At 42.6% G+C, this 57,671-nt stretch carries 53 protein-coding genes (3 of these 53 only partly in view); 20 read left to right on the top strand and 33 right to left on the bottom strand.

Annotated elements, in window-relative coordinates:
* Positions 1-17, bottom strand: partial view of a type IX secretion/gliding motility protein PorT/SprT gene (gene porT, locus B5Y40_RS03050; protein WP_079685228.1) — the 5' portion only. 724 nt of this gene lie to the left of the window's left edge; only the first 17 of its 741 coding nucleotides appear in the window; the start codon lies at positions 15-17; the stop codon falls past the left edge of the window.
* A protein-coding gene (ubiE, locus tag B5Y40_RS03045) for a bifunctional demethylmenaquinone methyltransferase/2-methoxy-6-polyprenyl-1,4-benzoquinol methylase UbiE (protein ID WP_079685227.1) crosses the window boundary here: on the bottom strand, positions 1-685 show its 5' portion. 35 nt of this gene lie to the left of the window's left edge; only the first 685 of its 720 coding nucleotides appear in the window; the start codon lies at positions 683-685; the stop codon falls past the left edge of the window. The genes porT and ubiE overlap by 52 nt, the downstream gene beginning before the upstream one ends.
* A gap of 109 nt (positions 686-794) precedes the next feature.
* Positions 795-2,957 carry an OmpA family protein gene (locus B5Y40_RS03040; RefSeq protein WP_079685226.1) on the bottom strand — a complete coding sequence of 721 codons (2,163 nt, stop codon included), beginning with the start codon at positions 2,955-2,957 and terminating at the stop codon, positions 795-797.
* Between the two features lie 158 nt (positions 2,958-3,115).
* Here B5Y40_RS03040 and yihA point away from each other — a divergent pair, with 158 nt between their 5' ends.
* On the top strand, positions 3,116-3,733 hold the full coding sequence (yihA, locus tag B5Y40_RS03035; protein ID WP_079685225.1) for a ribosome biogenesis GTP-binding protein YihA/YsxC: 618 nt from the start codon (positions 3,116-3,118) through the stop codon (positions 3,731-3,733).
* A 77-nt stretch (positions 3,734-3,810) separates the two neighbouring features.
* Positions 3,811-4,230: a DUF5606 family protein gene (locus B5Y40_RS03030; RefSeq protein WP_079685224.1), complete on the top strand. Its 420-nt coding sequence runs from the start codon at positions 3,811-3,813 to the stop codon at positions 4,228-4,230.
* Positions 4,231-4,321: 91 nt separating this feature from the next.
* On the opposite strand, the gene B5Y40_RS03025 is transcribed toward B5Y40_RS03030, so the two are convergent.
* Together B5Y40_RS03025 and fbp are read right to left on the bottom strand one after the other, a co-directional pair.
* Positions 4,322-5,365 carry a DUF6807 domain-containing protein gene (locus B5Y40_RS03025; protein ID WP_079685223.1) on the bottom strand — a complete coding sequence of 348 codons (1,044 nt, stop codon included), beginning with the start codon at positions 5,363-5,365 and terminating at the stop codon, positions 4,322-4,324.
* Between the two features lie 45 nt (positions 5,366-5,410).
* A complete protein-coding gene (gene fbp / locus B5Y40_RS03020; RefSeq protein ID WP_143785581.1) occupies positions 5,411-6,433 on the bottom strand; it encodes a class 1 fructose-bisphosphatase in 1,023 nt (340 codons plus the stop codon).
* A 49-nt stretch (positions 6,434-6,482) separates the two neighbouring features.
* Between fbp and B5Y40_RS03015 the strand changes: the two genes are divergently transcribed.
* Positions 6,483-7,727, top strand: a complete 1,245-nt coding sequence (locus B5Y40_RS03015; RefSeq protein ID WP_079685222.1) for an aspartate kinase — start codon at positions 6,483-6,485, stop codon at positions 7,725-7,727.
* Here B5Y40_RS03015 and B5Y40_RS03010 read toward each other — a convergent pair.
* Positions 7,717-8,211: a low molecular weight protein-tyrosine-phosphatase gene (locus tag B5Y40_RS03010; protein ID WP_079685221.1), complete on the bottom strand. Its 495-nt coding sequence runs from the start codon at positions 8,209-8,211 to the stop codon at positions 7,717-7,719. The two genes, B5Y40_RS03015 and B5Y40_RS03010, sit on opposite strands and share 11 nt — an antisense overlap.
* 287 nt (positions 8,212-8,498) lie before the next feature.
* Between B5Y40_RS03010 and B5Y40_RS03000 the strand changes: the two genes are divergently transcribed.
* Entirely contained in the window at positions 8,499-9,272 is a 774-nt protein-coding gene (locus B5Y40_RS03000) for an enoyl-CoA hydratase-related protein (protein WP_079685219.1), read from the top strand.
* A gap of 42 nt (positions 9,273-9,314) precedes the next feature.
* Here B5Y40_RS03000 and B5Y40_RS02995 read toward each other — a convergent pair whose 3' ends face one another.
* The gene (locus B5Y40_RS02995; RefSeq protein ID WP_143785580.1) at positions 9,315-10,316 is read right to left on the bottom strand and encodes a DUF4421 domain-containing protein; all 1,002 of its coding nucleotides are present in this window, start codon (positions 10,314-10,316) and stop codon (positions 9,315-9,317) included.
* Between the two features lie 144 nt (positions 10,317-10,460).
* On the bottom strand, positions 10,461-11,507 hold the full coding sequence (locus tag B5Y40_RS02990; protein ID WP_079685217.1) for a DUF6588 family protein: 1,047 nt from the start codon (positions 11,505-11,507) through the stop codon (positions 10,461-10,463).
* 117 nt (positions 11,508-11,624) lie between these two features.
* On the opposite strand from B5Y40_RS02990, the gene B5Y40_RS02985 reads away from it, so the two are divergent.
* The 3 genes from B5Y40_RS02985 (at position 11,625) to B5Y40_RS02975 (ending at position 14,669) form a co-directional block, all read left to right on the top strand.
* Complete coding sequence (locus B5Y40_RS02985; protein ID WP_079685216.1) at positions 11,625-12,872, top strand: 3-deoxy-D-manno-octulosonic acid transferase; 1,248 nt, start codon at positions 11,625-11,627, stop codon at positions 12,870-12,872.
* A gap of 72 nt (positions 12,873-12,944) precedes the next feature.
* Entirely contained in the window at positions 12,945-13,859 is a 915-nt protein-coding gene (gene rsgA / locus B5Y40_RS02980; protein WP_079685215.1) for a ribosome small subunit-dependent GTPase A, read from the top strand.
* Between the two features lie 3 nt (positions 13,860-13,862).
* A complete protein-coding gene (locus tag B5Y40_RS02975; protein ID WP_079685214.1) occupies positions 13,863-14,669 on the top strand; it encodes a phytanoyl-CoA dioxygenase family protein in 807 nt (268 codons plus the stop codon).
* On the opposite strand, the gene B5Y40_RS02970 is transcribed toward B5Y40_RS02975, so the two are convergent.
* The 6 genes from B5Y40_RS02970 to B5Y40_RS02945 form a co-directional block, all read right to left on the bottom strand.
* Entirely contained in the window at positions 14,664-15,632 is a 969-nt protein-coding gene (locus B5Y40_RS02970) for a glycosyltransferase family 2 protein (protein ID WP_079685213.1), read from the bottom strand. The two genes, B5Y40_RS02975 and B5Y40_RS02970, sit on opposite strands and share 6 nt — an antisense overlap.
* The gene (locus B5Y40_RS02965; protein WP_079685212.1) at positions 15,632-16,567 is read right to left on the bottom strand and encodes a GNAT family N-acetyltransferase; all 936 of its coding nucleotides are present in this window, start codon (positions 16,565-16,567) and stop codon (positions 15,632-15,634) included. Before B5Y40_RS02965 ends, B5Y40_RS02970 begins: the two co-directional genes overlap by 1 nt.
* A complete protein-coding gene (locus tag B5Y40_RS02960; RefSeq protein WP_079685211.1) occupies positions 16,568-17,047 on the bottom strand; it encodes an Mpo1 family 2-hydroxy fatty acid dioxygenase in 480 nt (159 codons plus the stop codon).
* Between the two features lie 64 nt (positions 17,048-17,111).
* Positions 17,112-17,627, bottom strand: coding sequence for a DUF4442 domain-containing protein (locus tag B5Y40_RS02955; protein ID WP_079685210.1), 516 nt, complete (start codon positions 17,625-17,627; stop codon positions 17,112-17,114).
* Positions 17,628-17,927: 300 nt separating this feature from the next.
* The gene (locus B5Y40_RS02950) at positions 17,928-18,341 is read right to left on the bottom strand and encodes a GlcG/HbpS family heme-binding protein (RefSeq protein ID WP_079685209.1); all 414 of its coding nucleotides are present in this window, start codon (positions 18,339-18,341) and stop codon (positions 17,928-17,930) included.
* Between the two features lie 36 nt (positions 18,342-18,377).
* Positions 18,378-20,087, bottom strand: coding sequence for an amino acid permease (locus B5Y40_RS02945; protein ID WP_079685208.1), 1,710 nt, complete (start codon positions 20,085-20,087; stop codon positions 18,378-18,380).
* A gap of 185 nt (positions 20,088-20,272) precedes the next feature.
* Between B5Y40_RS02945 and B5Y40_RS02940 the strand changes: the two genes are divergently transcribed.
* From B5Y40_RS02940 to B5Y40_RS02930, 3 genes are all read left to right on the top strand, one after another.
* Entirely contained in the window at positions 20,273-20,920 is a 648-nt protein-coding gene (locus B5Y40_RS02940) for a 3'-5' exonuclease (RefSeq protein ID WP_245840462.1), read from the top strand.
* Positions 20,921-21,013: 93 nt separating this feature from the next.
* Positions 21,014-21,589, top strand: coding sequence for a GDP-mannose pyrophosphatase NudK (nudK, locus tag B5Y40_RS02935; RefSeq protein ID WP_079685206.1), 576 nt, complete (start codon positions 21,014-21,016; stop codon positions 21,587-21,589).
* Between the two features lie 67 nt (positions 21,590-21,656).
* A complete protein-coding gene (locus B5Y40_RS02930; RefSeq protein WP_079685205.1) occupies positions 21,657-24,365 on the top strand; it encodes a glycoside hydrolase family 78 protein in 2,709 nt (902 codons plus the stop codon).
* An 86-nt stretch (positions 24,366-24,451) separates the two neighbouring features.
* On the opposite strand, the gene B5Y40_RS02925 is transcribed toward B5Y40_RS02930, so the two are convergent.
* Positions 24,452-25,012 carry a hypothetical protein gene (locus B5Y40_RS02925; RefSeq protein ID WP_143785579.1) on the bottom strand — a complete coding sequence of 187 codons (561 nt, stop codon included), beginning with the start codon at positions 25,010-25,012 and terminating at the stop codon, positions 24,452-24,454.
* Positions 25,013-25,021: 9 nt separating this feature from the next.
* A complete protein-coding gene (locus B5Y40_RS02920) occupies positions 25,022-25,576 on the bottom strand; it encodes a hypothetical protein (RefSeq protein ID WP_079685203.1) in 555 nt (184 codons plus the stop codon).
* Positions 25,577-25,770: 194 nt separating this feature from the next.
* Between B5Y40_RS02920 and B5Y40_RS02915 the strand changes: the two genes are divergently transcribed.
* From B5Y40_RS02915 to B5Y40_RS02895, 5 genes are all read left to right on the top strand, one after another.
* Positions 25,771-26,139, top strand: a complete 369-nt coding sequence (locus tag B5Y40_RS02915) for a LiaF transmembrane domain-containing protein (RefSeq protein WP_079685202.1) — start codon at positions 25,771-25,773, stop codon at positions 26,137-26,139.
* 376 nt (positions 26,140-26,515) lie between these two features.
* The gene (locus tag B5Y40_RS02910) at positions 26,516-27,262 is read left to right on the top strand and encodes a LiaF transmembrane domain-containing protein (protein WP_079685201.1); all 747 of its coding nucleotides are present in this window, start codon (positions 26,516-26,518) and stop codon (positions 27,260-27,262) included.
* A gap of 94 nt (positions 27,263-27,356) precedes the next feature.
* Positions 27,357-27,701, top strand: a complete 345-nt coding sequence (locus B5Y40_RS02905; RefSeq protein WP_159453587.1) for a DUF4288 domain-containing protein — start codon at positions 27,357-27,359, stop codon at positions 27,699-27,701.
* A gap of 18 nt (positions 27,702-27,719) precedes the next feature.
* Positions 27,720-28,781, top strand: coding sequence for a sensor histidine kinase (locus B5Y40_RS02900; RefSeq protein WP_221408861.1), 1,062 nt, complete (start codon positions 27,720-27,722; stop codon positions 28,779-28,781).
* On the top strand, positions 28,774-29,514 hold the full coding sequence (locus tag B5Y40_RS02895) for a LytR/AlgR family response regulator transcription factor (RefSeq protein ID WP_079685199.1): 741 nt from the start codon (positions 28,774-28,776) through the stop codon (positions 29,512-29,514). The genes B5Y40_RS02900 and B5Y40_RS02895 overlap by 8 nt, the downstream gene beginning before the upstream one ends.
* Before the next feature lie 8 nt (positions 29,515-29,522).
* Here B5Y40_RS02895 and B5Y40_RS02890 read toward each other — a convergent pair whose 3' ends face one another.
* The gene (locus tag B5Y40_RS02890; protein ID WP_079685198.1) at positions 29,523-30,737 is read right to left on the bottom strand and encodes a TCR/Tet family MFS transporter; all 1,215 of its coding nucleotides are present in this window, start codon (positions 30,735-30,737) and stop codon (positions 29,523-29,525) included.
* 48 nt (positions 30,738-30,785) lie between these two features.
* Between B5Y40_RS02890 and B5Y40_RS29285 the strand changes: the two genes are divergently transcribed.
* A complete protein-coding gene (locus tag B5Y40_RS29285; protein WP_143785578.1) occupies positions 30,786-31,016 on the top strand; it encodes a hypothetical protein in 231 nt (76 codons plus the stop codon).
* Between the two features lie 219 nt (positions 31,017-31,235).
* Positions 31,236-31,997 carry an MBL fold metallo-hydrolase gene (locus B5Y40_RS02885; RefSeq protein WP_079685197.1) on the top strand — a complete coding sequence of 254 codons (762 nt, stop codon included), beginning with the start codon at positions 31,236-31,238 and terminating at the stop codon, positions 31,995-31,997.
* Here the strand turns inward: B5Y40_RS02885 and B5Y40_RS02880 are convergent.
* Positions 31,994-32,623, bottom strand: coding sequence for an IMPACT family protein (locus B5Y40_RS02880; protein WP_079685196.1), 630 nt, complete (start codon positions 32,621-32,623; stop codon positions 31,994-31,996). The two genes, B5Y40_RS02885 and B5Y40_RS02880, sit on opposite strands and share 4 nt — an antisense overlap.
* 110 nt (positions 32,624-32,733) lie before the next feature.
* On the opposite strand from B5Y40_RS02880, the gene B5Y40_RS02875 reads away from it, so the two are divergent.
* Positions 32,734-33,549, top strand: coding sequence for a head GIN domain-containing protein (locus B5Y40_RS02875; RefSeq protein ID WP_079685195.1), 816 nt, complete (start codon positions 32,734-32,736; stop codon positions 33,547-33,549).
* Positions 33,550-33,672: 123 nt separating this feature from the next.
* Complete coding sequence (locus B5Y40_RS02870; RefSeq protein ID WP_143785577.1) at positions 33,673-34,317, top strand: MgtC/SapB family protein; 645 nt, start codon at positions 33,673-33,675, stop codon at positions 34,315-34,317.
* 58 nt (positions 34,318-34,375) lie between these two features.
* Here B5Y40_RS02870 and B5Y40_RS02865 read toward each other — a convergent pair whose 3' ends face one another.
* The 12 genes from B5Y40_RS02865 to glpK form a co-directional block, all read right to left on the bottom strand.
* The gene (locus B5Y40_RS02865) at positions 34,376-35,353 is read right to left on the bottom strand and encodes an arabinan endo-1,5-alpha-L-arabinosidase (RefSeq protein ID WP_079685194.1); all 978 of its coding nucleotides are present in this window, start codon (positions 35,351-35,353) and stop codon (positions 34,376-34,378) included.
* A 13-nt stretch (positions 35,354-35,366) separates the two neighbouring features.
* The gene (locus tag B5Y40_RS02860; RefSeq protein ID WP_245840461.1) at positions 35,367-37,349 is read right to left on the bottom strand and encodes an alpha-L-arabinofuranosidase C-terminal domain-containing protein; all 1,983 of its coding nucleotides are present in this window, start codon (positions 37,347-37,349) and stop codon (positions 35,367-35,369) included.
* Positions 37,350-37,358: 9 nt separating this feature from the next.
* On the bottom strand, positions 37,359-38,894 hold the full coding sequence (locus B5Y40_RS02855; protein ID WP_079685193.1) for an alpha-N-arabinofuranosidase: 1,536 nt from the start codon (positions 38,892-38,894) through the stop codon (positions 37,359-37,361).
* 378 nt (positions 38,895-39,272) lie between these two features.
* Entirely contained in the window at positions 39,273-39,962 is a 690-nt protein-coding gene (locus tag B5Y40_RS02850; protein WP_079685192.1) for an NUDIX hydrolase, read from the bottom strand.
* Positions 39,963-39,998: 36 nt separating this feature from the next.
* Entirely contained in the window at positions 39,999-41,687 is a 1,689-nt protein-coding gene (locus B5Y40_RS02845; RefSeq protein ID WP_079685191.1) for a sodium:solute symporter family transporter, read from the bottom strand.
* An 89-nt stretch (positions 41,688-41,776) separates the two neighbouring features.
* Positions 41,777-43,267, bottom strand: a complete 1,491-nt coding sequence (araA, locus tag B5Y40_RS02840) for an L-arabinose isomerase (protein WP_079685190.1) — start codon at positions 43,265-43,267, stop codon at positions 41,777-41,779.
* Between the two features lie 31 nt (positions 43,268-43,298).
* Positions 43,299-45,308 (bottom strand): glycoside hydrolase family 127 protein, encoded by a 2,010-nt coding sequence (locus B5Y40_RS02835; protein WP_079685189.1) that lies wholly within the window; start codon positions 45,306-45,308, stop codon positions 43,299-43,301.
* A 34-nt stretch (positions 45,309-45,342) separates the two neighbouring features.
* Entirely contained in the window at positions 45,343-46,044 is a 702-nt protein-coding gene (locus B5Y40_RS02830; protein WP_079685188.1) for an L-ribulose-5-phosphate 4-epimerase, read from the bottom strand.
* A 49-nt stretch (positions 46,045-46,093) separates the two neighbouring features.
* Entirely contained in the window at positions 46,094-47,788 is a 1,695-nt protein-coding gene (locus B5Y40_RS02825; protein WP_079685187.1) for a ribulokinase, read from the bottom strand.
* Positions 47,789-48,020: 232 nt separating this feature from the next.
* Positions 48,021-48,680, bottom strand: coding sequence for an HAD family hydrolase (locus B5Y40_RS02820; RefSeq protein WP_079685186.1), 660 nt, complete (start codon positions 48,678-48,680; stop codon positions 48,021-48,023).
* A 95-nt stretch (positions 48,681-48,775) separates the two neighbouring features.
* On the bottom strand, positions 48,776-50,341 hold the full coding sequence (locus B5Y40_RS02815) for a glycerol-3-phosphate dehydrogenase/oxidase (protein WP_079685185.1): 1,566 nt from the start codon (positions 50,339-50,341) through the stop codon (positions 48,776-48,778).
* A 27-nt stretch (positions 50,342-50,368) separates the two neighbouring features.
* Positions 50,369-51,862, bottom strand: coding sequence for a glycerol kinase GlpK (glpK, locus tag B5Y40_RS02810; RefSeq protein ID WP_079687061.1), 1,494 nt, complete (start codon positions 51,860-51,862; stop codon positions 50,369-50,371).
* 421 nt (positions 51,863-52,283) lie between these two features.
* On the opposite strand from glpK, the gene B5Y40_RS02805 reads away from it, so the two are divergent.
* Complete coding sequence (locus tag B5Y40_RS02805) at positions 52,284-52,709, top strand: hypothetical protein (protein WP_079685184.1); 426 nt, start codon at positions 52,284-52,286, stop codon at positions 52,707-52,709.
* A gap of 102 nt (positions 52,710-52,811) precedes the next feature.
* Here B5Y40_RS02805 and B5Y40_RS02800 read toward each other — a convergent pair whose 3' ends face one another.
* The 3 genes from B5Y40_RS02800 to B5Y40_RS02790 all read right to left on the bottom strand — a co-directional run.
* Positions 52,812-56,117: a DUF7948 domain-containing protein gene (locus B5Y40_RS02800; RefSeq protein WP_159453586.1), complete on the bottom strand. Its 3,306-nt coding sequence runs from the start codon at positions 56,115-56,117 to the stop codon at positions 52,812-52,814.
* A gap of 160 nt (positions 56,118-56,277) precedes the next feature.
* Positions 56,278-57,171, bottom strand: a complete 894-nt coding sequence (locus B5Y40_RS02795; RefSeq protein WP_221408860.1) for a bestrophin family protein — start codon at positions 57,169-57,171, stop codon at positions 56,278-56,280.
* An 86-nt stretch (positions 57,172-57,257) separates the two neighbouring features.
* Positions 57,258-57,671: the 3' portion of a CBS domain-containing protein gene (locus B5Y40_RS02790; protein WP_079687060.1), read on the bottom strand. Its footprint extends 18 nt past the window's final position; 414 of the gene's 432 nt are visible here — the last part of the coding sequence; its start codon lies beyond the right edge, outside the window — the gene reads right to left on this strand; it ends in the stop codon at positions 57,258-57,260.

Raw genomic sequence — 57,671 nt, 5'->3', positions numbered from 1 at the left:
ATGTGAGTGTTCTGCATTTCGCATGTTTAAATCCGACAATATTAAGGATGTGAAGAAATTTTTCACCATCCGGAAAAGCCTCTACAGATTCAGGAAGATACGTATAGGCAGCTTTATCGCTTGATATTGCTCTACCGATCTTAGGCAAAACGAATTTAAAATAAAAATTATATACCTGCCGGAAAGGAAATTTTTGAGGTTTGGAGAATTCCAGCACCACCAGTTGTCCATTCGGCTTTAACACGCGGTTAATTTCACGGAGACCACGTTCCAGATTTTCGAAGTTACGAACGCCAAAAGCAACCGTCACGGCATCAAATCTGCCATCCTCGAACGGAAGGTTTTCAGAATCTCCGAGCATCAATTCGATGCGATCCGATACATGCCGGTCCACGATTTTTCGTTTGCCTACTTCCAGCATGCCTGCCGAAATATCAATGCCAATGATCTTTTCAGGATTGAGCGCGAGTGCCTGAATGGCAAAATCGCCTGTGCCCGTAGCAACATCTAGGAGTTGCTTGGGTTGAAAAGGCTTTAAATACTGAATTGCTTTTTTTCGCCAGCCTTTATCGATACCAAGGCTCAGAAAGTGATTTAAGAAATCGTAACGATGGCTAATGTTATCAAACATTTTAGCCACCTGCTCTTTCTTACCTGATTTTTCTTCTTTGTAGGGAACAACCATTGTACTCGCTATAACAAGGGACGAAGGTAATGGTTTGAGGGATATCCGTTAGTAGTGAATCGTTAATTGTTATCCGAAAGGCATTTTTCGGATAACAATTAACGGCTAATTAATTCGAGAGCACTTTAAATTCAACGCGTCTGTTCAGCTCGCGGCCTTCGTCTTCATCATCGTTGCTGGCGAGTGGCTTGGTTTTGCCATAACCAACGGCTTTGATTCTGCGGGTGTCAATACCTTTCTTGGTAAGATAATCCTTTACCGCTTCAGCACGCTTCTGAGAGAGGAACATGTTATAAGCTTTTGTGCCTATGGCATCTGTATGACCCGCTAATTCGATCGTCATATTGCTATTGGTACGCATCATTGCTTCAAGCTTATTAAGCTCAGCATACGATTCGGTCTGGAAGCTTGCCTTGTCAAAATCAAAGTATATATTCCGAAGAATGGAAGTAACGCCAACAGAAAGTTTACGAAGTTCTATTGTGCGGTTAATCGTTTTCTCTTCTGTGGTCGCACCTTGAATTTTCACATTCATATTCTGGAATGCATAGCCATCACGATCAACCGACAACCGGTAATCTTTTGCTTGCCCATTCTTGATGGTAAACTCATAAACACCATTCCCGTTCGAGGTTGATCCTATAATTACATTATCCTTGGCACCTACGAGTTTAACTTTAGCATCCAGCGGAGTTTTACCTTCCGAATCTACCACCGACACTATATATTTAATTGGAACGATTGGTTTCTTAGGTTCCTTTTTAGGCTCTGTCTTAGGTTCTGTCTTAACAACATCAGTCTTCGGTTGATTCTTAGGCTCAACTTTCGTTGGTGTCACCTTTACAGGATCAGTCTTCGGTTCGTTCTTTGTAACGGTCGGAGTTGTAGTGGTACTCGCAGTAGTAGTATCTTTTGGAGGCTCCGGATTTTTTGCAACGGCCGGTTGCGGGTTTTTAAGGCCATCCGGAATGGTGATCATATATATATCGGTATACCCCATGCCATCTTCACGAACGGATGAGTAATAGGCACGCTTGCTGTCCTTCGATGAAACGAAGTATATATCATTGTCCGGTGTATTGATAGGATACCCGAGGTTTTCCGGTTCACTCCACTCGTTACCTTTCAGATCGAATGTACTTTTAAATACATCGAATCCACCCATTCCTTTATGTCCTTTACTACTGAAATATAGTGTTACCAGATCGTAGTCTATAAAAGGAGCGTCATCATCCAAATCAGTATTGATCTTCGGGCCAAGATTCTTCACATTCGACCATTCGCCTTTGCTGTCTTTGGTAGCACGGTAGAGATCTAATCCTCCAAATCCACCGGGGCGATTACTGGAGAAGTAAAGCGTTTTCTCATCACTTGATATGGAAACGGATTTTTCTTCAAAGCTTGAGTTAATGATTCCGGGCATAGGCAAAGGTTCTCCCCAAACACCATTGACACGTTCGCTGTAGTATATATCTCCTCCACCTTCATCCATGTAAATGAACAATGTATTACCATCTGCAGACAAACCGAGGTTTGAGTTGTGGTAAGGAGTATTGACAGGCATACCAATATTTTTGGCGTACGACCAGGTATTGCCACTCTTTGTAGCAAAGAAAATATCTTCCCATGGCTTGTTATCGTCTGCCACATTTTGGTTCAAGTTGTCATCTCTTCTTCGGGTAGTAAAAAAGAGTTCGTTTTCCTGTTCGTTCAATACCGGTACATAGTCTTCATATTCCGAATTGATTTCACGGCCAATATTTACAATCGAAAAATTCTTCGGGTTTGAAAAATACTCTTTTGCGTTCTGACATTCGAAGATGGCACGGTCAACAACAGCAACATCGACTTTATCTTTACCCTGATAGCCTGGTTTTTTGGCAAGCTTATCTTTATAACGATTATAGAAATCTATAGCCTGATCGAATTTCTCACCGTATTGAAAACTTCTTCCGATAGAATATTCAATATCAAATCTATAGTCAGGGTCTTGCCGGTAAACACGCAGCAAATATTTTGCAGCCATCTGTTTATCAATGGTGATCAGGTGCAACCGCCCTGCTTCATAATTGGCTTTCAGAAATGTCGTATCAAGATCAGCGGCTGTAACCACAAGCGCTCGCGCATCATCAAGGGCCTTTGTGGCTTCCAATGTAAGTTCGGCCTGAGTCATGTATTCCTCAGCAAGTTCCTTGGGAGGCTGCTGGGCGAAAACTGGTCTGGATAGTACAAGTAAAGTCAAAAAAATCAGTACACTTCGGATACTGGACATCGCTTAAAAAGTTTGTACACTAAAGTTATGAATAAAAAAGCTTCACAATAATACTACAAGATAGGAAAAACTGTGGATTTCGGAATAGATTTTTGAAATCATAAACTCAAATTCATTACAAACTTAGTATTTTGGCCTTCAATTATTACTTTAAGAGGATGAAGATTACTGCGGCTGAGTTTATTTCGAGTTATGCTGATGTGCGTAAATGCCCTGAACCCAACAAGCCGGAGTTCGCTTTCATCGGACGATCAAATGTAGGCAAGTCTTCGGTGATCAACATGTTAACGCAGACTAAAGGTCTCGCGAAGACTTCTGCCAAGCCTGGCAAAACGCAAACTATAAATCATTTTCTGATTAACGAAGCCTGGTACCTGGTCGATCTTCCAGGGTATGGCTATGCCAGCGTAAGCAAAACTACGCGCGAAGGATTCGGGCAAATGATTGAAGATTATGTTTTGAAACGCGAAAATCTTTCCTGCATTTTTATTTTGATAGACTCACGACTCGAGCCACAAAAAAATGATTTGAGCTTTATCAACTGGGTTGGAAGTCAGGGGGTACCCATGGCGTTGCTTTTTACCAAGAGTGACAAACTGAAACCGAACGAGCTGCAACGAAACGTCAGCCTTTTTAAAAAAACTTTGTTAGAAGATTGGGATGAGGTCCCTCCTGTTCTTATAACTTCTTCTGAAAAGAAAATTGGCCGCGATGAAGTATTAACATTCATCGAAGAAGCGTTAAAGGTTTATCAGCAACAAAAGGAAGAAGAATAGCATCCTACTATTTTAACCTCTGTCTTTTGCCTGCTTCGTGTTTTAATTAGCTTTGCGCGATAGAGATAATTTAAATTATGACATTAGCGGAATTAGCAACGATCTCCGGAAAAGGAGGACTCTTTAAAGTAATGGCGCCAACAAAGTCCGGAGTGATCCTGGAGTCTTTGGATGAAACCAAAACCAAACTGGTTGCTACAGCCAGTCACAGACTTTCATTGTTGAATGAAATCTCCATCTATACCACAACCAAAGAAGGCACGGTATCGCTGGAAGAAGTTTTGAAAAAAATCCATGCGGATTTTGGTAACGACCTTGGAGTTGATTCTAACTCGGATGGTAATGAACTGAAATCTTTCTTGAAGGCTATTCTTCCGGAATATGATGAGAACCGTGTTTACGTTTCTGATATCAAGAAACTTGTAAAATGGTATGAACTCATCCAGAAATTTGCTCCCGATATTCTAACGGCAGCAAAAGAAGAAGAGAAAAAGTAACAGTATCACTTAGAAGGTATATATAGCAAAAGAGAAAGTCTTCATGACTTTCTCTTTTGCTTTTTTGTGCTTTAGCTTTTATATAGCCAAACTATTTGCCAGCAGCAAAATTATCGGCTAAGCGATTCAAGTCCTGTGCTGCAAGACCTTTACCTGCGTGAATTACAACTCTAAATCGAAATTCAGTTGTCTGATCTTTCGTTAATTTCAAATTCAATTCTTCTTTACCTTCACTAAAGATCTTTTGCCCTAGCGGATTAGCAGCAAACAGGCCATATCCTCTTGCATGCCAATATGTAGGATAGCCGGGATTTTTAGGATGATCAATGATAGCGATTGATATAGTCTCTCCATCTTTTACGCCATTCAAACATGTCCAAACAGAACGTTTAGCCCAGGTTTGATCTCCCGTTATACCTTCCTTGTTCACATATAGTCCGGTAACCCCTGCGTTGTCCAGCTTCGACACAGACGTTACATTACCATGTACATCTACAAATTTATCTTCCTGCTTCGATGGCATCTCCAAAGCCCTCGCCACGCGAATAGCAATGAAACCATCTTTCACATCTTTAAACAAAACCTCATTTGCTATAGCCTTGAGAACACAAGACCGATCGATGATAAAATTTCCATTCTTTGCCGTGAATACAAAATGAGTGGTTTCTTCGAGTAGTACATTTCCATTTATATCTACCCAATGGCTTACGGTTTGTAGTTCAGCTTTGTCTTTTCCTCCTTTTGCAAGAAGTGCTTTCTGATGATGAATTGATCCATATTTATCTTTCTTTTCCTTCGGAATAGCATCGCTGTTATTCCAGAAGTCCAGACCGTTTACACTTTCATAATTCAACCACAGCCCTACATGGTGCGGATGGTCAGTACGTTCTCCGGCACGGGGAGCTATCGGGTAGCCGCGTGTGATCACATTTCCCGTAAGGGTTTTGATCGGAAATAAAACAGGCTTTTCAGTAGAGTCGAAATAACAATATGCCGTTAGAAATTTTCCATCGTATAGGATTTCAATTTTCTTGTTGTCTTTCTTTTCGATTACTGAGAAACCTTTTTGCGCATAAACAGAATTGATCATCATATATACCAGCCCTGAAAGAATAAGGAAACGAATGCTCTTCATGATTGAAAGGTTAAATGTATAGTATCTTCTCCCTGGGACGTTCTTTTAGCTAAACGACCCCGACTTATCGACCATGTTTTTTGAGCCTACATAAAACGCGGTGCGCTGATGCAGTGTACCCGGTGTGATATCCAGTATACGCATTTGCCCGTTGGTAGCTTTTCCTCCGGCTTGCTCTGCTATAAAAGCAAGCGCGTTGCATTCGTATATCAACCTTAATTTACCATCGGGATCTTTTGCCGTTGCCGGATAAATATAGACGCCACCCTTCAGCATGTTACGGTGAAAATCAGCCACCAGCGAACCAATATAGCGCGCAGTATATTTCTGGTCTTTGCAATACTGAATATAGTCTTTCACAGGTTTCGAAAAAGAATTTGCAGAACCCTCATTCACAGAATATATCCTGCCGTCTTCAGGCATATGCATATTCGGATGGGAAAGGAAGTATTCGCCAAGTGTCGGATCGTAGGTAAAACCATTCACACCATGACCGGTAGTATATACCAACATGGTGGAAGATCCATATAAAACATAACCGGCAGCAACCTGGTCTGCACCGCGCTGAAGTATATCTTCCTGCTGAATAGGCGTGCCCGCCGGACTCTTCCTGCGGTATACAGAGAAGATGGTGCCGATGGATACATTTACATCTATATTTGAGGAACCGTCAAGCGGATCAATGGCGATCACATATTTACCTTCATTGCTCAAATCCACAAAAGAATCCGATTCTTCTGAAACCAGCGCACATACTTCACCACCTTTTGCCAGTGCACGCGTGAAGCGGATGTTGGCCAGTACATCCAGTTTTTGTTGATCATCGCCCGCCATGTTTTGAGATCCAACCGCACCCATGATATCAATGAGGCCGGCCTTATTCACTTCGCGGTTCACTACTTTCGAGGCAAGTGCTATATCGCGAAGTATTTGTGATAGCTCGCCACTTGCATATGCGAACTGGTCTTGATTGTTTTTAATGAAACGATCCAGCGGGCTGCCTATCGGTTGTGCAATTCTAGAGGTCTCAATACTTGGTGTGTTGGCTTTATTGATTGATCTTTGCATGGTCAAAATTTGCCTAAAGTTAAATTTGCAAACGATTTAGTCAACTGAAATGAAGGTTTTTAAATTCGGAGGAGCTTCGCTGAAAAATGCGGACGGGGTAAAGAATGTTGCTTCCATCATTCGCCAGCATGGTCCAGATAAATTATTGGTCGTTGTTTCTGCCATGGGGAAGAGTACAAACGCACTTGAGAAAATCCACAGCCTGGCTATCTCCGGTCAAAACAGTTCTTCTCAAATTACCATACTCAACGACTATCATCAAGAAATACTCAAACAATTATTCCCGGCAGGGCATGAAGTATATATAGCTGTTGAGACACTCTTTCAGGAACTGCGAACACAGCTTCAGGGTTCCGGAGAATTTGACCAGATATATGACCAGGTTGTTTCAATCGGAGAGATGATCTCTTCAGTGATCGTCCATCATTACCTCATAAGCATCGGCCTTCATTCTCATTGGCTTGATGCGCGCACGTGTATAACAACCGATAAAAACTTTCGTGAAGGAAAGGTAGACTGGATAAAAACATCAGCTAAAATTCAAGCGCTTAAACCGGTACTCGAAAAGAATATCATTATAACGCAAGGCTTTATAGGAAGCACAGAAGACGGATATACCACCACGCTTGGCAGAGAGGGCTCCGATTTTTCGGCTGCTATATTTGCTTCATCGCTTGTTGCTAGCTCAGTAACAATCTGGAAAGATGTACCGGGTGTTATGAATGCCGATCCCAAGCGACTATCTGCCGCTACGGTGTTTGAAGAATTACCTTTTCAGGAAGCTGCAGAGATGACGTACTATGGTGCGAACGTGATCCATCCCAAAACCATTAAACCGCTCGCCAATAAAGGTATACCGCTGCTAGTAAAGAACTTCGAAGATCCATCCTTACCCGGAACCAAGATCCATGAATGCAAGGTATATGACCTTCCGCCTTTAATCGTATTCAAAGACAATCAATGTCTCATATCCTGTAAGGTTACAGACTATACTTTTGTTACCGAGCAACACCTCAGTATCATTTTCAATGCACTTTCATCGCTCGACCTTCGTGTAAATGTTATGCAGAATTCTGCTATATCATTTTCATTTTGCCTTGACTTCCGTGAGCATAAAGTGCTATCGCTGATTCAAAAATTGCAGGAGCATTTTGAAGTATACTATAATACAGGGCTCACGCTTATCACCGTGAAGAACTACGATGAGAAGACTTTTGAAATGTACCGCAGTCATGCCGGAGTATTGCTTGAGCAATCTTCACGATCAACACTACAAGTGCTGGTCAGGCTTTAACCTGTGGAAGGTATTTTACTTCAAGGTGTTTGATGAACTGATCCATCGAGCGGTCGAGTATATCAAACACTTCCTGGAAACCTTTTTCACCGCCATAGTATGGATCTGGTACCTCAAGCCCTTTACCATGCGGATCAAAATCGCGCATCAACATAACTTTCTGCGTGTGCTGATCTGCATTGGTAAGTCTTAATATATTCTTGTGATTGCTGTGATCCATCGCTAATATATAGTCGAATTGATCCAAATCGTTCGTACACAGCTGCCTTCCGAAGTGATCGATGCTTACTCCATTCTTAAGTGCATTGGCAATTGTGCGGCTATCCGGGATGTCGCCAATATGATAATTGGAAGTACCACAGGAGTCAGCTACCACATATTTCTCTAATGCGCTACCCTTTATTTTATGCTTAAAAACAGCCTCGGCCAGTGGTGATCGACAAATATTACCAAGGCATACAAACAATATCTTGACACGCTCCATAATTTTCGAATAGCGTTCGTGCGGTTCTTTGAACGCGGAAGATGTTAAAAATGAGGATTTTAACTAATTTCCGTATCAAAATCACCCAGCGCCTTTAAAATGCTGCTGCAAAAATAATCGAGATAAAGGGTTACAAAAGCATGCAAAATCTTATTTATGTATGCATAGCACACTTTTTTAAGTACTGCCTTTTGGTTTGAAGGCCTCCTTGCAAAAGGGGGCTTTCTCTTTTTATAGCAGTTTCTATCCTTCATTCCCGTTATTTACATTTATAGAAAATAACGCTCATGGAATATATTCTTGTTCGCGAGCAGTACGAACCTGCTGTTGCGCTGATACAACTAAACCGTCCTAAAGAATTAAATGCGCTGAATACACAGCTCATGCAGGAGTTACGCGATACGTTACAACAACTTGATAAAAATGATTCCGTCCGGGTGGTGATCATCACCGGCAATGAACAAGCTTTTGCAGCAGGTGCTGATATTAAACAAATGTCTGATAAGAGTGCTATCGATATGCTGGTGATCGACCAGTTCAGTACGTGGGATCAGATCCGCAGGATAAAAAAACCGATCATTGCTGCAGTCTCTGGTTTTGCGTTGGGCGGAGGTTGTGAACTTGCCATGATGTGTGATATGATCATCGCTTCTGAAACTGCGAAGTTTGGTCAGCCCGAGATCAAGATCGGTGTAATGCCCGGAGCCGGTGGAACACAGCGATTAACAAAAGCCATCGGTAAAGCTAAAGCGATGGAACTCATCTTGACCGGAAGATTTATTACCGCTGAAGAAGCTCAAGCCTACGGACTTGTTAATAAAGTGGTGCCGGTTGAAATGTACCTATATGAAGCTGCGCAATTAGCAAAAGAAATCGCACAGATGTCGCCTATAGCAGCACAGCTTGCGAAAGAAGCCGTGAACCGATCATTCGAAACACACCTGGATGAAGGACTATCTTTCGAGCGAAAGAATTTTTACCTCACCTTCGCTTCGGAAGATCAGAAGGAAGGCATGCGTGCATTTGTAGAGAGACGTAAACCTGATTTCAAAGGAAAGTAAGATATAGCTATATATAATACAGTATATATAGTATCTATTATATTATCGGATCACCTCTTTCAATACGCGCTTTGTTTTTCCGTGTGGCACAAACCGATGCACGATATTAAAGCGTAGATTGCCTGTATTAAAATCGATGCGGTCCTCTTCCGAAGCGATGCTTATATTCTTGTTAACGAAAATAAAACTTAACGCCCACGTCTTCGAATTATACCCTGCAAAGAAACTAAAGGAAGAGTTTGGACTGAAAACAGAGGAGCGTTTATTTTCTCCATTCATACGTAAGGTATGTATGCCATAGTCGAGACTTACTGTTGCCTGACCCGTTATATAAAAGTGCTTCTTGTAAACAAAGGTGTAGATGTATCCGATGTTGGGTCCAATGTCAAAAAAATCTACCTGATTCAGGTCGGTTTCATTGATTTGTCCACGGATCACAGCAGGAACGATGGAGCTGTCAGCTTTACTTCTTCCCAGAAAAAATTCTACTCCTGCCAATAACGATCCTGCTGATTTCTTTTGCCACTCACTTTGCAAAAAAGAAGCTCGATACGAAAATCGTTTATGATTAAAAAGATACTGCCCCGAAGCTCCGAGGTATCGCACTTTAATATCGGGTCGCAAATAATACCCCGAAGCACCTTGCTCGATCTCGTCCTTATTCATATAGAAGCCCGTATAGAATTGACCGAAGGCGTCAATGATTAATTTGCGACCATATATATGTGTTTGAAGATCGAGGTATTTTGTTTTGCCTTTCGCTTCATCGCGATTCAAAAAGCCGAAGCCGTAGGCGAGGTTTAATGTCGCCCATTTATAGGTGGCACCTACCCCCATGTTTAATGTAGTGTTCGGCTTATACCGCAAGCGTATCCCCTCCGCATCATCTCTATATTGATATGAGGTATACTTCTGAGAAAAGTAAAAGCGTGCTGTAATAATCTTATCATATGTAGCATAATAGGTAGTATCCCGAGCATCACTCTGGGCCATTCCCTGAAAAGCCCACACCACAAATAAGACTACTGATATTAGTTTTGCCACGTTACGCCTAACTGTTAAAAAAGGGAACCACAATGATTATTCAATAACAATCACGGAATCCATGAAAAAACAAAGGCAACGATTCAAAACCGTTGCCTTTGTTCTACAAGTTAAGAGTAAACTCTTCGCTAGTATCTCATAACGCTATCTCACGTTGATACCGAAACCTACCGTAAGCGCATTATACTTTTGCAAAGTGTAGTCAGCATGCAACGTAAACACCGCCAGCTTCAACCGGAAGCCTGCGGTTACGCGAGGACCGGATGCTGCATAATTCAACTGAACAGGATCGATCTCATCCGCATCATACGTTCCGCTATTATTCACATCCCATTTCCCCAACACACTTAAGTTGGACTTGGCAATGTTATATCCCAAGCCTCCATATACGGTGAGCACAGAAACCTTTTTGGAGATAACGGCCTGCATTGTGGTTGCATTCATCACCATTTCACCCCTTGCATTTTCAGTTTGGATATCTGTACTGGTATATTTATAGTCAAGCGAAAGTCTAGTATAGCCTACGAATGCTGAAAGATCGAATGGTAATAATTTAAGACCTGGTATATATTGCTTCACATCGTGCATGACGCCTATACCAAATAGTTTAAATTGTGAGTCATCATCCAGATCGATACTGGGAGTAAAGCGGATTTTAAGATCAGTACCTTTTGGTAAGCCTATACCTAAATGTACCATGGGCACCGGCATCCAGTTCTTACCGACATTACCTTTCAGATCAAGACCGCTGGGTCCATCAAAAGGCTGATCTAACAAGTTACCTTTCTCTTTATACTGCGGAGACCGGTCCGGTCCAAATATAGTGGGAGCGTTAGGATAATCAGGAGAGCCCGCAGGATACATTGGATCACCAGGCTGCACCAGTTCAACCTTTGTCAATCCTAGTTTTGTTACATCATAAAATAGATCACTCTTGGGAATAGTCATGGCACTGGCTGTTACCGTAAGGTCGATGCCAACAATTTTATGCGTCTTTGCTGTGTTATACCATCCCGAGTTTAATCCCAACGTTACACTTTTCATAAAAGGAGAAATGTAACCATCTATCAATTTCTTTCCGTCATCAACACTTTCTCTCAACAACTCGTCAATGTCATCCTGCGCAAAAGTCGGTACCGACATCGCAAAAAATAATCCGAATACAACTGCTGTTTTTTTGAATAATTCCATAGATTTTTAATTAGACGCTGATTCATTCCAAAATCTAACGTTTGGTAATCTTTGTTTTAATGAAAGATCGTCAAATAATAATACGTCTTCAACACATGTTTGTATTTTTACCGGATAATGGAGGTTTTATATAGTGTTTTTATAGGACTATTGGGGTTTCTTTTAAGACTCGCAAGTCCTTTTCATCCAAAGGCAAAAGCTTTTGTTGCGGGACGCAAAAAACTATTCAAACAATTATCTGCCAGCATCACGGATACATCTCCGCTGGTATGGATCCATTGCGCCTCGCTGGGTGAATTTGAACAGGGAAGACCTGTGATCGAAGCGTTGAAAAAGGAATTTCCCAACATAAAAATTTTGCTAACCTTCTTCTCACCTTCCGGCTATGAGGTGAGAAAGAATTATGATAAAGCAGACTATATTTATTACTTGCCATTGGACACTCGAAAAAATGCTGCACGATTCATAGCCCTTACCAAACCTGTGCTTGTCATTTTTGTGAAGTATGAGTTCTGGCATTATTACGCAAAAGAACTTCACGCCCGTAAAATTCCGTTGATCTCCATCTCTGCTATATTTCGGAAAGACCAGATATTCTTTCATCGCCTTGGTGGCTTTTATCGCAAGATCCTCGACAACTTTTCATACTTCTTTGTACAGAACGATGAATCGCGACAATTGCTTCAATCGATCAACATTACCAATAGCAAACGCGTTGGCGATACACGTTTCGACAGAGTACACCAGATCGTAAAACAAGGTGGCGAAATTGATATAGCCAAAGCATTCAAGAACGATCAAAAGGCAATGGTGATTGGAAGCTGCTGGCCGGAAGATATAGAGATACTTGCGCCTTTCATCAATGAGAACAAGATGAAATTTATCATTGCACCCCATGAGATTTCCGAGTCTTCTGTGGTGTGGCTTGAAAAACAGCTTCTCGTAAAATCGATCCGCTATACTGCTGCATCACAACAAACACACCTGGAGGATTACCAGGTGTTGATCATCGATAATATAGGAATGCTTTCGCGATTATACCGCTACGGCGAATTTGCATATATAGGAGGCGCATTTGGTAAAGGTCTTCATAATATACTGGAAGCCGCCTGCTATGGTGTTCCTATACTTTTCGGAAACAAAAACTTCGAAAAATTCCAGGAAGCCAAAGACTTGATTAACCGTGGTGGCGCTTTTGAGATCGCTGACTATACAGACCTGAAGGCAAAGTATGAAATGCTCAACCTGCCTGAAAATTTTCTACTGGCATGTGAAGTGACGCGCCAATATACGGAAGAGAATTTGGGAGCAACTGAAAAGATCATGCACTACTGCCGGGAACAATTAGGTGTTAAACCACATTAGTTGCAATTGCCCGGTATAGCGTTGTAGGAAAAAGCTAACTTTACCTGACTGATAACGGTTAACTGAAAAGAAATGAAGGGAACAGTGATGCGCTCCACCGGATCGTTTTATGACGTGCTTGCAGAAGACGGGAAGAAGTATAATTGCCGTGTACGTGGAAAGATCAGGCTGGAGGGTATAAAGGAAACAAACCCGGTAGCAGTAGGTGACTATGTGATTATAGACCTTGAACATGAGATTGGATCGATCACAGAAATTCTTCCACGCCACAATCATATACTGCGGCAATCGGTAAAGAAGACCGGGCACTCACATGTACTCGCTGCAAACATTGACCAGGCACTGCTCGTTGTAACGCTTGCTCTTCCCAGAACTTCATTAGGATTTATAGACCGGTTTCTGGTGAGTGCGGAAGCGTATCGCATTCCACAAATAATTATTTTCAACAAGCGGGATTTGCTAGTGGAAGAGGAAGCGATCTATGTTAATCAATTGATCAACCTGTATGAAAGTATAGGTGTAACGTGCTTCTCTACTTCGGCCCACCAGGATGATTTAGTGGAGGTCCGAAAAATTTTACAAAACAAAGTCACATTGATCGCGGGACACTCCGGTGTTGGTAAATCTACCCTCCTGAACAGGATCGCTCCGACCATTAGCCAGGCCGTTGGTGACATCTCTACGTTCTCTGAAAAAGGTATGCACACCACGACCTTCGCGGAAATGTTTCCTTTAGATAACAAGACGTATGTGATCGATACTCCTGGTGTAAAAGAATGGGGCCTTGTGGAAATGAGCGAGCAGGAACTATCAGACTATTTTCCGGAGATGCGTGACCTGCGACTGGAATGTAAATTTGGTGCGCGTTGTATACATATAAACGAACCGAAGTGCGCCATTATCGATGCTGTGCAAAATGAAAAAATCGCGATCAGCCGCTATCAAAGTTATTATAGTATGGTATTGGGGGAGGATAACAGGAAATAAATTATGAAATACTCCGTTCAGGGACATGACTATACATACGATGCAAAAGGCGAGCGAATGTGGGGTGATGATACCGTTCTATTGAACACAGGTGTTGACCTTACAGCAAACATGCCATGGCACCCGGAAGGCTATACCATTGAAAAGCTTTTTGACGATTCGTTATATAAAGATTTCAAAGAGAACACAGATATACTATTGATCGACCGTTGGAGACAGGCCGGATTTCCCATCGACATTGGGTTTCCGCTAGATACCTATCATACGGTCGCGAAGGATTTTGAAACACATCTTCGCGCAGTCGAGAAAACGAAGTTGTTACCTATAGAAGATTTTCCAATTCCTATACGTTTATTGGAAGAAAAGATCTCAGCGATCTGCAAGACACCGCTCGTTTGTAAAAATCCGTTTGATCAACAATCTGTTTTTCACTTTCGTGTGATCCGCCCAAGCAAAACCGATAACAATCCGCTGCATCGCGATGTGTGGCTGGAAGATTACGACAACTGCATCAACCTATATATACCCATCGCGGGCAGCAATGAACTAACGTCACTCATGCTGATACCTGGAAGTCATACGTGGGCAGAATCAAAAATTGAACGTACAGTTTCTGGAGCAGAGATCAATGGCGTAAAGTATAATGTTCCTGCCGTCACAGATATTAAAGATAACTTCACAATGCTCAGACCTTCGCCTGGAGAGAACGAAGTATTGATCTTCTCTCCTTACTTAATCCATGGAGGCGCTATAAATTCATCGGTAAACCAAACGAGAATCTCCATTGAGATCCGCTTGTGGAAGCTATGATTCTTTGAACTTAACTTTATAGTACAACTTCCTAAATATAGTCAACGGCAGCTTGATCGTAATAATGAGATTGAAGATACGGTCACTGAATGTAATGGCGGTGAGTTCCTTCAGAAGCGTAAAAAATAACTTTCCTTCGATAAAATTTTCTGAGAAAGCGGATTGTCCTAATTCATATCGTACACGTTTTATCAGCGCAGCCTTCTCCTCCTGCGATCGTACCAGATTCTGTCCCTTTCTGCATACGAGGTAAGTAGAGTGCAGTTGTTTATCGCCAACCCGATACCATCCGGTAGACATCGATGATGCTGTCTTTCGCACGATGGTAAGTTTCGCATCCATATAATTATACTTATACTTTCTTGATGATCGAACCCAGAAATCAAAATCCTCGTACGCGAGTGTCTCATCATAACCATTCAACTCATCCAGCACCTTCTTCCTGATCATCATGGTAGGCGATGATATAAAATAAGTGGTGAGTATATCTTTAAAAACATCGCCAACGGGTATAGCCCTGACTATTCCTTTTTGAACCAGATTCTCAAAATGATTGTATAAAAATTTACGGTCGCTGGTAACATATACTGCATCTGAAAATATCACACCAAACGATTGATCCAAAGAAGCGAAAAAATTTACCTGTTGCTGAATTCGCTTCGGCACCATAATATCATCTGTGGCGAAATCAATTATATACTCGCCTTTCGCCAATAAAAATCCTTGATTGAAAGCTTTGCAGTTGCCAACATTTTGTGAGAGCGGCAGGAATTGTATATCGGCTCTGCCGCTTTGTTCGATTACTCTTCTAATCGCAGTTACACTATCATCTATACTGGCATCGTCTACAATAATGATCTGAATATTGGGATAGCTCTGATCGATTACTGACTGAACGGCCTCCTCGACAAAATGACTGTGATTGTAACACAGACAAATGACAGAGACCAGTGGCATCTGCATTACCAGTCCTTTTTAAAGGTAAGCTTGGACGTTGGAACTCCACCCAGTCGCAGTTTAAAATCCAGTAACCCGAAATTCGGCTTACCATTCACAGCAGATGTTCCGAGATCGAGTAATGGAATACGATTGGTCATGCAGTAGTTATGCAAGCCTTCCATCAATAGTACAATTGGACTATATACATCGTATTGTTTATCGTGATCGGAATAAAAATTATACAATACATCCTGATGTACACGAATGGCGATGGAAGCTGCAATCATTTTCTCTTCCTGGTATACTGCCGAGAGTATATGTTGATCTGGGAAACGACTTGCAGTCTCACGGAGATCCGCCAGGTTCATCGACAGACTATATCCTTTCTGTTTCCGGCAGGCCAGAATAAAGAAGTATACATCGTTGAGCATTTCATTGGGCACTGCGCGAAAAAAGAATCCGGCCTCACGAGCCTGGCGAAGCTTGCGCCTCTCCCATAAATCGGCATGCTTGCCAAATTCTTCCTTAATTTCAACGATCGTTCCTAACTCTGCATCTATCACTGAATAGCCCAGGTTAAAGAGCAACGTTTCTGTTAACGCTGCCCGCCTGGGATTATAGAATTGTGGTGGGTTTTTAATGACAAGGTTTGTAACACCTTTTTCTTTTAGTTTCTCCTCTATAAATTCCAGAAACCTGAAAAGAATTACAGGAGGAACCTCGTCTGAACACTCTATACCTCCGAAAGGTGATCGCAACGGACTCCATGCATCTCTTTCTGAAACATGAACGTGCATGCAGCAGGCAATGCTTTTATACTTCTCGTTGGCAGCATAAAAGGTATACCAGCCTTCCTCCGACTGAAGGTATAGATGCTGGTACTTATTAAAAAGAGCGACTTCAAAATCTGCTGAATAGGCAGCCGAAGGAATGCCTTCGTAAAAATTATACTCTTCCAATCAATATGGGATTCCTAGTTTCTTATAAATAAAATGCATAAGCCACGCTGGGCCTATGAGCAGGAACTGTACATCTTTAAAAAAAGATGGTTTCTTCCCTTCTACTTTATGACCGTAGAACTGACCGATCCATGCCAGTACAAATATACCAATACATACGGCCCAAAGTGGAGCAATATTCAATCGTACGATCACATTTACCAATACGAGGCACAATACTCCGAACAACATCATGCCAACACTCAAAGGTATAGAAAGTGTAACATAATAAATGGTAACGAGCACCAATACTACTGTTGCCCAGTTAGCATAGGCGTTGCCTTCTCCTAAAAATGATTGAACTGTTTGGGCAGGAATAGAGGCAACCAACCCTACGATGCTGAAGAATATCAGCGGTACGCAAACCCAATGAATAGATTTGTTGGTAACGTTCTGATGACTTTCGCCATACTCACTTAGTAGATGATCAATTCTTCGCATAACATTTCTCCGGTTTTGAGAGAAGAAATTTAATGTATTCCCGTCAATCTTCAAACGATTTCGATCATGCGGAAAGCTTGGTTTTCACCTTTTGCCAGTCTTTGATCTGCCAGTATACTTTTCCGGTTGTAAGATGGTTTCCCTTCGCGTCATGTATTTTTATTTCACATATAATGACAACGGCCTCCTGCGATTGGAGCGGCTCATAAATATTCTGACGGAGCCATTCTTCAGAGATCGAAAATGTAGCCGTAGCGTCCATCTTGCCTTGGTAATGATAATCCATCTCAAGGCGTTGCATAATTAGCCGATACTTTTTTGAATCCAATTTACTCACCAGCAAAAAGCCAGTCGTAAACTCGGAGATCGTAGCCAACGCACAAGCATGTAATCCACGGATGTGATTGAAGTTTTTTCTTTTATAGGGAATAACTGTCTTAAGATGATAATCTCCGATTTCCAGGATCCGGAAATCATGCGGTTTATTGAACGGGATCATCCGGTTAAGCGACCAGTTCAATATAGTCCGATAGAACGAAGAGGTCTTAGCTTTTTGTAAAATCGTGTTCGGATCAAGCATAAGTATAGCGATTCAATAAGAATAAAGAGGAATTTACTGTTTTTTAGGACAATCGAAAATCCACCCAGCGGTTGGCATGATTTTAGAATATAGTCTTTCAGTATTCTAACACGAGGAAATTCCTCACTACAAAATGAAAGCTAAATTTAATCTGATCGACCTTGTACTTATGCTCCCTACCGTGGCTGTTCTGTTGTACGGTATATTATCTTTCGCACTCTGATCAGAAGTCTAGTCCACAATTCAATCTGTTTTTAAGTATTTCAACTCATTGGTAATTCCTATATAGGTATACCTGTATCAATACTTATATACTGCTTGAATAGCGATGGCAGCAATCCTTTCATCTTCGTCTTCTGACAAACCGCTGATGCCGATTCCGCCTATAACTTTATTGTTTTGAACGATGGGTAAACCACCGCCAAAGCCAGTTATACCTTTATCGCCCCAGAAGGCTGGAGGGCGGTCATTGTCTAACATAAACTCGCCCATTTTGCGCGTAGACTTACGATCGCGCGCAGAAGTATAGGCTTTGTTCTGTGCAATAACCGATGCTGCAGGGCTGGCTTCATCCATACGCAGAAAAGCAATAGGCTCCCCTTCCGGGCCTACTATAGCTACCGCTATAGATTCATTGATCCGCTCCGCTTCCGCGATCACTGCGTTGATCAAAGCCTGTGCTTCTTTAGAGCTTACTTTTTGTATAGTATACATGCATGGGTTAATTATATACTGTGATTTTGAAAAGGATCAACTCTTATTTGTTGCTAGCTTACTCTTCCAATACCCATAGCTAAAGTAGATCACCAACCCTACACCCATCCAGCAAAAGAAATAGAGCCAGGAAAGTGCGGGGATCTCGATCAGTAAATACGCGCAGAATAAAACACCCAGTATAGGTATAATGGAGTAGTTGCGTATAAAGGTTAATACACTAAGTATAGCTCCTAATATGATAAAGATGAGGAACAGGATTTCCTGAAGACCTTCATTGCCTATATTTTGCACTGCGGATAAAACTCTATCACGGGAAAAATAAATAAACACGATATACAATACCGGCACTATAAATTTACCATTGATATAGGGCAACTTAAATTTACCAGCGGGTGCAGTGCCTTTTATATTGGTAACATGAGGTAACGTTAGTACTCCGGCTGACACCAGTACAAATGCAAACAATGTTCCGATACTTGTAAGGTCAGTCATCAGTCCGCTTTCCATGAACAAAGACGGGATCGCTACAATACATCCGGTTATAATGGTAGAGAACCAGGGTGTTTGATACTTTGGGTGAATCTTCGCGAATGCTTTTGGCATCAGGCCATCACGGCTCATGCTCATCCAAATACGTGGTTGTCCCAATTGAAATACAAGCAACACACTTGTGGTGGCAATCACAGCGCTGACGGAAACTATATAACCAATCCATTTTTGTCCTACGGTATCAAAAACAAATGCTAACGGATCTGCGACTTTCAGTTGTGTGAAAGGCACCATTCCGGTTAATACAAAAGCTATAAGTATATATAGGACGGTACAGATCACCAATGAATAAATCATACCCCGTGGTAAATCGCGCTGCGGATTTTTACATTCCTCGGCTGTCGTTGAGATTGCATCAAAGCCTATATACGCATAAAACACCGCTGATACCCCGCGCAGTACACCTTCAAATCCATTTGGTAAAAAAGGGCTCCAGTTTCCTGGATCAACAAAAAAGAAACCGACCAGAATTACCAGTATAATCACCAGTAATTTAAACACCACCAGGAAATTCGTCATCTTCTTACTTTCCCGGATACCTATATACGTAAGTATACTAATGAGAACCACGATGATGAACGCGGGCAGGTTAACAAATATATGTTTACCGAATATTACAGGAGCTGTATTCCACGCATTTTGTGCGTACAGTAGGCTCTCCGTTAGCGGAGTGCCGGCCGCTACTGCTTCCTGCGAAAGCAGAAAGGCATGCTTTGCTGTAGTGGGGTCTGTGGTAAGCCAGGCTGGCAGATGTAAACCAAAACCTTCCAGCAGGTTATTGAAATAGCCACTCCAGGATATAGCCACCACTATATTTCCGATCGCATATTCCAGGATTAAAGCCCAGCCGATAATCCATGCAACCAACTCACCGAATGATACATATGCATATGTATAGGCACTTCCTGCGATCGGTACCCGGCTTGCAAACTCGGCATAACACAAAGCTGAAAACCCGCAGGTAACAGCCGTGATAATAAACAAGAGAGAGATACCCGGGCCACCGTTAAAGGCTGCTGTACCGATGGTAGAGAAAATGCCCGCGCCCACAACTGCGGCAATGCCCATAGAAGTGAGGTCTTTGACGCCTAATATTTTTTTAAGGCCGTGGGTGCCATGCCCGTCATCAACACCTTGCTCAGCATCCAGCAGAATTTTGGACAGGGGTTTCTTTCGAAATAAAGAGTCAAACATTCGGTTCAGGTTTTAAGGAGGGCTCAAAATAAGTAAAAATTAAACAGGATTTGCAGCGCAATTGGGGGATCGGGGCAACTTGTTTTCAGAATATGAATGAAAATTTATAGCGATTAAAAGATGGGACGATTTTTTAAATTATCTTAATGGCTTAAGTGGAAGGAAATTTTTTAAACGCTGTCAATTTGGATTTTTTAATGACTCCTCCGAAAGAACATCTCAACAACGCTGCCGAGCATAGTGTAGAGCCTAAAACGAACATCACGGCTGACGAGCTCAACTTGCTCCCACTGAAGGCTTTCAGTGGAAAAGTGAGCGTGATTACGGATACAGAAAAGCTCTCGAAAGCCATCAAAGAGATGGAAAAGCACGATGCAGTCGGGTTTGATACGGAAACGCGCCCGAGTTTTAAAAAAGGACAATCGTACAACGTGGCGCTCCTGCAGCTCGCGTTACCTCATAAAGTATTCCTGATCAGGTTGCATCATACTGGTGTAACAGATGAGCTGGCTGCTTTTTTTGAAAATGATAATATCATAAAAGCCGGTGTCGCGATTCGTGACGACATCAAGGCATTGCAAAAGAACAAGCGATTCCAACCCCAGGCATTTGTAGAGCTTGCAACACTGTCTAAAGAAAAAGGTCTGCAAGTGGAGAGTGTAAAAAAACTCACCGGACTTTTATTGGGATTCAGGATTTCGAAAAGTGCGCAAACTTCCAACTGGGAAGCACCGACTCTTACTGAAAAGCAACTTGAATATGCAGCCACCGATGCATGGGTATGCCTGGAGATCTACAAGAGACTGATCACTGCACAACCTGTTGTTGTATAGCGTTGTTTGCTGTTTACTAAAAACAGCATGCAACAAAACAGACGAGGATCAAGTTTAAAGACCTTCAGACTATAATCACTGATAGCAAAACAAATGACCTCCTCTGTTAAGATTCTTCAGAAAGAAATTCTTTCTGCCAACTGGTATAAGCTTTACAAGTATACCTATACTTTCACCGACAAGCATGGCCATGAAACCACGCAAAGCCGCGAGGCTTATGATCGTGGCAATGGTGCTACCATCCTACTATATAATAAGCAACAACGCACCGTAATTCTCACACGACAATTCAGGTTGCCCACGTTCGTGAATGGAAATGAAAGTGGAATGTTGGTTGAGACTTGTGCCGGCTTATTGGATCTTGACAACCCTGAAGATTGCATCCGCAGAGAAACCGAAGAAGAAACCGGGTATCGCATCTCGCACGTTAAAAAGATCTTTGAAGTTTACATGTCACCGGGATCTGTTACCGAGATACTCTATTTCTTTATTGGTGAGTATTCGCACGAACAGAAAGTAAATGAGGGTGGTGGTGTAGATGAGGATGAAAACATCGAAGTACTGGAGCTTGACTTCGAAAAGGCTTACGGCATGATTGCTTCTGGAGAGATTCGTGACGCGAAAACAATTATGTTGCTGCAATACGCTAAACTTCACAATCTTTTATAGCACACAGTAAAGAGCAGGGTAGTTAATTACATGTAACTTTTTATTTTACCGGCATAACACCAACCTTATGCCACGTATACTACTTGTATTCTTTTTTTGCATCACGGCAGGTTTATCTGCTGTGGCGCAAAAACTTCAGATCGCTGAGCTCACGACTGAATATCAAAATAATCCTATTGGACTGGATATCACGGCTCCACGTTTTAGCTGGACGCTGGTCTCACCACAACGCGATGTATTGCAAACTGCTTACGAGTTGCGCGTGAGCAGGGATGAAAGTTTTAAAAACATTCTCTGGCAAACCGGGAAAGTTACTTCCGATCAATCAGCATTTATTACCTATAGTGGTTCACCGCTCAAAGCAAAACAACGGTACCACTGGCAGGCACGCGTCTGGGATAACAAAGGAAATGCTTCCGCCTGGAGTAAACCTGTCTTTTTTGAGTTGGGATTGCTGCAAGCAACAGATTGGACAGCACAATGGATTGAGCCTGCTGTACCAGGTGACAGTGTGAACGGGCCAGCCCCGCTCCTGCGCAGAATTTTTGATCTGAAGAAAACTATAAAATCCGGGAGACTATATATTACTTCGCATGGACTATACGAAGCACATGTCAATGGTAAGCGTGTAGGCGATCAGTACCTTACGCCTGGCTGGACAAGCTATAACAAGAGACTTCAATACCAAACATACGATGTTACCGCTTTACTAAAGCAAGGCAACAATGCTACCGGTGTATTCCTGGGCGATGGCTGGTACCGAGGCAACCTTGCATGGGGAGACAAAAAAAATATCTATGGAAAAACATTGGGGCTGCTATACCAGCTTGAAGTAACCTATATGGATGGTACATCTGAAGTAATCACTTCTGATGCGCAATGGAAATCATCAACAGGGCCAATTCGCAAAGCCGGTATATACTACGGTGAAGCATACGATGCGCAACTCGAAAAGAAAGATTGGACGCAATCAACCTTTCGGGATGCCGATTGGTCTTCCGTAACGGTGGTGAACGGAGGAAAAGAAAATATACTTGCCTCGTATGGCCCACCTGTAAAAAAACATGAAACGTTTAAGCCCGTAAAAATCTTTAAAACACCCAAAGGTGAGACTGTTATTGACTTCGGACAGAACCTGGTGGGATGGGTTACACTGAAAGTTAAAGGTAAAGCAGGTGACAAAATAACCATACACCATGCTGAGGTGCTCGACAAAAACAAAAATATATACCTTGATAATTTACGTGCCGCCAAAGCGGAGATTGTATATACACTGAAAGGTGGTGAAGAAGAAGTATACGAACCGCGCTTCAGTTTCTTCGGCTTCCGCTATGCGCATGTCGAAGGATATCCGGGTACATTGACACCTGATAAAATTATAGCCACGGCCGTATATTCGGATATGCAACCTACGGGGAATTTTACTTCCTCTAATGCATTGGTAAATCAACTGCAGCATAATATTCAATGGGGGCAAAAAGGAAATTTTGTAGATATACCTTCCGATTGTCCACAACGTGATGAGCGGTTGGGCTGGACAGGCGATGCACAGGTCTTCTTTCGCACGGCTGCGTATAACATGAATGTAGCTCCGTTCTTTCACAAATGGTTGAAGGATCTCGCAGCCGATCAACGTAAAGACGGTGCCGTGCCATTCGTCATTCCAAATGTATTGAGTGATAATGATGTTGCCTCCACAGGCTGGGCCGATGTTGCTGTTATTATACCCTGGAATCTATACTATGCATATGGCGATCAGAAAATCCTCGAGCAACAATACGAAAGCATGAAAGCCTGGGTAGGCTTTATGGAAAGTAAAAGCAAGAATGATCTTTGGAACACAGGCTTCCACTTTGGTGACTGGCTTTTCTATAGACCCTTCGATGATAATGATGGTCGCTCTGCTGTAACGGATAAATATTTGATCGCGCAATGCTTCTGGGCATATTCAACGCAGTTGATGTTGAACACGGCACAAGTATTGGGAAAGACAGCCGATGTACAACACTATACATCTCAACTAAAGAAGATTAAAGATGCTTTTATAAAAGAATATGTAACGCCTTCCGGCAGATTGGTGTCGAGTACCCAAACTGCTTATGTACTTGCTTTGCATTTTGATATGCTTCCCGAAACGATGCGTTCACAGGCTGCTGAGAAGCTCGCGCAAAATGTAAAAGACTATGGCAACCACCTGACTACCGGTTTTCTCGGCACACCTTACCTCTGCCATGTGCTTACCCGCTTCGGATATACAGATGTCGCTTACGACCTGCTTCTGCAGGAAGAATATCCATCGTGGCTATATCCTGTTAAAATGGGCGCGACTACTATATGGGAGCGTTGGGATGGTATGAAACCGGATAGTACATTTCAAACACCGGGTATGAATTCATTTAATCATTATGCCTATGGCGCTATCGGTGACTGGATGTATAGAACAGTAGCCGGATTAAGGGAAGCATCTCCCGGGTATAAACAAATCATGATTGCCCCTCAACCTGGAGGGAAACTGTCGAGCGCTACAGCGGAGCTAAAGACTATATATGGCCTTGCGAAATCGGCCTGGAAAATTGAGAATGGCAATTTTAAAATTGACATTGTTATACCTGCCAATACAACCGCAGAGGTAGTACTGCCAAAAGCTTCCGGAAAGAAGATAACGGAGCAAATGAAAGATATTAATGCCTCAAAATTCAAATCACAAACCATTGGCAATGATTCCAGGCTGGCGATTGGATCAGGAGTCTATCACTTTGAATATAGTATGCCTTAGTGTAGTGATCGAATCTATATATATACTCATAAAAATAGCCGCTGTTAGCGGCTATTTTTAATTACACAGTAATCAACAGATATTGATTAATATACGATTTGTTTTATCACGACATCAAACTCTCCGGTAACCGTGGCGTTTTTGCCTGTACTGTTTGCGGATCCTTCCAATACATATTTACCCTTTGTTCTTCCGGAAGAAATATCAAACGAAAAGTCTGATATTGAAAAGTCATTCCCGGATGAACTGATAGAAAAATCAAAGGCCTTACCATCCAAATTGTTATTTCTATAGATCACGATATAATATACATCTTCTGGTGTTACATCATTTTCATCATCAAGAGTAAAGTAAAAACCAACATATCCACCTGTATTTACATCATGTCGGATGACACGGGCGTAAATTGATCCATCATCATTAATTTCATAATATGACATACCTTCTTCTCCATATAAACCTGGCAGATACTGTGAGTAGGTAAACGATTCGTTTATGATGGCACTGCTTGAACCTGTAGTTCCGGCAATCGTACCTTTTACAAATCCCTGCTGTCTATACTCCAGTGCTGGTTCATCATCGTCACTGCAACGAGCAAATACTATAATTGCTACGGCCATCAAGAGGACCTTAAAAGCGCTTTTCATATTCGTTCGTTATTGGATTACCTGCTTCACTACCACATCGAAAGAACCTGTTACAGTAGCGTCGTTGTTTGTACTGTTATCGCTTCCTTCAATTGAAAATTCTCCTTTCACGCGACCAGAGGTTGCATCAAAGGAAAAATTTGTCACGTCAGATTCATTGTCCGAATCCGATTCTGTAGAGAAGTATAGAATTTTATCAGACTCCTTGATATATGTGAGTTCAACCTCATATGCAGGTGAAGTGTCTCCAGGGCCATCCAACAGCAAGTTGATATATACTCCGCCACCACCCTGAACATCCTGCCGCACTATATTGATGTCAATCGTGCCATTATCATTCACCACATAGTTGGAAGCATATGGTCCATCAAAATAACCGGGATTATACTTTGAATAGCTAAAACTCTCATTGATGGCAGTGGCATCATCGGAAGCAGTTCCTGTGATCTGGCCTTTTACGAAGCCTTGCTCCTTGTACTCGATGGCTGGTATATCATCATCACTGCAACTTGCAAAAAACGTTAGGGCGCAAAATGCCCCTGACAATAGTAAATTGTTTTTCATAGGGTTCTTTTTTTATATAACAAAAATAATTTAAAAGTTGGTTGTACGCATACCTTTTACAAAAACATGATGACCGGTGTGATTGTTTGCCGACTGCGTTCTTTCATTCACCTACGCGTCTCTACGGTACACCTAATCGCAATGGCCGATCTATACCTCTTGACCGTAAATTGAAATAAAAAACTATACCACTTATGGAAACCATCAATGATACTTTGGAAAGTAAAGAAAATAGAAAAGCTGAGAAACGAAAGGGGCGGGTATTGGGCGGACTCGTTGTTGTAACAGTGGGTACTGTATTGCTTGCCCATAAAGCCGGGGCTGAACTCCCCGAGTGGTTATTTACCTGGCCGATGATTGTCGTTGCCGCAGGTATATATCAAGGTGCGCGACATAGTTTCCGTAATTTCAGATGGTTGATACCCGTAGCGATAGGTCTTTTATTCCTGACTGAGCGCTTCGTTGAAGGTTTCTCTATCGGGAATTTTATGTGGCCGCTGATTATCATCGCCATTGGCTTAAGCATCATGTTGAAACCGAGCCGTAAACATTACTGCAGGTAAATATCATCACTCCTGACATTTTCATGGCTTTGCTGAGATTCGGCAAAGCCATTTTTTATTTACAGAGATCGGTACTATATCCCTTCGTCTAACGGAGAAGCTATGGGGCAATCACTTGTTGTCGTAGCATTAAAATCCCTGGCACAAAGAAGACACAGAGGTACATAAAGCAAACGCCATCCGCTAAGCTTGCTAGCTAACCAACAACTTTACCTTACCAATGGATGCTCTTGAAGTATACTTGCCAGAGGGAATACCGCCCCAAAAAATTTTCACCGCCCGCTTTCCTCTTTTCACCTACCGGTCGCCTTTACAGACCTATATGCCATAGTCGTGAGGGTAATCTGCCCGTACATTTGAATATAAATCAACGAAAATGGATACACAAGAAAATACATCTCCTTCTAATCAATCAGGACGCGCGTGGGGAGGCTTGATCATCGTAGCGGTTGGCGCAGTGTTGCTTGCTAAAAAAGCAGGAGCCGATTTACCATCCTGGCTTTTTACATGGCAAATGGCGCTTATCACCTTTGGTGTGTTTGTTGGCGCTAAACATAGGTTCCGTGACTGGGGGTGGTTGGTTCCGGTTGCTATCGGATCTGTATTTCTCGCTGACAGGTTCATCGAAGATATATCAATCGAACAATTCTTCTGGCCTATCATCATCATCTTTATAGGCTTAGTAATGATCTTCAAACCCAAACGCAATCGTGACGGTGCATGGAAACGCTGGAATGAAAAACAGCATCAACAGTTCTCAGCGATGAGTTCTCAAAACACAGAAGAAGATTTTATCAACGCTATAACGGTATTTGGCGGTGCCAAAAAAGTTATCATCTCGAAAGACTTTAAGGGCGGCGAGGCTACTACATTCTTTGGTGGTGTGGAGATTAACCTGACACAAGCCGACATCAACGGTCGTGCTGAGCTTGAACTTACACAAGTATTTGGCGGTACAAAACTTGTCGTTCCTTCCAACTGGAAAATTCAAACAGAAGAACTCGTAAGCGTATTCGGTGGTCTGGATGATAAGCGTAAAAACATTACGACACCTGATCCAGACAAAACATTGGTACTGAAAGGTACTTGCATCTTTGGTGGCATTGATATTAAAAATTATTAGTGATCTATAGCTGACTTCACATGCTGAAAGGCAGCTGATCACAAATAAAAATCAAACTATGTATTTCATCTTTATAACGCTTCAAGTATTACTTATGAACTGGTACATCGCAAAAATCGTCTTTGGAATCACAGCTGAAAACAAAGACACAAAACAATTTGACGAGCAACTACGGCTCATCGAGGCTGAAACTCAGGAGGAAGCATTCCTGAAATCAAGAATGATCGGATTGAGCGAAGAGGATTCGTTCGTGAACGACAAGAACAAAATGGTAAAATGGGAATTCATCAATGTATCAGAGCTTGTACCTATTAAAAGACTGGAAGATGGTGTAGAGGTATATTCACGTATACATGAAATGGAGGAAGCGAAATCATATGTTAATTTTATCCATCAGAAAGCCATGGCACTGCGGTTAAACACCATGCCCTTGTTCTGATCTTAACCACACCAACCCTTGAACTCAAACCGCTTATCCATAAAAAAGATTACCACTGCATATATAGCCTGGTGGCTATTGCTGATCTCGTTAGAGACGTATGCAATCAGCAGTACATTTAATTTCAGTTTAAAAGTAGCACTGGCTGATGCACTGAACATGAACCTGCTTATCGCTACAGCCGGATACTTCATGTTCAACTCGCTCCGCTTCTATCAGCCTAGTCTGAAGAATGCTTTTTACCTGGTGGTGTGGAGCGTTACGTTAGCCGTGCTGAGTGTTGTATTACACCGGTGGCTCATGGCTACCTATATATTTACGGATGATGTGCAGTACCTTACTTATTTAGCAGGCTCACATTTACTAAGAGGTGTAATCGCCTGGTTAATGATTGCGTTGATCGCAGTATTAAGTTGGGTTTGGTTTGTGATTCAGGATCAACAAGCCTATGAAAAACGCGAAGAGGACGCTGCACGTTTGGCACGTGAAGCCGAGCTGGCAAGTTTGCGTCAACAATTACAGCCTCATTTTTTATTTAACAGTTTAAACTCCATCAGTGCCCTTGCGGGTTCCAGACCTGAGCAAGCACGCATGATGATCCAGCAACTTTCTGATTTTCTGCGCGGCACAATTAAACGCGATGATCAGCAACTGGTAACACTTGAAGAAGAATTAAAACATTTACAACTATATCTCGAAATAGAGAAAGTACGGTTTGGTCACCGATTGAAAACGGAAGTAACGAAAGAGGATGCAACGCTCGCGTTGAAGCTTCCTTCCTTACTACTTCAACCCATAGTAGAGAACGCAATCAAATTTGGATTGTACGATACAACAGGAGAAATCACCATACGGATCAATTCATCTTTAAAGGATCACCACCTGGTATTAACCATTGAGAACCCTTTTGATCCTGCTACTGCGCAACCCCGGCAAGGTACAGGCTTCGGACTGAGTGCCGTACAACGCAGGCTCTACCTGTTGTATGCCCGCAATGATTTGCTCGAGACAAAACAAAATGAAGAGAACGAACACCCTATATTTATAACCATAGTACGAATACCCCAGCCTCATGATTAAAGTTATACTCATAGACGATGAACCCCTGGCACGTAGCATCACACGTGAATATTTACAGTCCCATGCGGAAGTAGAAATTGTGCAGGAATGTAATGATGGCTTTGAAGGTGTTAAAGCAATTACACACTATAAACCTGATCTTATATTCCTGGATATACAGATGCCGAAGATAAATGGTTTCGAAATGCTTGAACTTATTGATCACCCCCCTGCTGTGATCTTTACCACTGCATTTGATGAATACGCGATGAAGGCTTTTGAGGCACACGCTATCGACTACCTCCTGAAACCTTTTAGCAAAGATCGTTTTGATAAAGCTTTATTGAAATGGTTTCAGCAACGCGGGAATGCACCTGATAAAAATCCGCAAACATTATTGCAGGAAGAAATCCGGCAACCGGAAGAGCGTAATCGTATCGTTGTAAAAGAAGGTGGCAACATCCGTATTATACCGGTACATGAAATTCAGTATATAGAAGCCTATGATGATTACGTAAAAATCTTCACGCAAAAGGAAATGTTTCTCAAGAAAAAGACGATGAGCTTTTACGAACAATCCCTGGATGCCAATCAGTTTGTGCGGGTACATCGCTCCTATATCATTCAATTGAGTCAGCTTACACGCATTGAACCGCTGGAGAAAGATACCCATATAGCGTTGCTGAAGAGCAACGTGCGTGTACCTCTCAGCAAAAGTGGCTATGCGAAATTGAAAACGGTACTCGGCCTGTAGAGGTACCGTTACGCTACATTTTTCTTTAGGCTCAGACGCGCCAGGAAAGCACTGATGATTGTAAGAAAAGCTCCGGCTAACATAACTGCACCCGGAAAGTACATACCAGCGTCATGTTGGGAATAACGATGGAAGATCCACGTCATCATTACGGGCCCTATAATGGATGTGAGGCTCATTAAACTGGTAAGTGCTCCTTGCAATTCTCCTTGCTCATTAGCCGGCACCTGGCTTGACATAATACCCTGTAGTGCCGGGCCTGTGATTCCCCCCAGACAATACGGAATCAGGAATGCAAACATCATCCATCCCTGTGTAGCAATGCCAAACAGGAAAAAGCCCAATGCATATAAAGCGAGCCCTATATATATACTTCGCTCCTGCCCTAACTTCGGTATGATGAACCGGATGAGCCCGCCCTGTACAATAGCCACCATAAGCCCAACAAAAGCAAGAGAATATCCAACCCACTCTTCTGTCCAATTAAATTTTTCCATGGTATAATACGACCATGTACTTTGCACGGCATGACCTGCTATATAGATTAGTACAATGGAGGCCACAAGACCAAGAATAACTTTATAGCGAAAGAAAAACTCTATAGACCCTATTGGATTGGCGCGTGCCCAGCTAAATGCTCTTCTGTTTTCTGGTTTCAACGACTCTGGCAAAACAAAGAATCCATACAGCCAGTTGAGCATGGTAAGAACAGCTGCGCCAATAAACGGCACACGCAGTCCGTACTTTGCTAATATACCTCCCAGTGCCGGGCCGATGATAAAACCTAATCCGAAGGCAGCTCCGATCATACCAAAATTCTGTGCACGTTTTTCAGGTTCACTGATGTCGGCTATATATGCTGCCGCAGTGGTAAAGCTCGCGCCCATAATACCGGCAATGATCCTTCCTACAAAAAGCCATCCGATCGTGGGAGCAAAAACCAGAAATATATAATCAATCGTAAAACCGAAAAGTGAAGCCAGCAAAATTGGTCTGCGCCCATAGCGGTCACTCAGGTTACCCATGAGTGGTGAAAATACAAACTGCATGATCGCGAATGCGGCAAGCAGCCAACCTCCGTATTCTGCTGCTTCCGGAATACCTACATGAAGCATCTCGCTGATCAATCGCGGCATAACCGGAATGATGATACCGAAGCCTATAACATCAATCAATAAGGTAACAAAGATAAATCCGAGCGCAGCATTTTTCTTTACAGCCATGTGTGAGCATTTATTTCGCAAATAAAGCTAAAATAGAATTAGCACCAGATGAAGAATTGTATAATCACGACAAATTATCAGGAATATAGATACTTCACAGATGACCATTTCTATTTCAACAAATGCATTACGAAAGATCACACTCCACAAGGATATCAGCCTGTCACCGGTTATGTTACAATCTGTAACATTATTATACAGGCAAGTGTTGACAGTACGCATCAAAATGAGCGCATCCCTCATTATTACAAATACAGGTTGTTTATCAGGCAGGCATGATCTTTAAAGCGTATATCTACAAGTGAAGTGGATATGATAAACAGGAATCTCAATAATGTAAGCATTGCTATTGGCATGGCAGTCTCCGTAATAATTTGGGGATTATTAGCACTTTTGTGAACAGATCAAAGTTTATCTCGTATATAGCTAAAGTTTCTTGTATATAGCTGCGGTTTCGTAGGATGATAAATCATCTTCAACACTTGTAACAAAGGCTCTATGAAAATTCACTTTCTCCGACATGCTACTTTTTTCCTGGAAACAAATGGTATAAAGATTCTGGTAGATCCGATGTTAAGTCCGAAAGATGCTATGGACCCGGTGGGCAATGCTTCCGATGCATCGCGAATTCCCATGGTTGATCTGCCGTTATCAGAAGACGCCTTACGCGATCAGCTTACCAGCATCAATGCTGTTCTCATTACGCATACGCACCGTGATCATTGGGACACGCGAGCACAGGAGATGATCCCTAAAAATACTCCGCTCATCATTCAACCTTCAGATGAAAAAGACATCCGCGAGCAAGGTTTTACAAATCCTTTACCGGTCACTATAACAACTACTTTTAAAAGATTGAAGATAAACCGAACCGATGGTCAGCATGGCAGCGGTGAGGTCGCGGTAAAGATGGGACATGTCTCCGGATTTGTGATCGAACAAGATCACCATCGCATCTATATAGCAGGAGATACTATATGGTGTACTGAAGTAGCAGACGCTCTGAAGATATATAAGCCTACACATGTTGTTGTCAATGCGGGGGCTGCACAGTTTTTAGAAGGAGGCCCTATTACCATGACAGGTGAAGATGTAGTGAAGGTTTGTGAGACTGTGCCGAAAGCAAAAGTTATAGCAGTACACATGAACACTGTGAATCATTGCCTGTTGAAACGAAAAGATCTGAAAAAACTTTTGGAGTCCAAAAATCTATCGCAGAATTGTCTTATACCAGAAGACGGCGATGTTCTGCAATTCTAGAACATTGACGCTGGCGATACGGTAACATCAATCGAGGTCCCGAGTGCTTTCATAAGCTTTACCTTTTCGGTAAATACATCTTTCATTTTCAATTTTATCTCCGCTTCCATGGTACAACCTGTTGTGAAATTTTGCCCCAGAATTTTCAGGTCAAAATCTTTAACAAGCTTCATTACTTCCGGCGTGGACGCATAATCATATTGAATACGGATACCTTCGGTAACCTCTCTCTCAATGATCACAGCATGACTCAAAGCATCTTCGGCTGCTACACGATACGCATTGATCAATCCACCCACGCCTAATTTTGTTCCTCCAAAATAGCGCACCACTACTACGAGTATATTTGTTAATTCTTTTGAACGAATCTGTCCAAGTATAGGATCGCCTGCCGAATGATTCGGCTCCCCATCATCATTCGCACGAAAGTGTTTTCGTTCAGCCCCCAACATCCAAGCATAGCAATGATGTCGCGCATCGAAATATTCTTTGCGTAAACTTTCAAGTTTCTCCCTGATCTCCGACTCAGAAATTACAGGGTATGCAAAGGCCAGAAATTTACTTCCCTTCTCTTTATAAATACCTTCTGTGGATTGTTGAATGGTTCTATAGGCAAATACCGGCATGTAACACGCTGCTCAAATTGTGCGTCAAAGAAAAGAATAAAAATTTACATGCTTTGATGCAACCTTCCTTTGGCTAAACAAGTCTGTAAAAAGTATTAACCTTAGAAATTATGAAAAAATATATTTTCCTTCTCCTGATCATTCTGCTGGCAAGTGCGTCCATTTTCGCACAGACCAAAGAAACGCGTAATGTTTCCGGATTTACAAAAGTATCATTCCGGGTTCCAGGTAAATTTTATCTGCGCCAGGGTAGCACTATAAAAGTAGAAATTGAAGGTAAAAAAGATTTGTTGGATGAAATTGAAACGAAGTTAGAAGGCAACAAACTGGTGATTGGCAAAGAAGGTAAATGGTCGAACTGGCATTGGGAAGATGATGATAATGTGAATGTATATATTACGATGCCGACTATAGAAGGCTTGAGTGTTGGTGGCTCTGGCGACCTGATCGCAGAGACGCGAATCAAATCACAAGATCTTGACCTGAATGTAAGTGGCTCTGGTTCTATGCGCATTGAAGTTGAAGTAGCGGGTGCGTTGGAAGCAGATGTATCCGGCTCAGGTGATGTTGTAGTAAAAGGTAAATGCAAAAGCTTTAACAGCGATGTAAGTGGATCGGGTAAAGTATCATTGGCTCTTGCTATAGAGAACCTGGCTGACTTTGGTATATCCGGATCAGGTAAAATTGAAGCAAGTGGTTCTGCGAATGCAGTTAAAACTTCCATCAGTGGTTCTGGTAAAGTATTGGCTGCTGAACTTGTGACCAATACATGCGATGTGCGGATCTCTGGTTCTGGTGATGTAGAGATCAATGTGACAGAAGCACTTGACGCGAACATCAGCGGCAGTGGCAGTGTATCGTACAAAGGCGAGCCTAAAAGATTGAACAGTCACTCTTCAGGAAGCGGCAAAGTAAGAAAGATATAACGGATGAGGAAGGTATAGAATATACTGCAGTATATTCACCGAGGACAGCCTGTGCAAACAGGCTGTCCTTTTTTTATACCTTTCACATTTTCCGGACGGCATACTTTTTTCATACCTTCTACCATGGAACATACCTTTACAATCAATTACGAAACAGCCCTTCAACTGCTGATCTCATTTATCATAGGAACCGCCATCGGCCTGGAGCGTGAATATAGAAGTAAAGCTGCAGGGCTGCGCACGATGATCATGATCTGTTTGGGTTCCACCATTTTTACAGAGGTATCTATTTCCATTGGCGTATCTTCTCCAGATCGTATCGCATCCAACATTATTACAGGTATAGGCTTTTTAGGAGCAGGTGTAATTTTCAAAGATAGCCTTACGATTACCGGCATCACTACGGCTACAACAATATGGATCTCTGCTGCGCTCGGTATGGCCGTTGGTGCAGGTGAATACTTTATAGCATTTGCCGGATCGATCGCTGTGTTAATCGTACTGACGGTACTGGAGAAAACTAAACTTGTGATCAGTCGCATTCACCAGGCGCGTACTTATAAAATTACAATTGAACAGGATGAGCCATTCATTAAATCGTTGGAGGCAGAATTGAAAATTCTAAAGGTAAAATGCTCGCAGGAACGCTATATGAAAAGCGAGAATAATTATATCCTGGTATATGAGATGTTTGGCAGCGCCAAGCAATTGGATGCACTTACTATATTTCTAAAAAACAACATGCATGTAAAGGCGTACGAGTATTAAGATCTTTCTCCAGTATCGGAGGTTGCAAATTCTACGCCTTACAGTAGTCTCATCATTACTACTCGATTGAAGCAATCGGCCAGCCTTGGTCGTCCCACTGCATCTGTATAATTTTTAATTTAGGCTTGCCATTATCAGATGCATCATACGCGTGGAATACCAGGTAATCCTTTCCATCCATAGTATATACGGCGTTGTGACCGAGACCGGGCCAGGAAGCATTTCCTTTCAGCAATATAGTACCACCTCCTTCATCCATTCGCATTCCAGCCTTATCAACATATGGTCCTTGTATTTTATCAGAGCGCCCTATAGCAATCTTATAGGTACTGTTCACGCCTTTGCAACAAAAATCAAATGACACAAAGAGATAGTAATAGTTGTTCTTCTTAAAGATGAACGGTGCTTCAACAGCAGCGTCTCCACCTTGTGCATCAGGTGTTTTAAAACTTCGATCACGCTTTGATATAGTATACCATTCTTCAGGACGCGCTATTGCTGTAAGATCTTTATTCAACTTCACCAGTTTTATACCACTCCAGAAAGATCCAAAAGCAAGCCACGGATTTTGTTGATCGTCCAAGATTAGATTCGGATCGATGGCATTCCAGAGGTCTCTGCCCGGCACCGACTCAATCACTTTACCATGATCTGTCCAATGGAAATCTTTATCCTGCGGATCTAACGTTTTATTGGTAGCGACCCCTATACACGATGTGTTTTTTCCAAAGGCAGAAACGGAGTAGTATAGATAATATAGTCCGTTGTAAAAAGATATATCCGGTGCCCAGATATGTCCTTTAAAACCTGGCACTGCCTTCACCGCCCAAGACGGTGGTAAATCGAATACAGCTTTTTCTGGTTTCCAGTGCTGAAGATCAGTAGAAGAAAAAACGGAAATACCCATTCCTGTACAAAACAGGTAATACGTATTTCCGTGTTTGATCATCACAGGATCGTGAACCCGAACATCCTGCGCGTATACCCATGAAGCTGCTATGCTTACCAACAGCAATGTATAGCATACCCGCTTCATTGTATACCTATATTTATAGTGCCTTAACTTTGATAATAGAAACGGAACCTGCAGGAAGAACCGTTTTTATACTTTTACCTTTGAGGCTGATCGCTTGCTCAACAGGTTTTACATTAAACGGATTATCAAGGGTATTAACATCTTCCGCATTTGCACTTCTGATTACGGTTAATGTTCCGGCAGCAGAAGCTTTCTTTACTCCAGGCACTTCGATCACAACACTCTGTTCCTTATCACCGGTATTTACCACTTTAATGATAACGTCTTTCGTATTGTTATCTGCGACAGCAGAAGCATATAGTCCATTCTTACCCGCTATAGTTTCATTGCCGGTTGTAATAGACAGAACATTCGTTCCTTTATTCAGTGAGAATAATTTCTGAACATAATAATTTGGTGTACCGAAAGAACGAAGGTTGTCAAACCAAATGAGATCAGGAGTCCATTGCCAGCCTTCTACATGCGCAAACAGCGGAGCATACGAAGCCATCTGCACAACGTCTGCATTACGCTCCAGGCCAGTCATGAAAGCGGCCTCTGCCAAAGCACTCTCCCAGTTATTTTTATTTTCCGGTTGTACTTTCTTCTCGGTGTGCGCAGCATACTCGCCTGCAAAAATATTCGGACCTTTCCGGTCGTATGTATCATAGCGGCTTGCGTTTTTCAAAAACCATTCAGGCGAGCGGTAATAATGCTCGTCAATGAAGTCAACGTTAAGACTACGCAATATCGGATTCAGGTATTCAAACAACGGACCGTCTGGTGAAGGACCTGCACTCGTTATGATCTTTATACCCGGATACTTTGCTTTGATAGCACTCGCAAATATTTTATACCGCTCTACATATTGCTCACCCCACTGCTCATTACCAACACCCATCATCTTCAAATTGAATGGTGCCGGATGTCCCATGTCTGCGCGAAGCTTGCCCCACTTGGTATCGGTAGATCCATTGGCAAATTCAATCAGGTCAAGAGCATCCTGCAGGTAGGGGTCGAGTTGGTTTAACGGCACTACTTCCGATGTATTGAACTGACATGCCATGCCGCAGTTGATAATCGGAAGTGGATCTGCACCTATATCTTCCGCCAGTTGAAAATATTCAAAGAAGCCCAGGCCAAAAGTCTGGTAATAATCCGGAGCGGAACGATGCTTAAATTCCGTATTCCAACGATTCACGATCAACTCACGATTCTCAACTTGTCCAACCGTTTTTTTCCATTGGTAACGTGTGTCCAGTTCATGTCCCTCTACTATACATCCTCCGGGAAAACGAATGAAGCCGGGCTTGAGGTCTGCTAACAACTGAACAAGATCAGCGCGCAATCCCCCGGGACGATTCTTCCAGGTGTCATTTGGAAACAACGAGATCATGTCGGCATCCAGTGAACCTTTACCTTCAAATGAAATACGCAGTTTACCTTTTGGTTCGGTTGCCGATGCTGTGAAAGAAGCAGTATGCTTTTTCCATTCATTACCGGAAATTGAAATTGTAGTACTGCCTATACTTGCGCCACTTGCATTCAGCAACTCTATTTTCAGTTTTACATTGCCTTCCGTTTTTGCCCAGAGCGAAAAATTATATTGGAGATCTTTTTTGATACCCATTCCTCTGAAGCCTTCATTCGTAAGGCTATATACTCCCGTTGCAGCATTCCATGATATACTGGCATGCCGCGGGTTTGATGGACGTGTTGTGCTGAGATTCTGAATCAGTATCCCTCCCGTTGCGCTACCTTCGCGGGCTTCTTTCCAACCCATTAACGGCTCATAGAATTCAAATGAACGGTTCTTCACCAGCTCAGCATATATACCACCATCTGCAGCGAAGTTTATATCTTCGAAGAAGATTCCCCACATGTTGGGCTGAATGGCAACACCGGGTTTATCAGCTTTCACGGTAAGTACTGTAGACTGGGCAGTGGCAAGCTGACTTAACACTATAGTTGCTGCCAACAGCATCATTACACATCTATATACCTTATATAGTTTCATGATTGCTGATTATTTTAGTTCTAGCACCACCACAGAACAAGCCGGTAATTTTACCGTCAGGTTATTGCCTTTTAACTGAGCGCCTTTGAAAGGAACTGGCTTGATCTTCTCCGGACTTTCAAATGTATTGTGGTCTTGCATAGAAGCAGACGCCAGAATTTTTCCGGTCACTGCGGTAGCTTTTCCATCCAATGTAATCGTGATGTCCTGTGCTTTCTTGGGATCGATGTTTACCAGCGACACATGGATTACACCATTCTTATCTTTCGATGCAGATGCGGATATAGCCGGTAACTTATCAGCACCCAATGTATAGTCTGTGCTTTTCAATTCGAGTGGAAGCAACGTAGCGTCCTGGTGTACATTATACATTTCGAGTACATGGTACGTTGGCGTCAGGATCATTTTTTCTTCATTCGTAAGAATTACTGCCTGCAGTACATTTATAGTCTGCGCCAGGTTTGCCATGCGTACACGTTCACAATGTTTATGGAATATATTCAGTGTTGTTCCAGCGATCATCGCATCACGCATGGTGTTTTGCTGATACAGGAAACCAGGGTTTGTTCCAGGCTCAACGTCATACCACCCACCCCATTCGTCCACTACAAGGGCTACTTGTTTTTTCGGATCATACTTATCCATGATGGCTGTGTGCTTGGTGATCAGCTCATCCATAAACAGCGCAGACTTCAGTGTAGCAAAGTATAGATCTTCTGAGAAATTGGTAGCAGATCCTTTCTTATCCCATTGGATTACAGAGTAATGATGAAGTGCAACACCCGACATCATGTGGTGTGGTATATCACGCATTAATACTTCTGTCCAGTTATAGTCTGAAGAGTTTGCACCGGAAGCAATTTTGAAAAGTTTGTCACCAGCCATAAATGTAGAGTACTGTCTGTAGATATTTGCGTAGTGCTCAGGCTTCATGTTTCCACCGCAGCCCCAGGCTTCATTGCCTACACCCCAGTATTTTACTTTCCATGGATTTGCTCTTCCGTTTTCAGCACGCAGTTTCGACATCGGACTTGTGCCTTGGAAGTTTACGTACTGTACCCAGTCCGTTAATTCTTCCACGGTTCCACTTCCTACATTTGCTGCGAGGTATGGTTCGGTACCAATCAGTTCGCACATGTTTAGAAAATCATGTGTACCAAAACTGTTATCTTCTGTGACGCCACCCCACCATTGGTTTATCATAGTAGGACGTTTATCTTTTGGTCCTATACCCTGTTTCCAATGATAGGTGTCAGCGAAGCAACCGCCTGGCCAACGCAGGTTTGGAATTTTTAATTTCTTCAATGCTGCCACAACATCGTTACGGACACCATTTGTATTTGGAATTTTAGTATTGTTCTCTCCGACATAAAAACCACCGTATACACATTTGCCAAGATGCTCGGCAAAATTTCCATAGATATGTTTACTGATGGTGAGCTGCGGAGTACCAGGCTGCAGGCTAAGCTTTGCTTGTGACTGTCCAAAGCTTTGTGTAAGAGTGAAGAGTAGACACAAACTACACAGTAAGAAATACTTTTTCATTATTGGTTTAAGTTAAATTAAGACGGCTTCTGATTTCATTGATCATGCTGTTGCGAAAACCAATGAAGTATATTTTAGTTATTGCAAATTCATTCATCATCGATACTATATATTGTCTTTATTGGACAACTAAATCGATGCGTAAAACCAGCTCATCTTGACTGACAGTGTTCGCCAATTAGGCTTATAGTTTTTACAAGTATGCCATTCCGAGCAGTTAAATCGTTTACAATAACAGTACAATTTACACTTATTAAATTAAAATGTATCGACAACATTTATTTTTTTAAACCATTTTTTTCAAGAATAAAAAACAGGAATAGAAACCCCGTTCAAAGGAAATTCATTTGAAAAATAAAAAAATCAGCAAAGAGTATATCAGATAAACTTTACACCTTCCTGGTGAAGCTTGCTATATTTATTCTTATCAAAGATATAGTAGAAGGCACCCTTACGGGACGACTCTTTTTCCTTCTCATCAAGTTTGTTCAGTATACCGAGTGATAAGATTTTACGTGTGAAGTTCCGTTTGTCGAGCGGTTCTTCATAGATGGCTTCATATAGGTTCTGAAGAGAGGGCAACGTAAATTTTTCAGGGAGCAATTCAAATCCGATCGGATGATTGGTTACTTTCTGTCGAAGTCTTTCTTTCGCCAGCGTCACCATCTCTTTATGGTCGAAGATCAATTCCGGTATCTTGTTGAGATGAAACCAACGAGCTTCATGTTCAAGTTGTAGTTGTTCACTATAATCTGCAATGTTGATCAATGCAAAATATGCTACAGATATAACGCGGCCCGCAGCATCACGCTTAACATCGCTAAAGCAATGTAACTGCTCCATATATATATTGTGCATACCGGTGAGCTGATGCAACACGCGTGCTGCAGCTTCATCTGTACTTTCATCCTGGCTAACAAAACCTCCCATCAACGACCACTTTCCTATTTCCGGTTCGAAGCCTCGTTTGATCAGCAGTGCTTTCAACTGCTGACCATCGAAGCCGAAAATGATACAGTCTACAGCGACCAGTATGCGATCATGACTCTTGTATTTATTAATATCCATAGATGAGGCGCTAAGTAGCCCGTAATATCCTAAATATTACCAGAACTTAACATATAAAGCTGCCAAAATCATAAGTGTCAGAATGATCAATACCAATGTAGCGGGCTTCACCGCGAACATCTTCCGATCAATATCGAAAGCTTTCGGGTTTACTTTCGGTCCTGCAAAACTCATGACGATCATCACGATCATGGTGAACATGAACGATAACCCCATGCAGATCAGGAACGGTATTTCGTATCCACCTTTTCCATTTGGAAATGCTGTGTAGAAAAATGTCTCATTACCAAAAACAGATGTAGCAAACTGGTTGAAGAAAACAGACAAAGCAAAACCGGTTATGACACCTGCAATTGCAGCTGCACCGGTAGTTCGTTTCCAGAACATGCCGAGAATGAACATGGCAAATACACCTGGGCTAATATACCCTGTATATTTTTGGATGAATGTAAAACCACCTTCACCACCTATACCCAACAGATCTTCCCAGGTAAAGATCAATGCAAGGATCATAGAACCAAATACAGTAAGACGTCCGATCCACACCATGTTCTTTTCATCGGCCGAGGTCTTGAAGTACTTCTTATATATATCGAGCGTGAAGATTGTAGATATACTATTGAGCTTTCCGGCAAGCGATGCAACAATAGCCGCAGTCAACGCTGCAATAGAAAGACCTTTCAGACCGCTCGGAAGAAAACCAAGGATAGCAGAGTACGCGCCATCTTTGCTTCCACCTTCAAGTTGTGGCAAGTGTCCATTTTTATAGAGTACATATGCTGCTATACCTGGCAACATTACGATGATTGGCATCATCAGCTTGATCAAGCCTGCAAACAAAATACCGGTGCGGGCTGTTTGAAGATCTGCTCCCAATGCACGTTGAGTTATATACTGATTGCATCCCCAGTAATTCAGGTTTACAATCCACTGACCTGCAAAGTACATGGCAATGCCCGGCAGTACTAAATATTTATCAATATATGCCTGTGGTGCGTCAGCATCAGGCTTGGCAAGAATCATGTGAAAATGATCCGGAGCATCTTTCATCAATATTTTAAAACCTTCTACCGCGCTGGAGCCCATACCGAATTTTTCACTGACGATTGTCAACGCTAAATATATAGTTGCCAGTCCGCCAATGATTAGCACGCCTACCTGGATTACATCGGTATAACCAATCACCTTCATACCACCGAGTGTAATCACCAACGCGAATAGCGCCAGTCCTATCATGAGTATATGTAAAGACTCCCCGCCTACTAGTCCATTGATGGCAACAGCACCTAAATATAAAATTGAAGTAAGATTAACGAAGATGTACAGGAACAACCAGAACACCGCCATGATCAACGCTACTGTTTCATTGTAGCGTGTTTTCAAAAACTGCGGCATGGTATAGATCTTATTCTTCAAATAAATCGGAATGAACCAGATCGCTATAATGATCAGGGCTACAGCAGCAATCCATTCGTAGGCCGCCACAGCAATCCCCACAAAATAACCTTCACCGCTCATACCGATAAACTGTTCGGCCGAAATATTTGAAGCGATCAGCGAAGCACCAATAGCCCACCAGGTGAGTGATCCTTCTGCGAGAAAAAAATCTTTTGTATCGGTAACCTCTTTCTTCTTCCGTTGGTATACCCAATATCCATAGCCCGATACAATAACGAAGTAAATTATAAATACCAGGTAATCAGCAAAAACAAGATTTTGATTCATAAGATATAGATATAGGTTTTGGAGTTTAAGGTTACGGCTTACTATTGCTCGCTATTGATTACAAAAATTCAATAGCGAGCAATCAGCAATTATTTATAGTATACTTCGTTCCAGCGCAGTTCGTTCTTGAACTGGTATAGATTGGTTTCTTTACCGATGAGCACATATTCTATTCCTGCCATCTCAGCGAAATCCTGTAAATGTTCGGAAGTCAGATTCTGACTATAGCACGTATGGTGAGCGCCTCCGGCTAGAATCCACGCGGCACAACCGGTGAGCATATCCGGATATGGTTTCCAGAGTACACGTGCTACCGGAAGCTTTGGCAGATCGTGCAACGGTGCAACAGCCTCTACTTCATTTACCAGTAACCTGAAACGATTTCCCATATCAACAACGGAAGCGTTTAGGGCTGCACCCGGTGCGCTATTAAATACCAATCGTACAGGATCAGCTTTTCCTCCTATACCCAATGGATGAATCTCGCACGATGCTTTACCATCTGCAATCGACTCACAAATTTCCAGCATGTGTGCTCCCAATACCATTTGATTCGATGGATCGAAATGATACGTATAGTCTTCCATAAATGAATTACCACCTTTCAATCCGCTTCCCATCACTTTCATAGCGCGAACCAAAGCCGCTGTCTTCCAATCGCCTTCTGCACCGAAGCCGTAGCCATCGGCCATCAGACGTTGTACTGCTATACCGGGAAGTTGCACGAGTCCATGAAGGTCTTCGAATGTATCGGTAAAGCCCTTAAAATTTCCTTCTTCTAAAAATGTACGCAGACCAAGTTCAATCTTTGCTGCTTCACGCAATGCCTGATGCTTGTCGCCACCTTTACGCAAGGATGCTCCTATAGTATATCTCTGCTCGTATTCACTGGTGAGTTTGTCGATGGCATTGTCAGATATAGCGTTGATCACTTTTACGAGGTCGCCCATACCAAAACCGTTGACGGAGTAACCGAATTTGATTTCGGCTTCAACTTTATCGCCTTCTGTAACGGCCACCTGGCGCATGTTATCTCCGAAGCGACAAAACTTAGCGCCTTGCCAATCGTGCCATCCGCTGGCTGCGCGAAGCCATGCATTTAACTTTGCCTGTACACCTTTATCCTGCCAATGTCCTACAACGACTTTACGCTCCAACCGCATACGCGACATAATGAAACCGAATTCACGGTCACCGTGCGCACTTTGATTGAGGTTCATGAAATCCATGTCTATATCTTTCCAAGGTATATCACGGTTGAACTGTGTGTGCAAATGAAGCAGTGGTTTCTGCAATACTTTAAGTCCGCCAATCCACATTTTAGCAGGCGAGAATGTATGCATCCATGCGATGATACCGATGCAATTTTTTGCTGTATTTACTTCCTGACAGAGTTGGTATATTTCTTCCGGTGATTTCAATACCGGCTTGAAGATTACTTTCACAGCTATATCTGGTGAAGCATCCAGTTCGCGGGCAATCTGCTGCGAGTGTTCTGCTACTTTCTTCAGGGTCTCCTCACCATACAAATGCTGGCTACCGGTAACAAACCACACTTCCAATTTTTTCAGATCAGTCATCGATGTATTGTTTATTCTTTTAAAGTATATACTATTTTGAAATGATATCTATATCGGTGATGGTGACCGGGAACCAAATCGCCATTTCACCTTTACCGCGATGTGCCCAGGCATAGTATGGAATCGCAGTGAAGTTTTGCTTTGTAGTTGATACCGCGTTATGTTGCGTATCAACTTTTATAGCAGTCGCCTCACCCTTCAATACGGTAACGCCATTCAGCAGATCAGCTTTATACTCGGTTGTAAAAGATGTCCCAGCAGGGATAATGAGGTTGCTGGTCTTTCCGTTGTTATCAGGCCACTCTGCGCAGTATACTATAGGGCCGCGTTGTAACGCGATCTTCCCAATATCATTTTTAACATTTTTATTGGCGACAATCTTTCTGACATCCATCGGCAGATTTACTTCTACTACATCACCTTTCTTCCATTTCTTATTCAATACAGCGTAACCGTTTTGCACTGTGTAATTTTCAGGTTTCCCGTTGACGGTGATTACTACTTTTTTATCAGAAGCATCTGCGAAAGTATATAGATCGGAGGGCATGGCCTGGTTCTGCGACCATCCCGGAAGGCGCACAAGTAAATTAAATGCCTGCGCTGTTTTGGGCGCTATGGCGAACGTCAGTTTTCCATCCCATGGGTAATTGTTCTTCTGCTCAATCTGTACAGGTTTGTTATTCACCGTAATAGAGGACGTACCGCTGATGAACAGATTCACATATACATCGCTACCTTTCTGCGCGTATATATAGCCTGGCACGGAGGGAATTAGCCGGGTAACGTTTGTAGGACAGCAGGAACATGGGAACCAGCCTGAACGTTGTGCTTCCATATCTTTATGCAGGAAGCTATTCTTGATTTCCATTGCATTGGTATAGAAAAACGATTTACCATCCATGCCTACGCCCGAGATCAATCCGTTGTATAAAGATTTTTCGAGTATATCTATATACTTGGCATCACCGTGTAACAGGAACATCCGGTGGTTCCAATATACATTGGCAATCGCGGCACAGGTTTCATTGTATGCCGTTGCATTCGGCAATTCGTAGTTTTCACCGAAACGTTCGCCATCACCAATCGCGCCAACGCCTCCTTGTATATAGATCTTCTTGGTAACAACGTTGTTCCAGATAGAATCGATAGCATTCAGAAAAGCTTTATCATCGGTTAAGGCTGCTATATCTGCCATGGCGGCATATAAATATCCAGCGCGGACGGCGTGTCCTGTAGCTTCCATTTGTTCCGTAACAGGTTTATGATCCTGCCAGTAGGCTCCGCTTTTCCAGGGATCTTTACTCTTGGGATCGTAGCCAGTATAATGGCCTCGCTCCTCAATGAAATACTTTGCCGTTTGCAAGTATTCTTTTTTACCCGTGATGCGGTATAGCTTTACCAATCCCATTTCTACAACCTGGTGGCCAGGCGCAACATGCATTTTATCAGGGCCGAATACTGAACATATGAGGTCTGCATTGCGCAATGCTATATCCAGCAGATTGCGTTTACCAGTAGCCTGGTAATGCGCGGCTGCAGCTTCAAAGAGGTGGCCTGAATTATAAAGTTCATGACTGAGTTCACGTTCTTTCACCCATCGCTCTGGACCAGCCCAATGATGAGGCTCTTTTGGATTGATGGTACGTGCCGTATATAAATACCCGTCTGGTTCCTGCGCAGCCAGGATCTTGGTGATGAGTGTGTCAATATATAGCTCCAGGTTCTTATCGGGATATAGCGACAATGAAAAAGAAGCACCTTCAATGGTCTTGTATATATCGGTGTCGTCAAATGGAAAAATGGTGCAGAACTTTCCACTCTTGGCAGCGGCCATTTCAAAATTCTTTACCCGGCCGGTACTTTCACAGCGCTCGAACGATGCTGGTATGGTTACCGTATGGTTTGTTTTGATTCGTGGCAACCAGAAGTTGTCAGTCAATTTCACATTCGTGAAAGGAACAGCCTGAATCGGGTAGTCACGATGCTGTGACCACGCGGTTAGTGCCACTAAAAAGAGTATACCTAAAAGTAGGGACTTCATATATTTTTCTGACAGGGTGTAGTATATATAATTGTTAGCTCTGACCGTAATATGAGTCAGGGCCATGCTTGCGTTCGAAATGTTTTTTTATCAGTGCGTCCTTGAGGCGTGGTGCTTTCGGGTTAATCTGTTCGGTGAGCAACGCCATGTGTGCTACGGATTCCAGTACAGCGCTGTTATATACTGCTTTCTCAGGAGTTTTTCCCCAGGTAAAAGGCGCGTGATTGCCGACCAGTATCATTTCTATTTCTTCATAACTTAAAGAACGCTCCTGGAGACAATTCATGATCTGAAAACCAGTTTCATATTCATAGTCTCCCTGGATCATTTTGTCACTCATAGGAGGTGCACACGGTATATCTACAGTGTTGTGATCTGCGTGTGTTGTTCCAAATATAGGTATATCGCGTTGGGACTGTGCCCAGGATGTTGCATAGGTGGAATGTGTATGTACTATACCGCCTATCTTTTCCCAATGCTTATAGAGCACAGCATGTGTCTTTGTATCGGAAGACGGACGAAGTTTACCTTCCACGGTTTTTCCATCGAAGTCCACAATCACCATTTTCTCAGGAGACAATTCTTCATAGGGAACACCACTCGGCTTGATTGCAAAAACACCTTCGGCACGATCCGCAGCACTTACGTTTCCAAATGTAAAAATCACCAACCCGAGTTTGGGCAGTTGCATGTTGGCATTGTAAGCGGATTGTTTGATTGATTCGTATTTACTCATTCGTTATTTAAAAATTGGGGGAATAGGCATTTGCATGAAGCGTTGGCAATCAGGCATTGGTATACGTTGGTGCTGCAGACGGTTCTTTTTCAAGTTTGTCGCCTGTCTCCAGATATTGTTTATAGCGTTTGATATATATAGCAGCAGCGTTTGGATTGGGTTTATACTCTGCATCGAAACCCTGTCCCATGGTATTCATCGCTTCTTCTACGGTTGGATATAGTCCTGCAGCGGTTGCTGCAAACATCGCGGCTCCTGCTGCGCAGGTTTGTTCTGATTTATGAATGCGTATCGGCATGTTCATAACATCTGCCATGACTTGCATGATATAGGGAGATTTTTTTGCAACGCCCCCAAGTCCGATCAATCCTTTTACCGGAACACCTTCATTGTTAAAACGATCTACGATGGCTTTGGCACCAAAGCATGTAGCTTCTACCCAGGCTTTGAAAAGCCGCGGTGCATCGGTTCCTAAACTTAATCCGGTGATAGCACCTTTCAGTTCCTGGTTTGCATCTGGAGTCCTTCTTCCATTCAACCAATCTATAGCGAGTTCGCTATTCACATCCAACGGAAGGGCTGCTGCCTGACGTGTCAACTCGGGAACAATCTTATCAAGCAATTCAGCTTTAAGCTTCTCTGCTATTTCGGGAGTGACAACGGAAGATGATTTCAATAAAGTCTCAAGTGGCCATGCGAGCAGATTTTTGAACCACGCATATGTGTCGCCAAAAGCAGATTGTCCTGCTTCAAGACCAATCATACCGGGAATGATCGAACCGTTTACCTGTCCGCATATACCACGCACAAGTTTACCTTCCATATCTTTTATAGGTACTACCATCATATCGCATGTAGAAGTGCCCATAACTTTGCTAAGATGATAGGGTTCAATCTGGCCGCCAACGGCCCCCATGTGACAATCGAAAGCTCCTATACCTATAACTACATCTGTTGAAAGTCCTAAGCGCTCTGCCCATTCTTTACTCAGTGTACCAGCAGGTTTATCCGATGTATATGTATCTGTAAATAATTGTGACGTAAATCCCTTTAACAACGGATCGAGTGAACTAAAGAATTCGTCAGGTGGTAAACCATTGAAGTCAGCAGACCACAAAGCTTTATGACCGGCAGAACATACACCACGCTTTAATTTGCGCGCATCATTACCACCGGTGAGTAAATATGGAATCCAGTCGCAATGCTCTACCCAGGAGTAGCAAGCTTTTCGCACAGCTTCATCTTCGCGAAGTACATGCAGAAGCTTTGCCCAAAACCATTCGGATGAATATATACCTCCAACGAATTGTAAATAATTTACATCAAACTTTTCAGCATGTTCATTGATCTCTGCAGCTTCTTTGGTGGATGTATGATCCTTCCAAAGTACAAACATCGCGTTGGGATTATTTTCAAAACCCGGAGTGAGCGCGAGTGGTGTTCCTGTTTTATCTACGGCTACCGGAGTTGAACCGGTAGTGTCCACCGCGATTGCTTTGATGTTACTTCGCACCGAAGCCCCGGCTTGTTGCAGGCATTGCTGAATGGTGAGTTCAAGTCCTTCAACATAATCTTTCGGATGTTGACGAAATTGATTTTTAGATGGATTACAAAATAATCCATCGCGCCATCGTGGATAATAAAAAACGGAAGATGCTACCTCCGCTCCCGATGCTGCCTCTACTATAATGGAGCGAACGGAATCCGTTCCATAATCCACTCCAATAACATATCCTTTAACCATAGTCTTCGATAATCAATCGTTTGAAACGCTGGCTAAGATACAATAAATTTTATAAGTGTATAATCAACATTTACAAATATTTTAAAAAAATTACCCGATGTTTTCCTGATGCCTTAAAAACGCATTTTTAAACGCTCCAGGAAATTATCGGGCCGGTTGACTATATGTAAAAGTCATATTAAAAAAGACGACTCTTATTAGAAATTGACAGAGCGCATTTTACTTTTAAGCATTACGATATAAGCTCCTTCAACAAAGGATTTTTATAATCCTTGGTATATAGCATGATATTCGAGTAGCGCTTAAATTCTTCGGTAGTATGCATGGTAGTGAGTACTACGCTTTGCATGCCTGCAGTCTCTGCGGCTTCCACTCCTTTCGGTGCATCTTCAAAAACAATACATGAATCTGGTGCTACACCTAATAATTCGGCAGCCTTTAAAAATACTTCGGGATGCGGTTTACTTTGCAACACATCGTGCGCACTGACAATCACTTTAAAGTAATGACGAATGTTAAGATTGTCCAACACGAAGTCTATATTATAAGGTATAGCAGCAGAGCCAATCGCCAATCGTATACCTGCCTGGTGTGCATCTTCTAAAAAATCAAATAGGCCTGGTAGCAGATCAAGGTGAGGTTTATAGATCTCCTGATATTTTTCTTCCTTCCGTTGCGAGATTGCAGTTACTTCTTCCGCAGTGAAATGGCCCTCTCCGAATACACGCGCCAACAGCTCGTCATTCTTGCCATACATATTACTGCGCGTTTCTTCTATGGTAAGTTTTGCTCCCAGATCGCTTGTCAATACTTCATGCCAGATCTTCAAATGAAAATGCATGTCGTCAATCATGGTGCCGTTGAGGTCGAATATAAACGCTTTAGTACTCATGCTTAGAGATTTTTTGTAAGCACAATATTAAGCACTAATCAGTAGAACCAATACAAGATTGTGACATTCGTAATGATACTTCGATTAGTAGTATCCTATAGCAACCTGTATCCGTTTGCAAGCTGCGTATACTCTTCTATCTGTTCGCGCTGCCACGCTTCGTCATACCCGAGTGAATCTGCTAACAATCGAGCAACGGTGGGCGCCATTTCAATACTTGCAGCGGCATCCAGAAAAAGTCCACGGGTTCTACGCGCCAATACATCTTCCACGGTTCGTGCCATCTCTGCTTTCGCTGCCCACACTACTTCAGCATGTATAGTATTTAAAGCAGGATTAATTTTTTCTGCTAGCGCAGGACGTTCACGAATAAGATCTTCAATATATTTTTTGTCACTGCCATAGAAATATAGCGGGTCAATCGGGTTTATATAGTCCGTTGCGCCATGAATCCGAAGTTGTTTTGTGATCGAGCTATGTTCAGGCAAACTGCCAACGATAATGGCTCTGTCAATGGTGTCCTCTCCCATCTTTCGATAGGTTGTCCACTTGCCTCCTATAACTGTGATTAATCCGGAGAGCGATACGAGGATTTTATGACTACGTGAAATTTCTTTTGTTGCCTTGCCGTTCGCAGATGCAGTAAGCGGACGTAGTCCGGCAAATATACTCTTCACATCACTGCGTACAGGTTTACGGGTCAGGTATAAACTTGCTGTATTCAAAATGAAATCAATCTCCTCTTTCAAAGCACGCGGCTCCAGGCTTTCGTTTTCCACCAGCGTATCCGTTGTGCCCACCACCACTTTATCGTGCCACGGTACTGCGAACAACACACGTCCATCCGAAGTTTTAGGAATCATAATCGCTGCATCGCCTTGTAAGAATTCACGATCCAGTACAATATGTACACCCTGGCTTGGCACAATCGATTTGCTCGCCTGCGGATCATCCATGCGAAGAATGGCATCGGCAAACACTCCGGTACAATTGATCACCGATTTTGCATATATAGTATGTGCCACCCTGCTCTCCATATCAATAGCGGTGGCTCCTATAACAAAATCCTTTGCATCTTTCAACAACGAAGTAACCTTCATGTAGTTGATCACAACACCACCCTGGTTCACTGCTGTCTGTGCGAGGTTAATGGCGAGCCTTGCATCATCAAACTGTCCATCATAGTATATAACACCGCCACGCAATCCATCTTCCTTCAGATTCGCGATGGCTTCCATCGTTTCTTCTTTGGAGATGTGCTCGGAAGTGCCCAAGCCCAGTGAGCCGGACATCATATCATATACCTTCATGCCAATGGTATAGAACGGACCATTCCACCATTCGTAATTTGGAATAATAAACTGTTGGTTGCGTACCAGGTGTGGCGCATTCTGCCGAAGCAGTCCGCGTTCATGCAGGGCTTCCAGTACAAGACCTATATCACCTTGCTGCAAATAGCGAACACCACCATGAATCAATTTTGTGCTACGACTCGATGTTCCTTTTGCAAAATCGTGCTGCTCTACCAGCAACGTTTTTAAACCACGCGAAGCTGCTTCCACGGCAGCCCCTAATCCTGTGGCGCCACCGCCAATGATCAAAACATCCCAGGGGATACTTCCTTGCTCTTGAAGCGCTTCGATCATCGAGGGTCTGTTCATGCGTTGCTGTTTATATACCTGAAATTATTACTCTTCATTTGCCCAGCCCTTCGAACGCTCTACGGCACGTTGCCAAGTTCGATATTGCTTTTGTTGTTTTTCTCTCCCTATACCAGGAGTAAAACGTTTATCCTCCTGCCAATATTTTTGTATCTCATTCACGTTGTTCCAATATCCCACGGCAAGGCCTGCGAGGTATGCAGCACCCAACGCCGTAGTCTCTGTTATCTTGGGTCGTACAACAATTCTATCCATAACATCGGCTTGCAATTGCATGAGCATGTTGTTTACGGATGCGCCTCCATCCACACGAAGTTCTTTGAACTGAATGCCGGTCTCTTCCAATATACAATCCGTTATACTCTTCACATCAAACGTTATAGCATCCAAGGCAGCTCTGCTTATGTGCGCTTTGGTTGTGCCTCGCGTAAGTCCTATCATCATACCACGGGCATACGGATCCCAATGCGGTGCACCTAAACCTGAGAGTGCCGGTACAAGATATACTCCATCTGAATCTTCTACACGTTGTGCGAGCTTTTCAACCTCTGCCGAAGAGGTAAACAACCCAAGCCCATCGCGAAGCCACTGAATGATAGCACCTCCTATAAATATAGAACCCTCTACCGCATATATAGTTTCATTGCCGATCTTCCAGCCGATGGTCGTCAGTAAATCTTTCGTCATCACTGGTTTTGTGCCAATGTTGGCGACTATAAAACATCCGGTGCCGTACGTATTTTTTATCATACCGGGCTCGAAGCAAGCTTGTCCGAATAGAGCCGCCTGCTGATCGCCCGCTATACCTGCGATGGGAACTTTGCTTGCGAAAAGCGTTGTGCCTGTCTCTCCATATACTTCACTGCAGGAGCGAACTTCCGGCAACATATTTTCCGGAATGTTAAAGATCTTTAATAATTCTTTGTCCCACGACAGTGTATGTATATTAAAGATCATCGTGCGGCTGGCATTCGTTACATCCGTAACATGTACTTTACCATTTGTTAACTTCCAGGTAAGCCAGGTGTCTACGGTGCCAAAAGCAAGTTTGCCTTGCTCTGCTTTTGTGCGTGCACCCTCTACGTTGTCCAAGATCCATTTAATCTTTGAAGCAGAAAAGTAAGCATCGATGAACAAACCTGTTTTTTGTTTGATGGTTTCTGCAAGGCCTTGAGCTTTGAGTTCATCACAGTAAGATGAGGTTCTGCGGTCTTGCCACACGATGGCATTATATACCGGCTGGCTTGTTTCCCGATCCCACACCAGTGTTGTTTCGCGTTGGTTGGTAATACCAATGGCAGAAAGATATTTTCCGTTGATGCCGATCTTGGAAATTGCTTCTGCAGCAACACCGGCTTGTGACGCCCATATATCATTCGGATCATGCTCTACCCAACCGGGCTTAGGAAATATCTGTTGAAATTCTTTTTGCGCCACGGATTGAATAGTGCCTTCCTGATCGAAGACAATCGCGCGTGAACTGGTGGTACCCTGATCGAGTGCAAGAATATATTTTTTCATTATACGGAACGTATACCACTCGCTGTATACTCTGATAGCCATCAGCGCGCGGGTATCTTTGTTAAGTGGTTGTAGTAATTAAAGAAATATTAAAGCTTCCCTAATTTAAACACATTTCCGGTTTTTGCATTAAAAGTTTTGATGAGTGAATACGAGGTTCTTGAATCCTTATCCACGAAGGCGTTGGGGAAGCACGAAATTACACGAGGAGATTGACCGCATCAATTGGCATATTCATCTCATTATTTTTGATCTCCCGAATTTTAATATATAGATACAAAATGTACATATAAAAAACTACAGTAAGATTACGGATTCGGGTCTCTGCGTTTATTTATCTCCTGACAGGGAAAAATACGGATGCCTCTTGTTCATGGTAAGATATACTTTTGAATTCTTTTTTTTCAAACAGTATATATCAATGACTACAAGACTTTTTACGATCGAAGGTGCATCGCTCGATTTTGATGCTTCCGTTCCATGTATTCTTTCAACTTTTACGGGCTTTATACTATCAAAAGATTTTCGTGCGTTGTGCGAAGAAGGGCTTATACAGATTAAAGCGAACGTTGCAGAGCATGGTAAGATAGCCTGGATAACCGACCTGACAAAATCAGAAATTTTTAACGATGATGATGTGAAATGGGTCAGCGAGTATTGGAATCCAAACGCACACGAGAACGGTATCCTATACTATGCATTGGTATTACCACAGAGCACCTTTACTGCTATAAATCTTGAAGAATATATGGAGGCACATAAACAGAGTAAAGATCCCCTGGTGATTAATTTGTTCCCTGATGTAGAGGCGGCAGTGGAGTGGTGCAAAGCGATGTTGGAACGTTAGTCGTTGTGGTTAATCCTGAAAATCCAAATGCACGAGACCTCAAGACACCATCAAGGGTCACCAAGTTTTACCAGATAAACCAACGGATACTATAAATCATTCCTACTTGATTACATGTACCCACCCTTTACACGAGGCTTCGTTTTGGATGGCGGCTTTATAGTAGTAAACGCCCTGGCTTAATCCTGCACCAGTCCATGTGTTTTTATAATTATCATCATGAAAAATGAGGGTACCCCATAGGTTGTATACTTTCAGATCAACCTGGTCGGGGGCTTGTATCACCAGTGTATCATTTCGTTCATCGCTGTTGGCGGTAATAACGTTGGGAATCTTAATGGTAACAATATTCATCGTGATGTTCTCATCATAAGAACAATATGCGTTGGTGCTACGGAACAATACATTGTACGTTCCATCGGCAGGATAATTATGTTTGAAATCTTTTTCAGTGGACATTGTTCCATCACCGAGGTCCCAGGTATAAGTATACCCATCTTTTGATGTATACGTGAATCGTACGGTTGGTCTGTTCCAGCAGTCATAGTGTTTTTCAAAATGTAATATATAGTCCGGTGCGGGTATAACATTTACTTTTACGGAATCTGAAATCTCACAACCTACTTCGTCCTGAATGGTGATATAGTATACCGTTGTATCGGTTGGAGTAACCTTCGGGTTTGCGAGTGAAGATGCAAAATCTCCAGTATCACTGGTCCATTGATACAAAACTCCACCACTAGCCGACAACTGATAGCTGCTACCCTTGCAGATTGATCCATCATCCACTACCTGTATTTCAGGATCAAAAACTGAGACCACAACAGAGGCTATATCTTTACCTTCACACGTTTCAGCATTGTAAGCCGTGAGAGTAACCAGATAAACACCCGGAACTTCGTAGGTATGTACGACTGAACTTGTGTCTTGTTTGGTGATCTCTGTGCCATCGCCCATATTCCACACAAAATACTTGGCGCCATTGCTCAGGTTTTGGAACACGATCGAAGAAGGATAACACACAGTGTCCATACCGGGGTTATCAAGTGCTACCGAGTTTGTTTGCAGCGTAGCCCGCAGTGTGGCAAGGTCGAATTTAAATATAGCGTTATTACAACCGGCATAGGTGCGTGCAGCATTGGTAGCGTGCCCTGCGGGTGCATTGACCGAAGGAAAATCCGAGTATCCTCCACAACCGGCACATACCGCATGATATACTATACCTCGTTTATCGAATCGACTTGTGCCTCCGTCAACATGCGTTACCGATTGATTGCCTCCGAGGAAAGTACCATACAAAAAAGCAGATGCATCGGTATCGAGTACCATCAGGTAAAAATCATTTCCGGAGGTAGCGCTTTGATACGCATCTGCCGAAACCCGAAGCCCTGTTGTACTGCCTCCAACAAAATTTCGTGTAATGGTAACGATCTGTCCACTCTGCGCACGATACCGAATGGTTGTAGCATTTAATGAGCCACCCCAACCGGATATATAGATCTTGTTACAGTCGTTCACCAGAAATGCGGTGAGCGAAATATTGGGACTATTGTTACCCGAACCAAACACGGTTGAGAAAACAGAAGACTGCAGGTCGTGTGAAAGTTTATGTATGAACTGTCCACCACCGCTTTGGGAGAAAACACCAGACGTAACCGGATAACTACCCTGCGTCTGGCCCAGTACATATATATCCTGTGTAGTGTTGATGTCTACAAAATATACCTGGTCATAAGCCGAGGTGCCAAGATATGTAGCGTTCATGATTTGCAAGCCATCGTTGGAAAGCTGTGCGATCCATCCATCTATATCTGTACCCTTTGTTTTTTTATAACCATTGATGCCTGCGAAATTTGTACTGGTAGTTCCACCGGCCACGAAGATGGTATTGTTACTGTCGAGTTTCAGGGAATAGGCAGCATCTGTACCCGAACCTCCCAAGTAACGGCTCCATGTAATTGCTGAAAGATCGGATGGAAGTTTTACAACAATAGCATCGTGCGTTCCGCCAGCGTAGTCCACCACTTTTTGTGTAACGTTCGTGGAAGTTGTATTGGAGGCTATATATACATTATCATCGGCATCCGTAATAATATCGCCTCGAAATTGATCACCGTAATTTTTACATATCGGACTTTGCACCATGCTCTGGGAATCAAATGTTCCGGAGACGAAATTTACACCATCATTACTACTCCCTCCTATATACGTGGAGCCAAGCAATTGTCTTCCGTCACTGCTCAGTTTGGCAACAAATAAGTCAGACCCGTTGGTATAGGGTACACCATCCATGGGTGTAAAGTTTGTGCCTCCTGAAAAATGAGAATTATTGGTGACCGGGAAATTTGTAGAGCTGGTTGACCCTAGAATAAGCAATTCACCTGCGTGATTTACCACGAGGCTTTGTGGCGTTTCGGAACCATTTCCTCCGAGGTATGTAGCGTATAGCAATTTACTTCCTGCAGAATCGAATTTCATTATACCAATGTCCCATATACCACCGGCATAGGATACCTGGTATGCGCCCGTCTTCGTAGGATATCCTACACCATATACTATACCTCCGGAATATGCATTACCGGCATCATCATAGGTAGCGGTGTTACCCCAATTGTCGGTGGTGGATCCTGAATACGCTGAGAATATAATGAGCGGATCGATCACCAATGTATTTGCAGGATCAGGCCGATGTTCAAAGTCAAACCGGAGACGGTTATTCTTTAACATGAATTTGCAAGATATCTCTTTCTTCCTGCCATCGGTAAGCTGGTAAACATAAGGTTCCATTTCAATCAGCTCACCGAGCCTGGTTTTTAAATGGAGGTTTTTATCTTTTAAATGGAGACTATCCAAACCGCTATATTCAAGTTCAATCCTGTTTATGTTCCCTCCCGGATTAACAATGAGGTCGTACTTTATGGAAGAACCGTTGGTATACAGCTTCATATCAACGCCATCATAGAGATCGTGAATGATAATCGTTTCATAAGCCTTTGCATCCTGGAACCAGGAAGAAGGATTATCGCCATATATATAGTTATACCGAGTCTGCAAGGCATTTGTACCCTGAGCTTGAATTATATTGTTAGCGTGCAGGAATTTGATTTCGAAAGCATGCGCGAGTATAGTGCCGGTATGATATCCGGATACATCTTTACCCGGTTCATGTATAGCAGCATGATGGCTTTCAGGAGATTCAAAAAAAGAATACAATAAACGTGTTTGCTCCACGTATAATTTTCCACCGGGAATATCAGCTGCAAATAATACCTGTGCGGGCCACTGTCCTTTGTTCTCCACAAAACCTGAAGTCGCCAGGGCCTGCGATGTTATTGTCAGAATCAAAAATAAAAGTAAAGACAATATTTTCAGGGAGCGCGCTAACCGGTTGTTCACGTAATTTTTCATGACTTGCCTGTAAAACGCTATAGATAGCCAAAGCATATCCAGTAGTGATCAGGAAATAGATGAAAGGATTGTATGTGTAGACTAAACGGTGTATGCGACCGATACCGCTGATATACTTCGTGTATGATCGTTTGGAAATCCGGGTATAAATGGGGTATAACTACAATATATATTCTCCATCAACCGGTTTTACAGGCTCTGGAATGTCCTGTTCGCCTAACGCCTGAAGGAGATTAATTTCAATGGTGCGCGTGATGCTGCTGATGGGGACACCCGCGGTTGTATTTTCAAATGGATTCATGATGCTCATACCATTTATATGCGAGGTGTGAAAAACAAATCCTACCATAAAGCCAAGAAATATAGACCAATGTCCAACACTGCCGGCAATAGACATGGTTGTAAGCACTACAAACATCCAGATAAAAAGTCGTGTAAAGTAAACATAGGTGGTCGGGAATACCGTATTGTTTATCCTTTCGGATTTCCCCATTCCATCACAGAAGCTTCGCAGTAAGTCATTCATAGGAAGAAAACGAAATCCATCTATGATACCTTCCTTTGATATTCTTTGCAGATCATGGCTCTGTAGATCAAGTATAGCATTCGGTATATTTGAGAATGTCTTAACTTTCTCGACTTCTTCACGTGAAAGAAATTTTTCGTAATCAGAATAATCACATTTACGAAGAGACGCTTTCAGTGCATATAGAAAAGCGATGTGCCTATAGATCATTGTCCGTTGACACTGACGAAGATCTTCACCTATAATTTTACTTTCAGAAGCTTCCGAAAAATATGCCAGCAGATTTCTGGCCCATGTGCGCGAATCATTTACCAATGCACCCCATATAATCCTTGCTTCCCACCAGCGGTCATATGCCTGATTGTTGTTGAAACCTATAAAGAAAGCGATTGCTGTACCCAGCAGAGTTGGTAATGCAGCCGGGATGGTAACTTCTTTCAATAATATAATGTCTGCATAATGAGCTACTACGCAACTGATGAGCATGATGAGATCAACCTTCCAGGTTATCAGAAGGATTCTGTGCAAGCGTAGATTTTGTTTTAATAGCATAACAGAAAGTCTATATCCCGAGCCTTACAAACTCTGAATATCTCCTTTTGTTTTGCTAAAATCTACTGACCCGCTATATATTGTTCTAAATGCTCGATGATGGATTTCTGTTCATTGATCACCGTACGCACAACATCGCTAATGGAAATGACACCTACCAGTTCACCATTCTCTTCGACAGGAAGGTGACGGAATTTTCGATTGCTCATAATCCACATGCATTCTTCAATGGAAGTATCCGGTGTTACCGTAAATACTTTCGTGGTCATAAGTTCTCTTATAGATGTGTCTTTGGAAGATTTTCCTTTCAGAATAAGCTTTCGGGCATAATCTCGTTCGGTAAAAATTCCGACCATTTTCCCGTCTTCCATGATGATGAGTCCACCAATATTTTTTTCGCACATCACTTCGATGGCGTGGTAGACTGTTACGTCAGGTGATACAGCATAAACCGCATTTCCTTTAGAATCGAGAAT

Source organism: Ohtaekwangia koreensis (assembly GCF_900167975.1).
GTDB lineage: Bacteria > Bacteroidota > Bacteroidia > Cytophagales > Cyclobacteriaceae > Ohtaekwangia > Ohtaekwangia koreensis.
Note: the sequence above shows the minus strand (reverse complement) of the source record. Positions and strands in the feature narration are given on the sequence as shown.

Coding starts and splice junctions, on each gene's coding strand:
- B5Y40_RS02990 (WP_079685217.1), bottom strand. CDS start 11,507: ATGGAATTATTCAAAAAAACAGCAGTTGTATTCGGATTATTTTTTGCG.
- B5Y40_RS02895 (WP_079685199.1), top strand. CDS start 28,774: ATGATTAAAGTTATACTCATAGACGATGAACCCCTGGCACGTAGCATC.
- araA (WP_079685190.1), bottom strand. CDS start 43,267: ATGACTGATCTGAAAAAATTGGAAGTGTGGTTTGTTACCGGTAGCCAG.
- fbp (WP_143785581.1), bottom strand. CDS start 6,433: ATGCAAAGATCAATCAATAAAGCCAACACACCAAGTATTGAGACCTCT.
- B5Y40_RS02875 (WP_079685195.1), top strand. CDS start 32,734: ATGAAAAAATATATTTTCCTTCTCCTGATCATTCTGCTGGCAAGTGCG.
- B5Y40_RS02870 (WP_143785577.1), top strand. CDS start 33,673: ATGGAACATACCTTTACAATCAATTACGAAACAGCCCTTCAACTGCTG.
- B5Y40_RS03010 (WP_079685221.1), bottom strand. CDS start 8,211: ATGGAGCGTGTCAAGATATTGTTTGTATGCCTTGGTAATATTTGTCGA.
- B5Y40_RS02830 (WP_079685188.1), bottom strand. CDS start 46,044: ATGAGTAAATACGAATCAATCAAACAATCCGCTTACAATGCCAACATG.
- glpK (WP_079687061.1), bottom strand. CDS start 51,862: ATGAAAAAATATATTCTTGCACTCGATCAGGGTACCACCAGTTCACGC.
- B5Y40_RS02850 (WP_079685192.1), bottom strand. CDS start 39,962: ATGGATATTAATAAATACAAGAGTCATGATCGCATACTGGTCGCTGTA.
- B5Y40_RS03000 (WP_079685219.1), top strand. CDS start 8,499: ATGGAATATATTCTTGTTCGCGAGCAGTACGAACCTGCTGTTGCGCTG.
- B5Y40_RS02860 (WP_245840461.1), bottom strand. CDS start 37,349: ATGAAACTATATAAGGTATATAGATGTGTAATGATGCTGTTGGCAGCA.
- B5Y40_RS02815 (WP_079685185.1), bottom strand. CDS start 50,341: ATGAACAGACCCTCGATGATCGAAGCGCTTCAAGAGCAAGGAAGTATC.
- B5Y40_RS02945 (WP_079685208.1), bottom strand. CDS start 20,087: ATGTTTGACTCTTTATTTCGAAAGAAACCCCTGTCCAAAATTCTGCTG.
- B5Y40_RS02960 (WP_079685211.1), bottom strand. CDS start 17,047: ATGCGAAGAATTGATCATCTACTAAGTGAGTATGGCGAAAGTCATCAG.
- B5Y40_RS02835 (WP_079685189.1), bottom strand. CDS start 45,308: ATGAAGTCCCTACTTTTAGGTATACTCTTTTTAGTGGCACTAACCGCG.
- B5Y40_RS02805 (WP_079685184.1), top strand. CDS start 52,284: ATGACTACAAGACTTTTTACGATCGAAGGTGCATCGCTCGATTTTGAT.
- B5Y40_RS29285 (WP_143785578.1), top strand. CDS start 30,786: ATGAAGAATTGTATAATCACGACAAATTATCAGGAATATAGATACTTC.
- B5Y40_RS02885 (WP_079685197.1), top strand. CDS start 31,236: ATGAAAATTCACTTTCTCCGACATGCTACTTTTTTCCTGGAAACAAAT.
- B5Y40_RS02880 (WP_079685196.1), bottom strand. CDS start 32,623: ATGCCGGTATTTGCCTATAGAACCATTCAACAATCCACAGAAGGTATT.
- rsgA (WP_079685215.1), top strand. CDS start 12,945: ATGAAGGGAACAGTGATGCGCTCCACCGGATCGTTTTATGACGTGCTT.
- B5Y40_RS03015 (WP_079685222.1), top strand. CDS start 6,483: ATGAAGGTTTTTAAATTCGGAGGAGCTTCGCTGAAAAATGCGGACGGG.
- B5Y40_RS02930 (WP_079685205.1), top strand. CDS start 21,657: ATGCCACGTATACTACTTGTATTCTTTTTTTGCATCACGGCAGGTTTA.
- B5Y40_RS02855 (WP_079685193.1), bottom strand. CDS start 38,894: ATGAAAAAGTATTTCTTACTGTGTAGTTTGTGTCTACTCTTCACTCTT.
- B5Y40_RS02910 (WP_079685201.1), top strand. CDS start 26,516: ATGGATACACAAGAAAATACATCTCCTTCTAATCAATCAGGACGCGCG.
- B5Y40_RS02925 (WP_143785579.1), bottom strand. CDS start 25,012: ATGAAAAGCGCTTTTAAGGTCCTCTTGATGGCCGTAGCAATTATAGTA.
- B5Y40_RS02890 (WP_079685198.1), bottom strand. CDS start 30,737: ATGGCTGTAAAGAAAAATGCTGCGCTCGGATTTATCTTTGTTACCTTA.
- B5Y40_RS02865 (WP_079685194.1), bottom strand. CDS start 35,353: ATGAAGCGGGTATGCTATACATTGCTGTTGGTAAGCATAGCAGCTTCA.
- B5Y40_RS02800 (WP_159453586.1), bottom strand. CDS start 56,117: ATGAAAAATTACGTGAACAACCGGTTAGCGCGCTCCCTGAAAATATTG.
- B5Y40_RS02825 (WP_079685187.1), bottom strand. CDS start 47,788: ATGGTTAAAGGATATGTTATTGGAGTGGATTATGGAACGGATTCCGTT.
- B5Y40_RS02915 (WP_079685202.1), top strand. CDS start 25,771: ATGGAAACCATCAATGATACTTTGGAAAGTAAAGAAAATAGAAAAGCT.
- B5Y40_RS02920 (WP_079685203.1), bottom strand. CDS start 25,576: ATGAAAAACAATTTACTATTGTCAGGGGCATTTTGCGCCCTAACGTTT.
- B5Y40_RS03025 (WP_079685223.1), bottom strand. CDS start 5,365: ATGAAGAGCATTCGTTTCCTTATTCTTTCAGGGCTGGTATATATGATG.
- B5Y40_RS02970 (WP_079685213.1), bottom strand. CDS start 15,632: ATGCAGATGCCACTGGTCTCTGTCATTTGTCTGTGTTACAATCACAGT.
- B5Y40_RS02950 (WP_079685209.1), bottom strand. CDS start 18,341: ATGTATACTATACAAAAAGTAAGCTCTAAAGAAGCACAGGCTTTGATC.
- B5Y40_RS03030 (WP_079685224.1), top strand. CDS start 3,811: ATGACATTAGCGGAATTAGCAACGATCTCCGGAAAAGGAGGACTCTTT.
- B5Y40_RS02955 (WP_079685210.1), bottom strand. CDS start 17,627: ATGCTTGATCCGAACACGATTTTACAAAAAGCTAAGACCTCTTCGTTC.
- B5Y40_RS02905 (WP_159453587.1), top strand. CDS start 27,357: ATGAACTGGTACATCGCAAAAATCGTCTTTGGAATCACAGCTGAAAAC.
- B5Y40_RS02985 (WP_079685216.1), top strand. CDS start 11,625: ATGGAGGTTTTATATAGTGTTTTTATAGGACTATTGGGGTTTCTTTTA.
- B5Y40_RS03040 (WP_079685226.1), bottom strand. CDS start 2,957: ATGTCCAGTATCCGAAGTGTACTGATTTTTTTGACTTTACTTGTACTA.
- nudK (WP_079685206.1), top strand. CDS start 21,014: ATGACCTCCTCTGTTAAGATTCTTCAGAAAGAAATTCTTTCTGCCAAC.
- B5Y40_RS02820 (WP_079685186.1), bottom strand. CDS start 48,680: ATGAGTACTAAAGCGTTTATATTCGACCTCAACGGCACCATGATTGAC.
- B5Y40_RS02845 (WP_079685191.1), bottom strand. CDS start 41,687: ATGAATCAAAATCTTGTTTTTGCTGATTACCTGGTATTTATAATTTAC.
- yihA (WP_079685225.1), top strand. CDS start 3,116: ATGAAGATTACTGCGGCTGAGTTTATTTCGAGTTATGCTGATGTGCGT.
- B5Y40_RS02975 (WP_079685214.1), top strand. CDS start 13,863: ATGAAATACTCCGTTCAGGGACATGACTATACATACGATGCAAAAGGC.